The organism is Devosia equisanguinis (assembly GCF_900631955.1).
GTDB classification, from domain to species: Bacteria; Pseudomonadota; Alphaproteobacteria; order Rhizobiales; family Devosiaceae; genus Devosia; species Devosia equisanguinis.
On sequence record NZ_UZWD01000024.1, the window covers coordinates 1 to 45042 of the forward strand.

Here is a 45042-nt window from a genome sequence, read left to right on the forward strand (position 1 = left end):
CCACCCCGCCCATGCTGGTCGAAACGGTGAACATCACCACCAACCCCATGGATTTCCAGCTGATTTTCCGTCCCCCCGGTGGCGGCGGCCTCGCCATAAAGCTCTCCCGCGCCGACCTCCACCGCGTCCTCGAACTCCTCCGCCGCTACACCCAGGAAGCCGATTGGGCCCTCCCCACCCAACCCGGCTGGCTCACCACCCAGGTCACGGTGAATTAGCTAACCCCTTGCCGCCAAATCCTTTTTGGCGGCGGTCAGCCCCCAGTCCAGCGCTGCCTCGGCCGCCTTCTCGTCCGCCGCTTCCACATAGCACCGCAATTCCGGCGCATTGCCCGATGGCCGATAGTGGATCATCGCGCCATCATTAAGCCAGAATTGCAATCCGTCGATTTCGGCGAACCGCTCGATAACACGGGGATAGAAATATTTCTCCGCCCAGCCGCGATCCCGCAAGTCCTTGAGCAGGCTCGCACTTTTCTCCTGCGCCACATCCTCTAACCGCCCTGCCACTGCCGCCCGCAGCGGCAGTGCGTCGACCACCTCGGCCACCGACCGCCCCTCCCGCGCCGCCATCCCGAACGCCCCCAGCAGGGGCAGGACGGCGTCCCGGGTCATCAGGGCGGAAAGGCCATTTCCGACAGAGACTTGGCTCCCAAGCAATGTGCCGCCATTGGCTTCGAAGCCGATGACTGCATTGCCTGCATCGGCCAACGCCTTTTCCATCTCGGCAATCACAAAAGGTGACCCCACCCGCGTCCGGCGAACGGCATGGAAGAAGCCGGTGGCCTCGATGGCATTGTTGGATGTGACTGGCGTAACCACTTGATCTGCGTGGATAAATTGCGCCGCCAGCAGTCCCAGAACATCACCGCGCACGAAGCGCTTCTGTCCATCCATGAGTAGGGGCCGGTCCGCATCGCCGTCTGCCGAGATAATCGCATCGAGCTGATTTTCATCGATCCATCCCGCCAATGGGGCAAATACCGCATCCGAGAACGCCTCGGTATCCACCGCCACAAACCCCTCCACCCGCCCCAACCGCACGACCTCGGCACCATAACTCGAAAAGATCTCGGCGAGGATATCGCGGATAACCGTGGAATGTTCATAGACGCCAATGCGTTGCCCCTTGAGCGCATCGACTGCGAGCACGCCGCGATAGCGCGCGACATAGCGGGTGCGTGCGGCTTCCGCTTCATCCGCGACGGGTTCGCTGTAATTGCCTGCCGGCGCCGCGTCGCGCAGCGCCGCCACGATCCCGGCCTCGTCGGCTTTGCTGATTTCGCCCGATTTCCGGTAGAATTTCAAACCGTTGCGATCCGCCGGAATGTGGCTGCCCGTCACCATGATACTGGGCGCGCCAGCGCTCATCGCGTGCAGGGCCAGAGCAGGCGTGGGGATGGTACCACAGGAAATGGCCGGCACACCCATTTCTGCTGCAGCAGCAGCGCAGTCGGCAATGATCCCTTGCGTGCTGGGACGGTAGTCGCCGGCCAGATATAGCGCTGGCACGGCCTCGCCCAAACCCTGCAGATAGGTGATGAAAGCCGTCGTGTAGCGACGCGCTTCGGCGCCCTGGAGGTCAACGGCAAGGCCGCGCAGGCCGCTGGTGCCGAATTTGAGGCTGTTGGTCATGGCGTCTTCGATCCCTGTGTTGCCAAGGCACTAAAGCAAGGCAACCGTGTTGAAAACAGGGTTTCGACTCCAGACGGCTAGCGATTATTGCCAATGAGGCGAGAGCGGATTGCCGTGCTGAGATTGTCGAAGATGAACACCACCAGCAGGATCAGCAATACCATATACGCCACCTTGTCCCAGTCGGCATTGGTGCCCATGGCCTCGAGCAGTTTTAGCCCGATGCCGCCCGCGCCGACCGCGCCGATGACCGTGGCAGAACGGATGTTGCTTTCCCAGAAGTAGAGGGATTGCGAAACGAAAACGGGCAGCACCTGGGGAACGACACCATAGCGGTTGACCGCGGCTGGGCTTGCGCCCACCGATTTCATGCCTTCACGTTGCTTGTCATCGACGTTCTCCAGCGCTTCCGCATAGACCTTGCCAAGGGCGCCGCTGTCGGTGAAGAAAATCGCGGCAATGCCAGGGATCGGTCCGGGGCCGAAGCCGCGGGTGAAAAACAGCGCCCAGATAAGCATGTCCACCGAGCGCAGGAAGTCGAAGAAGCGCTTCATCAGCCAGTTGGCGGGGCGGCTGGCGGTGATGTTGCGTGCGGCCAGGAAGGCCAGTGGGAAGGCAAAGACGGTGGCGAGCAGCGTGCCGACGAAAGCCATGACCAGCGTCTGCATGAGCTTGGATAGGATATCTGCATGTTGCCAGGTCTGGTTGCCCATGAACTGCTCATAGACGAGTTGCACATTGGGTGTGCCGGTGACCAGCTGTTCGCCTGAGAAAATCAAGCCGAAGGTGGAGATGAGGTCACGCCCCCAGAGCGGGGAGCGCGGGTCGTAAAGAAAATTGGCCCATCCCAGGAAGCGTCGCTGCACATAGACTTGGTTGTTACGGATCTCCGCCTGCCCCTCGAAGCCAAAGTCCACGGTGACCTTTTGCCGGTCCTGCACAATAGCGGCCGGCGCCCCTTCTGGCGCCAATGCGCCGTCGGCGGTGATCGCCACCTGCCAGACCTTGCCCTCGAGAAGGACGTCGACTTCCTGTGGTGTGACTTCGAGGCGGTCGGTCGCTCCAAAGGTAACGGTCATCCCGCCATCGGCGCGTGGCGTCAGCCAGTCGATTTCTGCGTTGGCGGGATATTGACCGCGGCTAGACCATTGCGCCGTAACCTCACCGTTCTCGCCGAAGCGCAGCCGTGGTTGGGCGCGCCAGCTATACCAGTCCTGCAGATAGATAGCGGCGCGATCCCACTTGCCGTTTTGGAGTGCCGGGCCGACATTGAAAAACATCCAGGCGAAGGCCAGGTAGAGCAGTGCCGCAACGATACCGATCAACAGCCCATAGCGTCTGATGGCCGACCTGTTGAACACTTCGGGAAACTTGGTCTCTAGCCGCTTGCGCTCGGCAGTGCTGATGGCGCTCATGCGGCGGCCCTTCCCAATTCGAATCCCTGATTGCCGACAAGTCGCCGGCGCAGCCATCCGGAGAATTGGTCGATGGCAATGATGGTGATCAGCAGAAGAATGATGATGGCATAGGTTTGGGCGGCATAATCGCGCCCGATGGAAAGCCGGAACACTTCGCCAATACCGCCACCGCCCACGGCGCCGATGATGGTGGAGGCGCGCACATTGATTTCGAGCCGCAGCAGCGTGTAGCTGACGAAATTGGGCATCACCTGTGGGACGATGGCGTAGCGCACGCGTTCGAGCCAGGTTGCGCCGACCGATTTGAGGCCTTCATCGGGCTTCATGTCGACATTCTCGACCACCTCGAAGAACAGCTTTCCGAGCGCGCCGATCGTGTGCAGGGCGATGGCAACGATGGCGGCGATCGGTCCGATGGACAGTATGGCGGTGAGCAACCCCGCGATGACGATTTCGGGAAAGGCGCGCATCACTTCCATGATGCGGCGCACACTCCAGCGCACGGCACGCGCGCCAACCAGATTGGTGGCAGCAAAGAAGCAAAGCAGGAAAGCAATCGCGCCGCCGATAATGGTCGCGACGATGGCGATATTGACCGTCACCACCAGCTGATAAATGAAATAGGGAATATAGAGCGTATCGGTCAGATAGACGCGGTTGGCGGTGTAGTCATATTTCTGTGAGCCATCGAGATAGGGCGATGGCAGATCGAACATGGCGCGCACAATTTCGAGCGGATCGCGCGGCAAGAAAGTCTTGATGAAGTCGAACATATAGGGCAGACGCTCGATGAATTTGCCCGAGTTCTGTGCATTCGCGAAAGCCATGGCGGCGGCAAGTGCGGCAATCAGCCCAACGACGATGACTAGGCTGTAGATGCGGCGGTTGAACACCTGTGCGCGATAGTGGCGCAGCACGGTTTCACCAGCGGGTGACAGCCCGGGCAGATTTTGGGAGATGTCGGCCATGGGCAGTGCGTCTCCAACGGATGGATGCCACCGGAAAAGAATGGTGGCGGTGATCGAGCACCGCCACCGCAGAATTGGACTTAGCCGCCGATCACCGACTTACGGGCATCGATGATGGTCTGGTAGAAGCTCGGATCGACTTCGATGTAGTCGGTATTGGCGCCCTGGGTATATGCCTGGAAGCAGGCCAGGTCGGTCTTGGGCAGCTGCTTGAAATAGTCTTCGACCTTGGTCTTGAGCTCGGCCGGCAGCTTGTTGGAGACCATTAGCGGGCCGTTCGGGATCAGCGGCGAGCGCCACACTTCCACGATATCGTCCATATCCAGATTGCCCTTGGCGACCATCTGGTGGAGATTGCCACCGGAATAACCCTCGGCCCATTCGCCAACACCGGAACCGAAAGTGGTGCCGGCATCGAACTGGCCGTCGAGAACCGCGAGAACCAGGTTCTCGTGGCCGCCGCCGAAGCCGGTTTCAGCGAAGTACTGGTCGATCGGCATGCCGAGTTCTGCCGGCAGGGCGACGTTGGGAATGAGGTAGCCAGAGGTGGAGTCGGGATCGGCGAAGCCAAGCTTCTTGCCCTTGAGATCAGCAAGCGTCTTGATGCCGCTATCGGCGCGGGCCACCATGAGCGTGTAATAGCCGCTCGAACCGTCGGAACCGGTATAGGTGAGGATCGGGTCGACGGCCTCGGGGTCCTTCAGATAGATCGAGGCATAGGACGATGCGCCCATGGAGGCGATGTCGATGGTGCCGCCGAGCAGGCCCTGGATAACGCCGTTATAGTCCGGCGAGGGGAAGATCTGCACTTCGGCAACGCCGGTCGCGGCCTTCAGGCCATCGGCGACGCACTGGGTGTTGCGGATCTGGTCGGCTTCGTTTTCTGAGCCATCCAGACCAATGCGCAGGACCGACACGTCTTGGGCAAAGGCGGCGGTGGACAGGGTAAGGGCCACAGTGGCCAGGAGCAGTTTGCGGATCACGGGAAGTCTCCTTTGGTGACGCGTGAGAGATCGGCAACCGGCTTGCCGGCTGCGGAACGGGGTTAAATCAGGGGGCCTGCTGCGCATTGGTTGGCGTGCGGGGCAGGCGAGGGGCGCTGAGCGGCGCCAGCGATGTCGACGTCATCGCTTCCGAGAACGCCTCCTTGAGGCCATCGGCGCCGTAGATGGCGCGCGCCACATCGGTGGTGAGTTCATCGGGGCTGCCGTCGAACACCACGCGACCGGCGCTCATGCCGATGATGCGCTGGCAATAGGCGCGAGCGGTATCGAGCGTGTGCAGATTGGTGATGACGGTTATGCCTTCGGCATTGATGTCGCGCAGGCTGTCCATGACGATCTGGGCGTTGCGCGGATCGAGGCTGGCAATAGGCTCGTCGGCCAGGATTAGCTTGGGCTTCTGCATCAGCGCCCTGGCGATGGCGACACGCTGCTGCTGGCCGCCGGACAGTGTCTGCGCCCACTGCGTGGCAGTCTGGGCGATATCGAGCCGCTCCAAGGCCTTGAGGGCCTCATATTGCTCGTCTGCCGAAAAGATCTGCAGCAGGTTGAGCAGGGGATTGCGGCCATTGAGGCGGCCGAGCATGACATTGGTGATCACGTCGAGGCGCGGCACCAGGTTGAACTGCTGAAAAATCATGGCGCAGTCGCGCTGCCAATTGCGCAGTGCCTGGCCACGCAGGCTGGATACCTCCAGGCCATCGAAATCGATGATGCCCGAAGACACGTCGTTGAGCCGGTTGATCATCCTCAGAAGGGTGGATTTGCCGGCCCCCGAGCGACCGATAATGCCCACCATTTGTCCGTCGGCGATCTCCAGGTTCACATTGTCGACGGCGGTCTTGTCGCCGAAGCGTCTGGTTACCTTTGAGATCCGGAGCATCGGGCAGGTCCCTGCTGTTCAAGCCGGATGCCTGCCTAGGGGCTGGGTATGAAACGGGCGTGTCGGATGGGTGACGATCCGATGACAGCAAAGTCTAGCGTGCCGCGAGGCCACGCAATGTGGTCACCAAGGCCATCCCCGCCATTTCGAGAGATCCGGAATTGTCGATCTTGACCAGATCGTTTTCCTCGGCTTGCCAGGCGTCGAGACGGGCCAGCCGCAGCGCAATGCTGGCGTCATCTTCCCGGCCGCGCGAGCGCAGGCGTTGCTCGACAATGGCCCGCGGCGCTGTAATGGCGATAGGCAAGGTCCGCGGAAAGCGTTCGCGCGCCGCCGCGATCATGCCGCGCGAAAGATTGGCAACGACCACCTTGCCGGCATCCACCGCAGCCGACGCCGACATCGGTATGCCATAATGCAGGCCATGTGCCGGCCAATGCAGGCAGAACGCGTTGTTCTCCACCAGCCGCGTGAACTCTTTTTCGGTCACACCGATAAAGTCTTCGCCGCCCGCCGTTGTCGGGCGCGTCACGGTTCTGCGCACAAAGACCATATCGGCTTCATTGCGCAGTTCAGTGGCCGCATAGGCAAGCACGCTGTCCTTGCCCACCCCGCTTGGTCCGACCACAGGCACAAAGACGCCTGCAGTCGCGCTGCTTGGTATCGATGAATTTCGGTAAGCATAAGTCATTTATGGGCAGGGATAGCGACGCCATGTGACAGGAAAGCGACGTGTTTTCGACCGCGGCGTAACCGATCCGTAAGCCGCTCGAAGTATGTTGGGGCAATTACGGATGGCGGATTGCGAACGTGTACCCAGTAATGGAATTTTTCTTCCGCGGCCATGACTTGCGCTTTGTGGTGCTGGCCGCTGTGATCTGCCTGATCTCCGCCTATGCCTGTGTGACGCTTGCGCGCCATGCTGCGCGTGTCGCCGGACAGCTGCGCATGCTGTGGTGTGCGGTCTCGGCCCTGGTCGTGGGGTTCGGTATCTGGGCCACTCATTTCATCGCCATGCTGGCCTTCCGGCCCGGCTTCGAGCTCAGCTATGACCTGGGTCTCACCGCAGTCTCGCTGCTGATCGCCGTGATCATCTGCGGTGGCGGTCTGGCACTTGCTATCCATGGCGATGGTCGCAGGGATCATCTTCTCGGCGGTGCCGTCGTCGGTGTCGGCATTTCGGCCATGCACTATGTCGGCATCGCTGCGCTGTTGCTCGGCGGCTCCATGCAGTGGAGCAACGGTCTGATCGGCCTTTCCATCCTGGCCGGCATCGCCTTCTCTGCTGCAGCGCTGGCCAGCGCCATGGGCGGTGGGCGTAATCGTGTCATCGGCGGAGCGGCGCTGTTGACGCTGGCGATCTGCTCCATGCACTTCACCGCCATGGGCGCGGCCGATTTTTCGCTCTGCTTCCCGTTCATGAATGTTGAGCACCAGATTGACAGCACGCTGATGTCCATCGCGGTGGCGCTGATATCGCTGATCATCTTGACCGCAGCTTTTGGCGGTTTGCTGCTCGATGAGGCTGACCGACGGCGGACGATGCGGGAGCAGCGGCGCCAGCTGGAAGATGCGGAACGCTTGGCGGAAGTCTCCAATAAGCTCACGCTGGCGCTCGCCCATATGGGGCAGGGCTTGGTGCTTTTCGGCAGCGACGCGCGCGTGCAATTGCATAATGAGCGTGTCATGCAGATGCTGGATCTGCCGTCCCATATCGAGCTTAAGGGCATGCATCTTGACGCCATCTGCCGCATGCTTTTGCGCGATGGCAAGGATCAGGACGATATCGAGAGCAGAGGTTGCCAACTGGCAAAGCAACATCTGGACATGGTCAAGCATGGCGGCGGCGAATCGGTGGAAACCGTCAACGGCTCTCGCTCTATCCGGGTTCGCCACTCGCTCGTGGGCGACGGGTCTTGGGTGACCACAATCGAGGACATCTCCGAGCGCGTCCGCAGCGAGGCCGCAATCGCCCACCTGGCGCAGCACGACGCCTTGACCGGTCTGCCCAACCGCATGCGCTTCGATCAGATATTTGAAGAGCAATTGTCGGAGTCCCATCGGGGCGACAAGAAACTGGCGGTGATCGCGATCGACCTCGATCGTTTCAAGGAGATCAACGATTCCTATGGACATTCCATGGGCGATGCCGTCTTGCGCACACTGGCGGAGCGGCTGACGGCCAATCTTGCGCCCGGCGAGGTCATTGCGCGCCTCGGCGGCGACGAATTTGCTGCCCTCAAGAGCTTCACCAAGATGGAAGGCCTGCGCGAATTCCTGCACCGGCTGGAAAAGGCGATCTTTGCAAAAGTCGTCCATGACGACGTCGCGATGGTGACCTCTGGCAGTATTGGTGTTGCCATTTACCCGCAGGACGGCACCGATCGGTCCAAGCTGCTCAACAATGCCGATCTCGCCATGTATCGTGCCAAGGCGGAGTTCGATCAGCGCATCTGCTACTATGAGCGGGAAATGGACGAGCAGGCGCGCCAGCGCCGTGCCATGGCCCGCGATCTGTGGACGGCGGTGGAGGAAAACGCCTTCACGCTAGCCTATCAGGTGCAAAAGTCGATCTCCAGCGGACACATTACAGGGTACGAAGTGTTGTTGCGCTGGGATCGGCCGGGTTTCGGCCCGGTGTCTCCGGCGGAGTTCATTCCGGTGGCAGAGGAATGCGGCGCCATCTATGCCATCGGGGCTTGGGTGCTGAAGACGGCATGCGAGGACGCGGCAACCTGGCCCGAGCCCTACAAGATCGCCGTCAATGTCTCCGGGCTGCAACTGGCGCAGTTCGAGCTCGTTGACATGGTCAAGATGGTGCTCATGCAATCCGGCCTGGCGCCGGGGCGTTTGGAACTTGAGGTGACCGAGACGGCCATCATTGCCGACAAGAAGCGCGCCTTGGCCATATTGAGCCAGATTCGGTCGCTGGGCGTGCAGATCGCCATTGACGACTTTGGTACCGGCTATTCGTCGCTCGAGACGCTGCGCAGCTTCCCGTTCGACAAGATCAAGCTGGACCGCTCATTCATGAGCGAGGTGGAAACCAACGAGCAATCCAAGGCCATCGTACGCGCTATTCTCGCGCTTGGCCGTAGTCTGCGCGTGCCGGTGCTGGCCGAGGGCGTGGAGACCCGCGCCCAGCTCGATGTGCTGCGCGATGAGGGCTGTAACGAGGCTCAGGGTTTCCTGCTGGGGCGCCCCGGACGTATCGATTGGGCCGATATGCTGGAGCTGCCCCTGCGGGCCTGACAATTGCGTTGGGAAGCGCCTTAGCGCCGGTCTCGGAACCGGCGCTGGTAGTCGGGGTCATAGAGGGCGCTTTCGCGGAAATCGCTGACGTCCAGGCTCTTGCCGACGAAGATGATTGCCGTGCGCTCAACCGGGTTTTCGGCGAAGCGCTCGGCGATGTCGCCCAGCGTACCGCGCAGGATCATCTGCTCTGGCCAACTGGCATGGGCCACGATGGCGACGGGACAGTCGGCGCCATAGAGCGGGGTCAGTTCCGCCACGACCCTGTCGAGTGCATGGATTGCCAGATGAATGGCCAGCGTCGCCCCGGTGGCGCCGAACCCCGCCAGTGTTTCGCCTTCGGGCATTGGCGAGGCGCGCCCGGAGAGGCGGGTCAGAACCAGGCTCTGCGCTAGACCAGGTATGGTCATTTCCTGCCCGAGCGCGGCTGCTGCCGCGGCGAAAGCCGGCACGCCGGGGGTCAGGGTATAGTCGATCCCAAGTCGGTTGAGGCGCCGGATTTGTTCCGCCACTGCGCTCCAGACCGAAAGGTCGCCGGAATGCAGCCGCGCCACGTCTTTGCCTTCGGCGCTGGCCCGGACATATTCGGTCTCGATTTCGTCGAGCGACATTGGCGCGGTGTCGACGAGGCGCGCACCGGGAGGACACCAATCCAGCATGGCACGCGGCACGATGGAGCCGGCGTAAAGGCAAATGTCGCAGCGGGCAAGCAGGTCGCGTCCACGCACGGTGATGAGATCGGCAGCGCCGGGGCCGGCGCCGATGAAATGAATGGTCATGGCTTGGTCCAGCGCAGTTGCGTCACCGGCATTGCCGGCCGCCAGCCCGTCATGCTGCCCACCTCAGCGGCGCGCGCCACGGCGATGCGGGTGAGTTCGCCCCCATGCTCGGCGTGAAAGGCAAGGAGCATCTGTTCCATCTCGAGCGTCACCGCATTGGCGACCAGCCGGCCACCCGGGCGGAGCGCGGCCTGCGCGGCAGCAAAAACACCGTCCTTGGAGCCACCGCCCCCCACGAAAATGGCATGGGGTGGTGGCAGGCCGTCGAGCACCGCTGGCGCAAATCCCTGGACCACTTGCAGTTCAGGTACACCGAACGCCTTGGCATTGCGGGTAATCTGGGCTGCCCGATCCGTCCGCGCTTCGATGGCAATACTGCGCAGGCTCGGATCGGACAGCATCCACTCGACACTGACTGAGCCGGAACCGGCGCCAATATCCCACAACACTTCGTGCCGCCGCGGCGCCAGTGCCGCCAGAGTCAGGGCGCGGATATCCCGCTTGGTGATCTGCCCGTCATGCTCGAACAGGTCGTCGTCAATTCCTGGCGTCAGCGGCAGGATACGCGCGCCGGGCAGTGGAACCACTGTGACTGCGCAGATATTGAGCGGGTCGATATCGTCGAGAGCGAAGAACTCGGCCATTTGCGAGCGCACACGCTCGCGCAGTCCGCCCATCGCTTCAAGCACAGTGATGATCGAGCGTCCAAATCCCGCCCCGGTGAGCAGCGCCGCCAGCCTTGCCGGTCCGCTCTGGTCAGAGGTCAGCGCCAGGATGCGTGCCGCCGGATGCAGAAACGGCAGAATGTGTTCCTCTGCGCGTCCATGGAGCGAGAGGCTGACCACGTCCTGCAGCGGCCAGCCGAGCCGTGCAGCCGCCAGGCTGAAACTGGAAGGATGCGGGAGAACACGCATCTGCGCCGGATCGACCTGTCGTGACAGGGTAGCGCCCACGCCGTAGTGGAATGGATCGCCGGAGGCCAGAACGCAGACGGTGCGACCTTTGGCTGCAAGGATCGCCTCGACGGATCGAGAAAATGGCGAAAGCCACGCGTGTCTTTCCCCCAAGATCGCCTCGGCAGCCAGCTCGAGATGCCGGCTGCCGCCGAAGACCAGCTCGGCGCCTTGGATGGCAGCGCGCGCGGCGGGAGACAGGCCCTCGAGCCCATCCTCGCCAATGCCGACTATTGTGAGCCAGGCATCACTCACACCCCCACTCCACGTGGGGAATAAACCAGCGGATCGCGCCCGGGACGCTCAATAACGCGGGTCTCCGCCGACCCGATGATGACACAGGTCGCCATGTCGGCATGCTGATGCTCGGCTTCGCCAAGAGGCACCACGGCGAAGCGCTCGTCCGGCCGCCCGATGGCCCGGCCAAAGATCACTGGGGTCGTCACGGGTAATATCTCGCGCAGGATTTTGAAGGCGGTGGGCAATTGCCAGGGACGCGCCTTGGATACGGGGTTGTAGAGCGCCGTCACCAGCCCGGCATCGGCCACCGCGCGCAGGCGCCGCTCAATGACATCCCAGGGCTTGAGATTGTCGGAGAGGGAAATCGCGCAGAAATCATGCCCCAGCGGCGCTCCTGCGCGGGCTGCAACCGCCAGCATCGCAGTTACGCCGGGCAGCACGGCAATGTCGAGCCGCCGCCACGTCTCGGGACCGGTTTCCACGGCCTCGCAGATCGCCGCTGCCATGGCGAAGACACCAGGGTCGCCCCCGGAGACGACGCAGACCGAGGCTCCGCCGGCGGCCGCATTGAGCGCGGCTCGGGCGCGGTCAATCTCCTCGCGATTGTCCGAGGCCATGCGCTTCTGATCGGGCCGCAGGTCGAGCCGGTCGAGATAGGGACCGTAGCCGAAGAACATCTCGGCCGCCGCAATGGCCGCGAGCGTTTCGGGCGTAGTCTGGCCGGGATTGCCCGGGCCGGTGCCGACGACGACGAGCTTGCCGGTCATGGGCGTTCGCTCCAGCCGGCGACGAGCAGCAGCGAAAAATAAGGCGCCGTATCATCGGGCTTGTCTGCGAGACGGACAGACTGGCCATTGGCCATGGTGCCGCGCTCGACATAGACAGCGTCAGCGAGCCGGTTGGCGGCGGCAAGTGCACGGCGGACCTTTGGCAGATTGCGGCCCAGCTTCATGATCACCGCACCATCGCTATCCTCAAGTCGGCGCACGAGCTCCGCTTCATCGAGCGTGCCGGGCAAAACCGTCAGCACCTCGTCACCCTGCACCAGCGGCAGGCCGGCGCTGGACCAGCAGCCGGACATGGCGGTGATCCCCGGTATGACCTCGGTGGGATAATGCGGTGCCAGGCGGACATGCAGGTGCATGTAGCTGCCATAGAAGAGCGGATCGCCTTCACTCAGCACGGCGACGCTGCGACCGGCATCGAGATGGACTGCGATGCGGGCGGCCGCCTCGGCGTAAAAGTCGCCGATTTGCTGCCGATAGTCGGTGTGATGGCGATGAATCTCGGTGGTCACCGGATAGTCCAGCGCCTCCTCGATCTGGCCCGGCCGCATATGCTCAGCCACGATGGCGCGCGCATTGCTGGAATTACCCCGCTTGGCAAAGAAGGCAACCACGTCGGCGCCGGCAATGATGCGCGCCGCCTTGAGGGTCAGCAGTTCCGGGTCGCCGGGACCAGTGCCGACGCCATAGAGATGCCCGCTCACAGCCCTGGCCTCGCCAATGCATTGAGACAAGCCGAGGTCATGGCGCTGCCGCCAAGCCGGCCGCGCACGATGGCGAAGGGGACGCCATAGCTGTTTTCGGCCAGCGCATCCTTTGACTCCGCTGCTCCGACGAAGCCGACAGGCATGCCGATAATGGCCGCCGGTTTGGGCGCGCCATCGCGCATCATTTCCAGTAGGTGAAAGAGGGCCGTGGGCGCATTGCCGATGGCAACAACTGCCCCGGCGAGCCTGTCGCGCCACAGTTCGAGCGCCGCCGCCGAGCGCGTGGTGCCCAGCCGGGCCGCCAGTTCCGGTGTTTGTGGGTCGCGCAGCGTGCAGATGACGGCATTGTCGGCGGGCAGGCGGGCCGCGGTGATCCCGCGCGCCACCATTTCCGCGTCGCAGAATACTGGGGCGCCAGCCCTCAGCGCTTCGCGCGCGGCGGTCACGAAACCGGGGCCGAAAACGAAGTGCCGCGCCGCCTCCACCATGCCGGCCGCATGGATCATGCGCACGGCCAGTTCTGCTTCGTCTTCGGAAAAGGCAGACAGGTCAGCCTCGGCACGAATGATCGCGAAAGACCGGCGATAAATGGCGTCGCCGTCCTTTATGTAGTCGTATTCCGTCATTGGTCTTCCCGAGCCAGCAGTGCTTCCAGGGAGAATGCAATGCCGCTTTCGTTCACAATTCGATCAGGCGTATCGCTTGCGCGGCCGCCGATGACAAGACCAATGCCCTGCGGCACGCCGACCATGGTCATGTCGGCGCGCTGCGGATGTGCACAGCCCTTGCTGCATCCAGAGACATGCAAATGCTGGCCCATCGGCATTTTTTCCGCCAGCGCCGCGCCAATGGCCCGTGCATCGATGAGGCCAGAGGCGCATCCGCGATTGCCGATACAGGCGCTGACCCGCAGTCGCGGATCATCAGGCTGGGTGATGAATCCGAGCGCCGCCGCCTCAATCACAAGCGCTTTGTTTGCTGCGTCGAGCAGCAGCCCATGCCGGGGCGCCAGGCTGATGCATGGCGTTTCGTGCAAAATGGCAGCATCGGCCAAGGCGATCACAGTATCGCCCTGCATGGCGGCGAAGGGCAGGGCGATGCCATATCCCGCGCCGTCGCGCAGGACATAGGGGCCAATAAGAGCTTCAGCCTCGTCTCGACGACCCTCCTCCCTGGTCGGAAAGAGATCGGTGGCGCGCGCTGCTGGGCCCAACGCCGCAAGCGCAGAAAGCAGTGCAAGGCTGGCAGCAACGGCGCCGGAAGCAGTCATAGTTTGGGGCGATCCGCCGCCCATGGAGACACTCCAGCAATCGCGGTCCTCGGCCACCAGGCGAATGTCGGCCTTGAGGGCCGCGAGAGATATCTGGCCGCCGCCGTCGACAACCACCGAAACCTTGGGGCCCAGTTGGGCAGCAATGGTGCGCGTCCCCTCGACTAACGCTTGGGCGAACAGGCGGGGATCGGCGCGCTCGGTGGGATCAGCGCCGGCAAGCGGAGAGAGGTCAATGACGAGGCCTGACTCCAGTGCAACCAGCCCTGAAACGGCTTCGGCGAAATGGCGCGCGCTGGCATCGCTTAGTCCGCGCACCTGAAGATTGCCGCGGGCCGAGACCTCCAACAGGCCATTGCCATGGTTAAGCGCCAGCGCTGCAATCTCTCGCAACTGCCGGGGCGTGAGGCGGCGTTGCGCAACCCGGATGCGGGCCAAAAGGCCATCGCCGGTTCGCATCGGTGCCGTCAGCGTCGGGCAGGCGCCGCGTCGGCGCGCGCTCGCCCCCACAATCGCTGTTATCGCCTCGTTCACGTGCACTTGTCCCGATCTTTCCCGGCCAGCTTTAGCAGTCTTTGCTCGGTGCGGCTATGCCGGCTTGCGCAACAGATAGGTGTCCATGATCCACCCATGGCGGGCGCGGGCAGTCTGGCGGGTGGCGACGATATCCTCGGTGACGTCGCCCAGCCGCCCAGCTATCAGAATCTGGTCAGGCGATCCGAGATAGGCGCCCCAGAAAATCTCCAGATCGGGATCGGCCTGCAGGAAGGCCAACTGCCCGTCGAGCATGACCACTGTGTCTTCATGCACCGTGCCAAGCCTGCGGCCGGTGGTGATCACGACCGGTTCGCCAATGCGGTTGAGCGGAATTCCATGCGCCGCTGTCAACGCCTGGATGGCTGTGATCCCAGGCACCACCTCAACGCGATGCGGCGTTTTGAGCCGCTCGAGAATGCGAAGTGTCGAATCGTAGAGCCCTGGGTCGCCCCAGACCAGGAAACCGCCGGTACTGTTTTCCGGAATTTGCGCGACCAGCCCCTCATAAATGTCGGCCAGTGCCGCATGCCAGTCGTCCACGCCCTGGCCGTAATCTGGCTGGTCGGCATTGCGCCGGGGCACAGCATAGCCGGCCTGGCGACTGTCGGGCCGCGTGACGAAGCGCTCGATGATTGTCCGGCGCAGTCCGGCAAGGTCCGCCTTGGCTGCGCCTTTGTCGGGGATAAACAGAATTTCGGCGCGGTTGAGCGCGGCGATGGCGGCAAGCGTCAGGTGTTCGGGGCTGCCGGTGCCGATGCCGATGACGAGAACAGTTTTCACGCGCCTCTTCCGCTTCTGCCGCCGCGGCCACGGTTCCATCGCCGCAGCAATTTGACCCGCCCGGGTCGCCTTTGCCGTCTTGACCTTGCCATCTGGGAAGGCGGCAAAAGCAAATCTCCAGCAAGGGAGTATCCCATGAACGTCGTCATGAAAACCGTCTCTGTCGCCGCTATTCTTGTGGCCTTCACTCTGGGCGCCTCAGCGCAAGACCACTCTGGGCACGGCGCCGCCTCTGGTGCCGACAGTGCGGCGACCATGGCCTACAAGGACGCAAATATGCGTATGCATGCGGCCATGGACATCGACTACACCGGCAATGCCGATGCCGACTTCATCCGGGGCATGATTCCCCACCACGAAGGTGCGGTCGCCATGGCCAAGATCGTGCTCGAACACGGCACCGACCCGGAGGTGCGTAACCTGGCCGAAGCTGTGATTGCGGCGCAGGAAGGCGAAATCGCCTGGATGAAGCAATGGCTGTCGCGCAACGGCTACTGACCGGGCCTTCCGACCTGGTCAGTGCTGGGCTGCCATCAGGCGGCTTCCGGAGTATAGCCGGCTTCGCGTATGGCGTCTTCGGCCTTGGACCTGTCGCCCGTGAAGCTGACCCGATGCGTCGCGAGATCGACGTCGACCTGGGCGCCCGGCAGGGCGTCCTCGATGGCCTTTCGCACCGTGCCTACGCAGTGGTTGCAGGTCATGTCGTTGATCACAAGTGTGGTTTTCTCGGTCATTTCAATGTCCTTTCCTGGCCGGAGCGCCAGCGAGATCGTCGAGAATGGGGCAGTCGGGGCGGTTGTCGCCATGGCAGCAATGCACCAGATGGCTGAGGGTCTTCACCATGCCCTGCAGCTCGGCAATCTTGGTCTCCAGCGCCTCGATATGGGTGGAGGCAATGTCGCGGACCTCGGCGCTGGCCCGCGTCTTGTCGCGCCACAGTGCCAGTAGCGTGCCGGTTTCCTCAACCGAAAAGCCCAGAGTGCGGGCGCGCTTGATGAAACGCAGTACGTGCACTTCGTCATCGCCATAGACGCGATAATTGCTGTCGGTGCGGCGGGGGGCGCTGACGAGGCCGATCTGCTCGTAATAGCGGATCATCTTGGCCGAAACGCCCGACTGCTCGGCGGCTTCACCAATGTTCATCGCCCCACGCCTTTCACGCTGCGCAGACGTTGCGCATTGCCCACCACAAAGACCGACGACATGGCCATCGCGCCAGCGCCGATCATCGGCGACAACAGAATGCCGAAGGCGGGATAGAGTATGCCGGCCGCGATGGGGATGAGCAGGGCATTGTAGCCAAAAGCCCAGAACAGGTTTTCCCAGATGTTGCGCAATGTGGCCCGACTGACGGCCAGCGCGTCAAGAACCCTCCGCAGATCGCCACCCAATAGCACCACGTCGGCGCTTTCGATCGCCGCATCGGTGCCGTTGCCGACGGCGATGCCGACATCGGCCTCGGCCAGGGCCGGTGCATCGTTGATGCCGTCGCCGACATAGGCCACCAATCGATTGTCAGCACGCAAGGCCTTGATGGCGCGCACCTTGTCGGCCGGCAATACCTCGGCCTGCACCTCGTCAATGCCCAACTGGGCTGCGATTGCCCGGGCGGTGCGACTGTTGTCCCCCGAGATCATGGCCGTGCGCAGACCCATTGCATGCAGTGCCGCAATCACGGCCTTGCTCGAGGGCTTGATAGTGTCGGCGACCACGACGGCAGCGGCGAGCTTGTCGTCGATGGCGACAAAAACAGGCGTTTTGCCCTCGTCGGCAAGCCGTTCGATGTCCTTGGCGAAATCGGTGAAGTCGAGGTGCTGCATGTGTCGTTGTGCGCCGACGGCGACCAGCCGCCCATCGACCCGCGCGGTAACGCCGGTGCCGGGATTGGAGGAAAAGTCCGTGACCGTGCCCAAAACCAGCCCGGCTCTTTCCGCGGCAGCGACGATGGCAGTGGCGATCGGATGCTCCGAGCGCGCTTCGACCGCAGCGATGAGTGCCAGGACTTCGTCATGGCTAAAATCGTCATCGAGGATGAGATCGGTCAGCACCGGCTTGCCTTCGGTCAGGGTGCCGGTCTTGTCGAACGCCACGACTTGGGCATCACGCAATTGCTGCAGCGCCTCGGCCTTGCGGAACAGCACGCCCAACTGGGCGGCGCGGCCGGTGCCGACCATGATCGACATCGGCGTCGCCAAGCCCATGGCGCAGGGGCAGGCTATGATCATGACGGCGACGGCATTGACCAGACTGTAGCTGAGACGCGGCTCGGGCCCGACGAAGAACCAGACCAGGAAAGTCAGTACCGCAAGGCCGATGACGATGGGTACGAACCATGCGGTGATCCTGTCGACAACAGCCTGTATGGGCAGTTTGCCGCCCTGGGCGTCCTCCACCATGCGGATGATCTGCGCCAGCATGGTGTCGCCACCCACCTTGGTGGCGCGGAACCGGAAGCTGCCGGAGGTATTGAGCGTGCCGCCGACCACCACTGCGCCAACTGTCTTGGAGACAGGCAGCGGCTCGCCTGAGATCATCGACTCATCGATATGGCTGGCGCCCTCGACAATTTCGCCGTCCACCGCCACTTTCTCGCCCGGCCGCACCAAAATAATGTCGCCGACCCGCACATCCTCGACCGGCAGCTCCACAGTGATCCCCGCGCGCTCGACGCGCGCCGTTTTCGCCTGCTGCTGCACCAATTGGCGGATGGCCTGCCCGGTCCGCCCCTTGGCCAGAGCCTCAAGCCACCGCCCCACCAGGATCAGCGTCACGATGACGGCAGCGGCTTCGAAATACACGTAGCGCGTCTCGGCGGGAACCAGATGCGGGGCGAAGGTGACGACGCTGGAATAGAGCCAGGCCGCCCCGGCGCCCAACGCAACCAAGGAGTTCATCTCCGGCGCGCCGCGCAGCAAAGCAGGAATGCCCAGAGCAAAAAACCGGCGTCCCGGCACGAAAAGCACGATCGTGGACAACACGAAATAGGCGATATAGAGCCATTGCATTGGCACCGCGCCCATCAGCCAATGATGGAACGGCACATAGAGATGGCCTCCCATTTCGAGCACGAAAAGCGGCAGCGTCAGCAGCGCGGCGAGCATAACGTCGCGCTTGAGTATCGCGGCGTCCTCGTCGTGGTGATGGGCATGGTCGCGGCGGGGCGTTGCGACCGGGCGCAGGCTGGCCTTATAGCCCACCTTTTCCACTGCCTTGAGCAGGGCATCTGCATTGCCGCCGGAAACCGTAGCGCGTTCGGTCGCCAAATTGACCGATGCGGAGGTGACGCCATCCACCTTGAGCAGCGCTTTTTCCACCCGCGAAACGCAGGACGCGCAAGTCATGCCTTCGATGTCAAATGTGGCGGCGGCGGCAGGATTGGGGACGTGCTGGTTCATGGCTTTTTACCTCGTCCACCAGCATATAGACCTTCCAACGATGGGAAGGTCAATGGCTGTGTTTTGACTTTTCGCGGGGAGGCATCTGGTGGCATGCCAATGTCTTGACTTGCCTCGAAAACAGCATTTGCCGTGAATTCGACTGCGGCAGGTTGGCGCTGTGACAATCAATCTGCTTATAGTGCGAATGAGTCTGACCTATTTCTTGCGCTATCAGGAGCTTCCCCATGCAGACGGTTCGCAAGGATATTCACAATTCTGAAGTCCCGGTGTTGTGCCAGAGTTGCGAGGCGCGCCACCAGGGCATCTGCGGCGCGTTGAACGCCCAGCAATTGCTGGCGCTGTCCAAGACGACGCGGCGCGTACGCAAGGATGCAGGTGACGAGCTGATGGCCGATGCCATGCCCATCGCCAGCTTTGCCAATGTGCTGCGCGGCGTCATCAAGCTCACCAAGGTGCTTGAAGACGGTCGTCAGCAGGTGGTCGGCCTGCAATTTGCGCCCGATCTTCTCGGGCGTCCCTTCGCTGCGGAAAGTCGTGTGAGTGCGGAGGCGGCCTCGGAGGTCGATCTCTGTGTCATACCCAAGCCGGCGCTCGAATCGATCATGAAAGAAAGCGCGCCGCTCGAGCATCGGGTGATGATGCAGGCGCTGCGTGAACTCGATGAAGCCCGTGACTGGATGGTGACGCTGGGGCGCAAGAGCGCTTCGGAAAAGGTGGCGAGCTTCCTTTACCTCATCGCCACCCATATCGATCCGACTGTCGAGCAGCCCGAGACCAGCTTCGATCTGCCGCTCAGCCGTGCCGACATTGCCGATTTCCTCGGCCTCACCATCGAGACCGTCAGCCGGCAGATCAGCAAGCTCAAAGCCGATAATGTCATCGAGATCCTCAACTACCGTCATGTGACAGTGCCGGATTTGGCCCGCCTGCGCTTGCGCTGCGGCTGACGGGCCGGGCGTTTTACGCCTGTCCTAAGCGACGGTCAGTTCTCCGTTTTGCAGCGTGAGCACGCGGTCGACAGTGCCTTCGGGGATACTGGCGTGGGTAACCATGATCACCGTGCGACCATCGGTGCCGGTCGCCAGCGTCTGCATGAAGGCCTCCTCTGTCTGGCGGTCGAGCGCATCGGTAGGTTCGTCGAGCAACAGGACCGGCGCGTTCGAGACGAGGGCCCTGGCCAGGCAAAGCCGACGCACTTGCCCGACAGACAGGGTGCGCCCGGCTTCGCCGATAACGGTGTCGAGGCCCTTGGGCAGGGCGCGGACATAGGTGTCAAGCTGCGCTCTTTGCAGCGCTGACCATAAATCGTCTTCGCTGGCGTCCCATCGCCCGATCAACAGATTGTTGCGGATCGTATCGATGAACACCGGGCTGTCCTGGCTGAGCAGCGCCATATGGGCGTGAATGTCGGCGAGGCGCAGTTCGGTGAGTGCCACGCCGCCTATGCTGATCTGGCCAGCCTGAGGATCGAACAGACGCAGCAGCAGCTTGAGGATGGTCGACTTGCCGCCCCCGCTGGGTCCCACGATCGCGATCCTTTCACCGGGGAAAACGACGAAGGAGGCGTCTGCGAGCACCGGGGCGCCGCCATCATAGCTGAAGCCTATGCCCTCAAAAGCGATGGTGCCATCTTGGGGCAGGTCGCGCGGCGCCGCGGTTTCCATTACCGATGGCGCAATATCGGTCAGTGCCTGCAGACGCTCCGCAGCGGCCATTGCGCCGCTTGCCTTGCCGACGCTGCGCACGATCACCGCCGTCGCCTCAAAACTGCCGAGCACAGCAAGGAGCAGGCCGACCATGACCGGCCCCTCGATCTGACCGGCGTCCAGGGCGACGAGGCCGGCCCAGAGTGTGGCGACCAGGGCCACTGCGGCCAGCAATTGTACCGCCATGCCACCAAGTGTGGACAGACCTGCGAGGTGCAACCGCCAGTAACCGGCCGCGTCGACCGTCTCGGCGAACCGGTGCTGCGTGGTGCCGAGGGCCCCGAGTAAGTTGAGATCGGCCAGGCCACTGAGCCCGTCGAGCACACCCATCCGCATATCGGCATTGGCCGCCACGCTCTTCTGGCCGGCGCGACGTCCGACAGTGACCAAGGCCGTTGGCACGGCCAGCACCGCCAGCGCCATGGCCAGGCCATAGGGCAGCGCGGCGGCCGGCAACACGAAAGCCATGAGCACGGTCATGCCGGCGCCGATGAACATCGCCCCGAGCAACGGCCCGATCGCCACGAGAAACGCGGTGTCGAGCGCATCGACATCGGCTGTCAGGCGGCTCACAAGATCGCCATGCCGCAGCGAGCGATCCGGCAGCGGCAGGCGCGGGAACAGGGCCGCAAACAACCAGCCGCGCAGATCCGACAGCAGTTTTAGCGTCGCGTTATGCCCAACCAGCCGTTCGCCATAGCGCGCCAGGATGCGGATGAACGAAAAGCCACGAACCATTGCCGATGGCACGAAGAGATTGAAGGCGAGCCCCGCCGTGGTCAGCGCCGATGCGGTGATGAACCAGCCTGAGGTGCCCAGAAGCGCCACGCCGGACAGCAATGTGATGAGCGACAGCAGCAAGGCCAGCAAGAGCGACGGTGTGCGGCGCCGAAACAGCGGTGCAAAGGCGAGCAGGGCTTTCATGCCACATCCTTCTTTCTCTTGGCCAAGGCGGCAGTGAGCAATCGGCCCTCGGCGATGCGCCAGGATTTGTGCATCATCGCGGCGACCGCGGGCGAATGCGTGCCGACAATGAGCGTGCGGCCCCTGGCATAGTCGATGATCTCGCCCATGATCTCGGCCTCGAGTTCGGCATCGAGATGGGCCGTGGGCTCATCCAGCAGGATCAGCCCGGCATCGCGCAGGAAAACACGCGCCAAGGCGACGCGCTGCGCTTGGCCGCCGGAGAGGCCGGTCCCGTCCTCGCCGATCGGCGTGTCAAGCCCCAAGGGCAGGGCGGCGGCAAAGCCACTCACCCTGGCGCGCTCGGCGGCGCGTTCGATCTGTGCGCGGGTGGCGCCGGGACGTCCCAGCGCAATATTGTCGGCGATCGTGGCATGCACCAGACGCGGCTTTTGCGCCAGCAGGAAGGTGCGGCCGCGCAGTGCCGGCTCGGACCATGCCGCGAGCAACCGGCCCTCCAGCCTAACGTCCCCCTCATGCTCGCGCAGGCCGATGATGGCTTCAAGCAGTGTGGACTTCCCCGAGCCGCTGGGGCCGATGAGAGCGACGTGCTCGGCGGGTGCGATCGAGAGTGTGCAGTCGACAATGACCGCGCGCTGGCGATCCGGCGTCCGCAGGATCACCCCGGACAGCGCAACGCCGATGGCGCTTCCCGAAACCGGCGCAATATCGCTGAGCAGTGTTTCGGCCTCAGGCAGGGCCCCCAGCTGCCGCTCGATTTCTGCCAGTGCCGCCTTGGCGGCAGCGCGATCGTGGTAGTGGGCGGCAAGCAGGCGCAGCGGATTATAGACCTCGGGGGCCATCAGCAACAGGAAGATACCCAGCTGCAGCGTCAACGGACTGGTACGCAAATGCAGATAGTCGATGAAGGTCAGACCGACATAAAGCGCAATCCCGGCCACACCCAGTGCGGCAAAGAATTCCAGCACCGCAGACGACAGGAACGCGATGCGCAACACGCCCAGCGTACGCTGCCGCAGCGCGTCGCTCACCTCCACGATACTCTGGGTCTCTGCGTCAGCCCGGCCGGCAAGTTTCAGCGTCAACAGCCCCTTCAGCCGATCGGCGAACCGTCCAGACAGCCGGCTCAACGCCTGGGTCTGGCGATCTGTGGCGATTTGCGCCCCCCAGCCGACCAGCGCCATGAAGACCGGGATCAGCGGTGCGCTCACGAGGAACAGAGCCCCTGCCACCCAGTCCAGCGGCAAAATGATCGCGCCGAACACAAGCGGCAGCAGGGCGGCCTGCAGCGCGGCTGGAAGATAGCGAGCGAAGTAGGCGTCCAGTGCTTCCACCTGGTCGACGATCGCGGCTGAGGCGATGCCGGAAGGAGCGGTATCGGCAGCACGTGGGGACCGCGATAACAGCTTGCCGAACAGCGCTTTGCGCAGTTGTCGTTTGATCTGTTCGGCGCCGATGACACCGGCCTGTTCGCCGAGGGCGCCGATCGCAGCGCGCAATGCCAACAGCCCCAGAACCAGTCCGACCGATGGTAGCAATACCGCCGGCGGCTCCCCTGCTTCTATGGCACGGCCCAGAATGTCGGCCAGCAACCAGGCCTGCCAGACGAGCAAGCCGCCGCTGGCCAGCGGCGCGAGGATTGCGATCCAGATGGCGCCGCCACCTTGGCGCTGCAAGCGGCCCAAAGCGCGACCGGCGGCCTTTTCGTCGGGATTCAAGAGCGTGTCCTTTGGTTGGGCGTAGGATGCAATCTAGCGGCCGATCCCGGAAGCCGTCTTGATCTGAATCAAGGCCGTGATGTGTGGCGCGGGCTAAACAACCAACATTGGTGGCCCGAGTCTGGCCGCTGCAACACCGAGGCCCATATGCCATGATCGATATGCTCGTTGTCGATTTATCGCGGTGGCAGTTTGCTGCTACTGCGATGTACCACTTTATCTTCGTCCCGCTGACGCTGGGGCTGTCCTTCATGATGGCCATCATGGAAAGCGTCTATGTGATGACCGGCCGCCAGATCTGGCGGAAGGCCACCCTGTTCTGGGGCACGCTTTTCGGCATCAACTTCGCCATGGGTGTGGCCACCGGTATCGTGATGGAATTCCAGTTCGGCATGAACTGGAGCTATTACAGCCACTATGTCGGCGACATTTTCGGCGCGCCCCTGGCCATCGAAGGCCTGATGGCGTTTTTCCTGGAAGCCACCTTCATCGGGCTCTTCTTCTTCGGCTGGGATCGCCTTAGCAAGGTCGGCCATCTGATCGTGACCTGGCTCATGGCCCTCGGTGCCAATCTCTCGGCGCTTTGGATCCTGGTGGCCAATGGCTGGATGCAAAATCCGGTCGGCGCCAAGTTCAACCCCGACACGATGCGCATGGAAATCACCGATTTCATCGCGGTGATCTTCAATCCGGTCGCCCAGGCCAAGTTCGTGCACACGGTCAGCGCCGGCTATCTCACAGGCGCCGTCTTCGTGTTGGCCATTTCGGCGCTCTTCCTGGCCCAGGGCAAGCATGTCGAGCTCGCCAAGCGCTCGGCCGTGGTGGCGGCCAGCTTTGGCCTCGCCTCGGCGCTTTCGGTCGTGGTTCTGGGTGACGAGAGTGGCTATGTCGCGACCGAGCACCAGATGATGAAGATCGCCGCGCTCGAGGCCATGTACGAAACCGAACCGGCTCCTGCTCCCTGGACCCTGATCGGTCTACCCGGCCAGGACGGCAAGCTCGGTTTCCACATCTCGGTTCCGTGGGTTGGCGGGCTCATCACCACCCGTTCGCTCGACAAGCCGCTTCCGGGTATCGAAGAGCTGGTGGGCCGGGCCGAAGATCGCATCCGCTCGGGTATCGTCGCCTATACGGCGCTGCAGCAGATCCGCGCCGACGGCACAAACCAAGAGGCTCGCGCCACTTTCGAAGAATACTGGCCTGACCTGGGTTATGGCCTGCTGCTCAAGAAGTATCGCACCGATGTCGAGAACGCGACCGACGAAGAGATCGTCATGGCCGCCAATGACACCGTGCCGGGCGTCTGGCCGCTGTTCTGGACCTTCCGCCTGATGATGGGGCTGGGCTTCTTCTACATCGCCTTCTTCGCGGTCTGGTTCTATCGCGCCTCGCGCGGTTGGATTGACACCAACAAGAAGCTTCTGTGGTTCAGCTTCATCACCCTGCCGCTGCCTTGGCTGGCCATTGAAAGCGGCTGGTTCATTGCCGAATTCGGCCGTCAGCCCTGGGTGGTTGAAGGAGTTCTGCCCACCTTCTACGCGGCGTCGGGTCTTACCGTGCTCGATCTCGTATTGTCGCTGAGCTTCTTCGTTCTGCTCTACACCGTCTTGCTCGTCATCATGGTCATTCTGATGATCAAGGTGATCAAGGCCGGCCCCAAGGACAAGCTTTTCGATGGCGAAACCGCGGGTGACGACCAGGACGACTTCGTGATTGCCGCACTTCCCGCCACCCCAGCAACCAAGGAGCTCGGATCGTGAGCACCATTCCCCTCGATTATGAAACGCTGCGGCTGATCTGGTGGCTGCTGCTCGGCGTGCTGCTCATCGGCTTCGCCATCATGGGCGGCCGCGACATGGGCGTGGGGGCATTGCTGCCCTTCGCCGCCAAGACCGACGAGGAACGCCGGGTTCTGCTCAACCTCATCGGGCCCACCTGGGAAGGTAACCAGGTGTGGCTGATCCTGGGCGGCGGCGCCATTTTCGCCGCCTTCCCGCCGCTCTATGCGGTGAGCTTCTCGGGCTTCTACCTGGCCATGATGGTCATCCTTCTGGCGCTGATCCTGCGGCCTGTCGGCTTCAAGTTCCGCGGCAAGATCGAAGATCCGCGCTGGCGCAACACCTGGGACTGGGGCCTGTTCATCGGCGGCTTCGTGCCTGCTCTGATCATGGGCGTCGCCGTTGGCAATGTGCTGCTCGGGGCCCCCTTCCACATCGACGACACCATGCGCATCTTCTACACCGGAAACTTCTTCCAGCTGCTGATGCCCTTTGCGCTGCTCGCCGGTCTTGTCAGCGTCGGTATGATCGTCACCCATGGTGCGACGCTCATCGTGGGCCGCACCGAGGGCGTCATCGCCGAACGTGCCCGCACGATCGGCATCTGGTCGGGCCTCGTCACTGCGGCACTCTTCGCTCTGGGTGGCGTCTGGCTTGCCTTCATGAACGGCTATGTCGTCACCAGTGTCATCGACCCAAATGCCCCGATCAACCCGCTGAGCAAGACCGTTGAACTGGTGCAGGGTGGATGGCTCCGCAACTACGGCACCTATCCCTGGATGATCGCCGCGCCGGTGCTTGGCCTGGCTGGCATGCTGGTCGCCGTTCTGGCCCTCAACCTGCGGATGAAGTGGCTGGCCTATCTGGCCACTAGCGGCGGTATCTTCGGAATCGTCTCGACAGCGGGCCTGTCGATCTTCCCCTTCTTCCTGCCCTCGTCGACCGTGCCCAATTCGGGCCTGACCCTGTGGGATGCCTCGTCGAGCCATATGACGCTGTTCATCATGCTGGTGGTGACGGTGATCTTCCTGCCCATCATCATCGGCTATACCGCCTGGGTGTTCCGCGTGATGCGCGGCACGGTCACCCCGCAGACGCTCGGCAAAAACCCCAACGCCTACTAGGAGAAAAGACATGTGGTATTTCTCGTGGATCCTGGGCCTGGGCCTGGCCTGCACGTTCGGCATCCTCAACGCCATGTGGTTCGAGATGCGCGAAGACCGGCGCATCGCGCGCGAACGTGGTCGTGAGGCTGTCGAAGCCGCCAAATAGGTCCTGCGATGACAAAGAATGGGCCGGGTGCTGTCCGCAGCGCCCGGCCCATTCTCATTTGACATGCCGTTTTTCCATGCAAACATCGGATTTGGGCGGCGTAGCCGCTCAGCCATCCCGCGTCGCATGCATGGCTCTTTACCGGTTGGTCAAAATTTTAAATATCGACCGACAATGCGGTTCTGCCGAAAAATATCGAGCACTAACATATCGTTAGAGCGATGGGTGTCGTGCCCAACGTGCCACTCTCTCGCCATCTGTGTGAACGGCTTGTGAACCATATGCCTGTTTTGGATGCACTCAGTGCATAACGGATGTGCAGCAAGGCTATCTACTAATCACGACGGGTTGGGTCTACATAGGGGTCATCAAACGAAGGGGAACCGAAATGAACATTGCAAAGAAGCTTGCCGACTACGCCCGTTACCAGCGCACCCTGCGCGAGCTGAACAATCTCGACGCTCGTCAGCTGAACGATCTGGGCATCACCAAGGGCGACATCAAGAACATCGCTCGCGGCACCTACGTCGCCTAAGCGACGCGACTATCTGAAATGTCCGACGAAGGCGTCCAACAGGGCGCCTTTTGTCGTTTCTGGACCCTGGCTGCCCGGCGCCAGGCCCGGGCCGTCAGTTGGTGATTGAATAGGTCATCACCATGCCCGGCGTCAGCACCATCCGCTCATAGGCCTCGCCGCCGGCATATTTGCCGCCGCCGACATCCCAGCATCCCGCTGAAAGCGTGAACTGGCGTTGGCCCCCAGGCGGAATGGCCTCATTCTGGCCGAGCCTGTTGAAGCCGTAAGTGAAGTTGTCGCAAGCCGAGATCACCACGGCGTCGAGATAGCCGCTGGTGGCATTGTTGATAACAAGCGTCGCGGTCGGCTCGCCTGGTCGCACCAGGTCACCGCCGGTGACGCTGCACCCCGCCAGCATTGCGCCAGCCATAGCTACCGCGCCGAGTTTGCAGATATTCATTTGAGCATCTCTCCCAGAAGATGCCCCACGCTAGACTTGCCGGATTCAGCGTAAAATCCCTGAACAGGGGGTCAGCGCACAATGTCGGCGGTGACACAGCCGAGCGCTTTGATCAAGTCTGACGGGCGGATGCGGATCTGCAGGCCCCGCTGGCCGCCATTGAGGAATATTTCGTCATAGAGCTCGGCGAGTTCGTCCAGCGCCGTCGGTACCAGCTTCCGTTGGCCCAGCGGACTGATGCCCCCCACCTTATATCCGGTGAGCCGCTCCGCATCGGCCGGCTTCATCATATGCGCCGATTTGCCGCCAAGCGCCGCCGCGAGCTTTTTCATGTTCACTTCTTCGTCCGAAGGCACGATGGCGCAGACCGGCTTACCGTCGAGCTCAGCCATCAGCGTCTTGAACACTTCAGACGGCGATACGCCCATCGCCTCCGCAGCCTGCAATCCGACGCGCTCGGCATTGGGGTCATAGTCATAGTGGGCCAGCGTGAACTGAACACCGGCTTTGGCAAGGGCGAGCGTGGCGGGCGTGGTCTTGGACATGATGCTGTTTTACGACAAGCCCGGGAAAGCTCAAGAGTACCCCCACCCCACCTCCCCCTGAATAGGGGGAGGGGTCTGCCGGTGTCTGCTGCCCGAGCTGGGCCAGGCCCGATGCGCTCCTTTTCCTGTTTGAGGAGGAGGTCGGGTGGGGGGCTGCTAAATTTCAGCTCAGACGATGCCGCTTGAACCGGCTTCGATTTCAGGGCGGATTTCGGCGACTTTGGCGCGATAGCCGGCGGCGCGATAGGTTGCGAGCGGATCAATCGCACCGCCTTGTTCCAGGCGTGCCATGGACAGGATCGGTTCGACATCGGTGCGGAAGGCGCGACGCAGTTCCTGGGTGGCCGCTAGGGCATCGTTTGCCTCCTGCGCGGCCTTGAGCGCCTGGCGGTCCACCAGCAGAGCCTGGGCATAGGCGCGCTGCACATCGGCGGCGGAGAGCATCAGCGACTCGATGGGGTCGGTGACATTGTGCGACTGGTCGAGCATGTGGGCGGGCGCGAAATCAGCATCGCGGCTTTCGGCATCCACCAGTTCGTTGAAGACGAGGAACAGGCGGAACGGGTCGATGGAGCCGGCGTCGAGATCGTCGTCGCCATATTTGCTGTCGTTGAAGTGGAAGCCGCCGAGCTTGCCGAACTGGGCCAGACGGGCAACGATCATCTCGATATTGACGTTGGGCGCATGGTGGCCGAGATCGACAAGGCAGAAGGCTTTGTCACCCAGCTCCTTGGAGATGAGGTAATTGGTGCCCCAGTCCTGTACGACCGTCGAATAGAAGGCCGGCTCATACATCTTGTGTTCGGTGAATATCCGCCAGTCCTCGGGCAGGGCGGCATAGATGGACTTCATCGAGTCGAGATAATGCTCGAACTGACTGGTGAAGTTGACCTGGCCGGGGAAGTTGGAGCCATCACCGATCCAGACAGTCAGCGCCTTGGAGCCGATGGTCTTGCCTATTTCGATACATTCGAGATTGTGCTCGATGGCCTGGTTGCGGGTGGCGGCGTCAGCTGCCGAAAGCGAGCCGAACTTGTAGCTCTGCAACTGGCCCTTGGCGTCGGCAAAGGTGTTGGAATTCATGGCGTCGAAGCCAAGATTGAACCGGCTCGCCGCCTGCTTCAGCCGGTTCGGATCGGCCTTGTCCCACGGAATATGCAGCGACACGGTTCGCGTCGCCTGCGTCAACTGGGCGATAACGGCGCAGTCTTCGATCTTGTCAAAGATATCGCGCGGCTCGCCTTTGCCGGGAAAGCGGGCAAAGCGCGTGCCGCCGGTGCCGACGCCCCAGGAGGGTACGGCGACGGAGAAGGCGGCGACCTTGGATTTGATGGCGTCAATGGCGATGCCGCGCCTGTCGAGGCGTTCGCCCAGCGTATCATAGTCGACATTGAGATCGGCCGCACGAGACGCATTCTCGGCTTCGATGATGGATGGATCGATGATGTGTTCGGTCATTTTTGTTCCTCCTGGGACGTCCCCTTCACCCGTCTCGGCCTCCGGCCGATCCACCCTCTCCCCTAGTGGGAGAGGAATAAGAGGCGGACACCGGACTATTCTTCTCCCTCTTGGGGAGAAGGTGGCGCGAAGCGCCGGATGAGGGGCTCTTCCGTTCTGTTATTTACCTTGGGAACGACTGCTGGTTGCCGGCGTCGACATTGAGGATATTGCCGGTGGATTTGGCCGATGCCTCGCTGGCGAAGAAATAGATCGCTTCGGCGATGTCTTCGGGGAAAACGCTCCGCTTCAGCATTGAACGCTGGCGGTACATTTCCTCAAGGCCATCCTTGTCGGTCTTGTAGGTCGAGGCGCGCTGTTCGAGCCATTCGCCGGCCCAGATCTTGGAGCCGCGCAGCACGGCGTCGGGATTGACGACGTTGACGCGGATCTGCGCTTCGGCGCCTTCAAGCGCGAGGCAGCGGGCGAGATGGATCTCGGCGGCCTTAGCGGTGCAATAGGCGGCGGCATTGGGAGATGCGGCGAGGCCGTTCTTACTGGCCACGAAGACGACATTGCCGCCGATCTTCTGCTGGCGGAACAGGCGGAAGGCCTCGCGGCTGACGAGGAAATAGCCCGTGGAAAGAATGTCCATATTCTTGTTCCACAGCTCCAGCGAGGTCTCCTCGATGGGTGCGGAGGAGGCGAGGCCGGCATTGGACACGAGAATATCGAGGCCGCCGAATTCGACTATGGCATGGGCGAAGCCGGAAAGGACCTGGTCTTCCCTGGTGACATTGATATTGACCGGACGAACGAAGTCGGCGCCGAAGACGCCGGAGAGTTCGGCGGTGGCACTGTCGAGCGCGGTCTGGTCGATATCGGCGAGGACGACGCAGGCGCCTTCGCGGAGGAGACGGGCAGCGGTCGCCTTGCCAATGCCGCCGGCGCCGCCGGTAACCAGGGCAATCTTGCCAGCGAGCGATTTCGGCTTGGGCATGCGCTGTAACTTGGCTTCTTCAAGCAGCCAGTACTCGATGTCGAAGGCTTCCTGCTCGGGCAGGCCCTGATATTCCGAAACGGTCGAGGCGCCGCGCATCACATTGATGGCGTTGACATAGAATTCGCCGGAAATACGGGCTGTCGCCTTGTCCTTGGCAAAGGTGATCATGCCGACACCGGGGATCAGGTAGACCACGGCGTTGGGATCGCGGATGGCCGGCGAATTTTCGTGCTTGCAGCGCTCGTAATAGGCGGCGTAGTCGGCGCGATAGTCGGCGATTTGGCTATCTAGACCGGCGATGACGGCATCGACATCCGGATTGGCGGGATCGAAGTCCACGACCAGCGGACGAATCTTGGTGCGCAGGAAGTGGTCGGGGCAGGAGGTGCCGAGAGCCGCCAGGGGCCGCAGGTTCTTGGAATTGACGAATTCGAGCACGGCAGCCGAGTCATCGAAGTGGCCAAGCTTGTGGCTGTCTTCGGAAATGAAGCCGCGAATCTTCGGCATTAGCTTGGCGGCTATCGCGCGACGGGCGTCGGCATCGAGAGACTGGGTCGCGGCACCACCAAAGATGGTCTTGCCCTCAGTCTGCTGCTCGAACCATTCGATCGCCTGATTGATGATGCGGATCGTAGTTTCGTAGCATGCCTTGGGCGTATTGCCCCAGGTAAAGAGACCGTGGGATTCGAGGATCACGCCTTCGGCATTCGGATTCTCGAGACAGAACTTTTCCAGCCACAGGCCAAGCTCGAAACCCGGCTTCTTCCAGGGAAGCCAGCCGATGGTGTCGCCGAAAATCTGCTGTGTCAGTTCTTTGGAATTCTTCGAAGCGGCAATAGCGATGATCGCGTCCGGGTGCATGTGATCGACATAGGGACGATTCACATAGGCATGCAGGGGCGTGTCGATGGAGGATGCGCGGGGATTGAGATTGAAGGTGGCGTGGGGGAGGTAGCCCACCATCTCGTCTTCGAATTCGACGCCGCGATAAAGCCCCTTCAGTGCGCGCAGCTTGTCCATGTAGAGGGTCGCAAACCCATCGAGCTTGATCGAGGCATTGTCGCCGCCCGAGCCCTTGACCCACAAAACCTCGACCGTCTCGCCGGTCAGCGGGTCCTTTTGCATGATCTTGGACGAGGTATTACCACCGCCATAATTGGTGACACGCTTGTCCGAACCGAGCAGGTTGGAGCGGTAGACCAGACGCTCGGGCTCGCTCATCGACGCGGCCTTGGCGTCGTCCCACTTGTTTTCAAGGCGCTTGGGCGCGGTGGACATCGGGTTCCTCCCAATAGAAAAGGCAGACGGTAGCGGTCGCGACATGGCCATATCCTTCGTCGCGCTGTCAATCAGAAACGATCATATTTCGTCATTTATGCGTGAAATTGACGATAACAGGCATTTTGATGATTGACACTGCTTGGCAATGATGGAAGCAAATGGTTTAGGGAGAAGCATCTTGCACGAAACCGAGCGTCATCGCGTCATACTGTCTGCCGTTCAGGGCCGCCCCGTCGTGACGGTGCCCGAGCTGTGCGACATGACGGGATCTTCGGAGGCAACCATACGCCGCGACATTGCGGCGCTGCATGTTCAGGGCAAGTTGCGGCGGGTGCGGGGCGGCGCGGAGGCGATCAATCCACCTGCGCAGGGCGGGCTTATGGGGCGACCCGCTTCGGTCAACGAAACGCTCAATATCGCGCAGAAGCGCGCAATCGCGCGTGTCGCTGCCGAGATGTGCAATGACGGCGAACCCATCATCATCAATGGTGGCACGACGACCTATCAGATGGTGCACCATCTGGCCGGCAAGCGCTTGAGCGTTTTTACCAATAGCTTCGCCATTGCCGAATTTCTCATCCATAATTCGCGAAACTCGGTCGTCATCCCCGGTGGCACGATCTACCGCGAGCAAAACGTCATCCTCTCGCCCTTCGGCGGTGTGGTGGCGAGCCACTTTTATGCCAAGCGCATGTTCATCGGCTGCCAGGGCATTGGTGCCCACGGCCTGATGGAGGCCGATCCCATGCTGGTGCAGTCCGAACTGGGGCTGATCGGGCAGGCGGACGAGCTGATCGTCCTGGCAGATTCATCGAAATTTTCGGGACGCTCGAGCCTCATCCTTTGCGGGCTCGACCGAATTGCCGCCGTCATTACCGATAGCGGCATCCGCGACGAGGACCGTCAGATGCTGGAAACGGCAGGTGTGCGGCTCATCGTGGCGGAGGCGACTGCCCAGGCCCACACGCAAGCCACGGTGGCCTGACGACCAAGCCTAAATCAACCACTGTTCAGGGAGGAACTCATGAAACTTTGGAAACTGCTCGCCGCAACGGCGACTGCTGCTGTGCTCATGGCAACGCCGGCGCTCGCCCAAACCCGCATTGCGCTGGTCGTGAAGTCGCTCGGCAACGGCTTCTTCGACGCCGCGGCCAAGGGCGCCCAGGAAGCGGCTACCGAATTGGGTGACGTTGAAGTCATCTATACCGGCCCGACCGCCGCTACCGCCGAAGCGCAAATCGAAGTCGTTAACGCGCTGATCGCCCAGCAGGTCGATGCTATCGCGATCTCCGCTAACGATCCCGACGCGCTTGTCCCCGCCCTGCAGCGTGCCATGGAGCGCGGCATCAAGGTGATTTCGTGGGATTCCGGCGTCGCCCAGGAAGGCCGCCAGCTTCACCTCAACCCGTCCGATGTGAACCTGATCGGCGAGACCATCATCAAGCTGGCCGCCGACTATCTGCCGGACGGTGGCGATGTCGCTATTCTCTCTGCCGCCTCGACCGCAACCAACCAGAACGCCTGGATCGCAGCCGCCAAGGCTGCAATCCCGGAGAAATTCCCGAACATCAACCTCGTTGCCACTGTTTATGGCGACGATGACTCGGTGAAGTCCACCGAAGAGGCTCGTGGCCTCATCGCTGCCTATCCGGATCTCAAGGCCATTATTGCCCCGACCACCGTTGGTGTCGTGGCTGCTGCGCAGGTGGTGACCGACCAGAACCTGATCGGCAAGATCAACGTCACCGGTCTGGCTCTGCCGTCCGAGTTCAAGCAGTTCATCGACAATGGCGCGAGCCAGGCCGTGGCGCTGTGGAACCCGATCGATCTGGGCTATTCGGCCGTGTACCTGGCCAAGGCGCTGGTCGACGGTGAAGAAGCCAAGCCTGGTGCGACCTTCTCAATCGGCCATGTCGGCGAAGTGACGCTGGACGACACCAACTCGGCTGCCATGGCCGCGCCGTTCCAGTTCGACAAGTCCAATATCGAAGAGTTCTCGAAGATCTACTGAGGCGCTTCAGGAGCGGGGGTAAGCTCCCGCTCCGTCCACGACGTCACCACCCGGCTTGACCGTGTGGTCCATTTTTTGAGTGGCAACATCGCATGGATTGCCCGGTCAAGCCGGGCAATGACGGTGTGGGTGGGCCGCTTTCAAAGAGCCCACATTCATGACCGATCCCATCCTGACCCTTTCCGGCATATCCAAGAGCTTCCCCGGTGTGCGGGCGCTAAACGAGGTGTCGCTGGAACTCTATGCCGGAGAGGTGACAGCGCTGATCGGGGAGAATGGGGCTGGGAAATCGACGCTGGTCAAAACCATGACCGGCATCTACCAGCCGGATGCGGGCGAAATCCGGGTCGGAGGGCAGGTCGTATCATTGCCGACGGCGCATTCGGCTTCCGACGCGGGCATCACTGCCATCCACCAGGAAACTGTATTGTTCGACGAGCTCAGCGTCGCAGAGAACATCTATCTTGGCCACGCGCCGCGTACCCGACTTGGGTTGATCGACTGGAAGATCATGTATCGCGAGGCGCAATTGACGCTCGATTCCATGGCATCCGGCATCGATGCGCATATGTCGCTCAAGGAGTTGGGCATCGCCAAGAAACACCTGGTCGCCGTGGCGCGTGCCCTGTCTGTCGATGCGCAGGTGGTCATCATGGATGAACCCACCGCAGCGCTGTCGCAAAAGGAAATCGAAGAGCTCTACGTGCTGGTCGACCTGCTGAAGCAAGACGGCAAGGCCATACTCTTCATCTCGCATAAATTCGACGAAATCTATCGGATCGCCGACCGCTATAGCGTGTTCCGCGACGGCGAAATGGTGGGCAAGGGGTTCATCAAAGACACGCCTCAGAACGAGATCGTCAAGCTCATGGTCGGGCGTGCAGTCGATCAGATTTTCCCGGCAAGACAGGCCAGTATCGGGGAGGCTGTGCTCGAGGTCAGCGGCCTCAGCCACCCCACTGAATTCGACGATGTGTCGTTCTCCGTTCGCAAGGGCGAAATCCTCGGCTTCTATGGGCTGGTTGGTGCCGGGCGCTCCGAGGTGATGCAGGCTGTGTTCGGCATGACCCGTCCCTCCGGTGGCAGCATGGTGCTCGACGGCAAGGCCATCGCGCCGCGCTCGCCGGCCGATGCCGTGGAGGCCGGCATCGTCTATGTGCCCGAGGAGCGCGGCAAGCAGGGCGTCATCACCGGCGAGCCGATCTTCAAGAATGTCTCGCTTCCCAGCCTGAACAAGACTAGCCGCTCCGGCTTTCTGCGCATGGCTGAGGAATTCAAGCTGGCGCGTACCTATACCGAGCGGCTCGACCTGCGCGCATCATCGCTCAGCCAAAATGTCTCCACGCTATCGGGAGGCAACCAGCAGAAGGTCGTGATCGCCAAATGGCTGGCGACCTTGCCGAAAGTGATCATCCTCGACGAGCCGACCAAGGGCATCGATATCGGCTCCAAGGCCGCTGTGCACGAATTCATGGGCGAACTGGTGGCGCAGGGCCTCTCGGTCATCATGGTCTCTTCGGAATTGCCCGAGGTGCTGGGCATGAGTGACCGCATCGTCGTCATGCGGGAAGGCGTGGTGGTGGATATTCTGGACAACCAGAACCTGCAGCCCGAAACGCTGGTGCGGCTGGCGGCCGGCATTGTCGATGAGGTTGCAGCATGACACGGCTGTTCAAGACCAGAGAACTCTGGCTGGCTTTGGCGATCCTCGCCGTCATCGTCCTGGTCACATTCCGCTTTCCGCGCTTTGCCCAGCCGGGCAACCTCCTGACCATCGTCAATGACACCTCTATTCTGATGATGCTGGCGCTGGGGCAGATGGTGGTGATCCTGACGCGCTCCATCGATCTCTCCATGGCGTCGAACCTGGCCCTGACGGGCATGATCGTGGCCATGGCCAATGCAGCGTTCCCTTTCATTCCTATCCCGCTACTGATCGCCGGATGCGTGGTCGTCGGCGCAGCCCTCGGTGCATTTAACGGCATGCTGGTCTGGAAGCTCGATATTCCTCCGATCGTCGTAACCCTTGGCACGCTGACCATTTTCCGCGGGCTAGTCTTTGTCATTTCCGGCGGCGCCTGGGTGAATGCAGCGCAGATGAGCCCCGATTTCATCGCTCTGCAGCGTGGCGCGTTGCTGGGTCTGCCGATCCTGAGCTGGTTCGCGGTGATCGTGGCCATCCTGTTCTTCGTGCTGATGACGCGCACGCCGCTCGGCCGGAGCTTTTACGCCATCGGCGTCAATCCGACGGCTTCGGTCTATACCGGCATCAATGTCGGTCGGACCAAGTTCCTGGCCTTCGTCATTTCCGGCGCCGTCTCGGGCCTTTGCGGCTATCTCTGGATTTCGCGCTACGTGATCGCTTCGGTGGAAGTTGCCAGCGGCTATGAGCTCACTATCATCGCCGCCTGCGTCATTGGCGGCGTCTCCATCGCCGGCGGCATCGGCACGGTGGCAGGCGCGCTGCTCGGCGCGCTGTTCCTCGGTGTGGTCAACAATGCGCTGCCGGTGATCGGCGTTTCTCCATTCTGGCAAATGGCCATTTCGGGCGCCGCCATTCTGATCGCTGTTGTGCTCAATGCGCGCGGCGAAACCCGCAAGGGGCGCATCATCCTCAAGAAAGCCGAGGCGGCCGCATGACCGACACATCCTTTGGCCGGCGCCTGCCGGATCGGCTCGACAATCCGCTGAAATCGGCGGTGATGAGCTGGGAAAGCCTGCTGGTGCTGGTGGCGCTGGGCATTTTCATCACCAACAGCTTTGCCTCACCCTATTTCCTCAATGCCTGGAGCCTGTCCGACCTCACCTTCAACTTCACCGAAAAGGCGTTGATCGCCTTGGCAATGGCATTGGTGATCATCACCGGCGAGATCGACCTTTCGGTCGCCTCCATCATCGCGCTGGCATCGACGCTGATGGGGCTGGCGCTGCAATATGGGGCGGACACGCCAACGCTGGTGGCTGTTGGCGTCGGTGTCGGTATTTTGTGCGGCGCCTTCAATGGCTTTCTCGTCACCGGTCTCAAACTGCCCTCCATCGTCGTCACCATCGGCACGATGAGCCTCTTCCGCGGCATTGCCTACATCATCCTTGGCGACCAGAGTTTCAAAGGCTACCCCAAGGACTTCTCATGGTTCGGGCAGGGCTACGTCTGGTGGGTGATCTCCTTCGAGCTGGTGCTGTTCCTCGTCGCAGCCGTGATTTTCTACGTGCTGCTGCACCACACCAATTTCGGCCGCCGGGTTTTCGCTATCGGCAATAATGCGACAGCCGCGCAGTTTTCTGGCGTGCGAGTCGAGCGCATAAAATTCGTGCTGTTCTGCCTTACTGGCCTGATGAGCGGCATAGCGGCCGTGCTGCTGACGGCGCGGCTCGGCTCGACCCGCCCCTCCATCGCCCAGGGCTTCGAGCTCGATGTCATCACCATGGTCGTGCTGGGCGGTGTGTCGATCCTTGGCGGCGCCGGCTCCATCATCGGCGTGGTGCTGGCAGCTTTGATCATCGGGCTCGTCACCTTTGGGCTGGGCCTGCTCAACGTGCCTGGTATCGTCATGTCGATCTTCACCGGCACACTGCTAGTCGTGGTGATCGCGCTGCCTATCCTGTGGCGGATGTGGACGGAGAAACGCGCATGATCGTCGACGACGGCTATGAAAAGCACGCCTTCAAGATGCGGCTCAATCCCGGCATGGCGACCGAGTACAAAAAGCGCCACGACGAGATTTTCCCCGAACTGGTCGACCTGCTGCATGAGGCCGGGGTGAAGGATTATTCCATCCATCTCGACGAAGAGACCAACACGCTTTTCGGCGTGCTGTGGCGGCGGGTGGACCACACGATGGCCGATCTGCCGAAAACCGCGATCATGCAAAGATGGTGGGCTCATATGGCCGACATCATGGCGACCAATGAGAAGAACGAACCGATCTCAGTCGATCTGCTGCCGGTATTCTGGATGAAATAGGGTTCAGTGTGGCTCGTGGGCGCGGCGCACCGCGCGGGCCATAAGCCAGACGGCAAGGACCACGAAGGGCGCGGCGAGCGAGAGCGCCATGGTCTTGTCCCAGTGCAGCTGCGTCAGCGGCCCGGCCAGAAGATAGCTGATGATCCCCAGCAGATAATAACTGATTGCAATGGTGGAGAGACCCTCCACCGTGCGCTGCAGCAGGAACTGGCTGCGGGCAGTGCGGGCGATATTGTCGAGCAAAGCGGCGTTCTGCACCTGCATATCGACCCCGATCCGCACATTGAGCAGGCCAATGGCGCGCTCGATCTTGCCCGATAACACGCTGAGCCGTTGTTCGATAGCGGCGCAGGTGGCAAGGCCCGGATCGACGCGGTTGCCGATATAGTGTGTCAGTGTCGAGCCGCGGCTGGTGCCTTGTTCGCGAAGGCCCATCAGGCGGGTGCGCAACACCTCGCCATAGGCGCGACCTGCCGCAAAGCGATATCCGAGCCGCTCTGACAATTGTCCAGAGCGCACCGAAAGGCCATGCAGCGCGTCGAGCACGGTCTGGGCGCTGGCCGGGCTGGTTGCCTCTGAAAGCCCATCGATAACGCGCGAAAGCTCGGTCTCCATGCCGCGCAGGTCCGCCGAGGCGGAACGGGCCAGCGGCAGGCCGAGCAGGGCCATGCTGCGATAGGTTTCGACCTCCAGCAGCCGCCGCAACAGGATCGAACGACGGAGAGTGGTGAGGCCGCCGGCGGCGAACTCCATACGGGTGAAGCGGGCGGCGTCGGGCACGAAATCGGTGATGACTTGCGCTTTGCCGCCCTCGATATCCGACAGACACAGGCTGGCGAGGTTGAAGCCGGGCAGGAGACGTTCGGGGATGGAAGTGTCGGTGATCACGTCGATGCGCATGGCGCCGATCAGCGTGCCATCGCCAATGGCTTCAAGCCCGATATCGTCGGGCCAGTTTTCGCCATCCTCGATCGCCGAGCGCCAGGTTATGGTGATGAATTCTGTATGGAATTCCCAGGTCACGTCGCGTTTTGGCGTCGCAAAACTATATTGGCGGCTGGCCGATTGCGGCAGCTCCATCCCGGCCGCTCGGCGGAAGGTAGCAAAGCGATCAAAGGCGTTTTGCATGGCACCGGGCTCGCCGGGCATGACCAATACCAGGCGGCGCACGCGGCACGCGTCGGGCACGATCTGCACCGGGCGGGCATGGACCTCTTCCATGACAGCGCGGCGGTGCGGGTGGTCTTGCGGGATCAGGCTGGTCATCTCGGACTCCTCAGCATGTCAGGAGGCCCGTTTGCGGCGCGGCGGGCAATAGGACGTTCCGCCACGCCACTTTGGTCGTAGACCGATCAGGCCATCGCGTTGCGCCAGCTATATTGCGGCGAAAAGCCCAGCATGCGCTTGGCCTTGTCGATGGAGAGCAGGGTGGAGTTGGTGGCGATATTGCCACGTTGCTCGACCTCGGGAAAGACCTCTGCCAGGAGCGAAATGTTCGAGCGGCTCATGACCGTGTCGGCATTGGCGATGATGAAGGCTTCAAAGCCCTTGAAATCGGCAAGAATGGCGCGTCGCACGGCCTGGGCGCCGTCGCGGGCGTCAATGTAGCCCCAGAGATTCCACTTGCGCTTGTTGGGGTCGCTGTCGAAACCGGGGAAGGTGGCGTAGTCCTCCGGGTACATGACGTTGGAAAAGCGCAGGCCGACGATGCGCAGGTCCGGATCCCAGCGGCAGAACTGGGCTGCCATGGTCTCGTCGAGCAGCTTGCCGAGTGAATACGCGCTTTCCGGTCGCGGAAAATATTCTTCGTCTACAGGTACATAGGGCGGTGGCGTGTCGAAGGGCAGGCCGAGCACGGTTTCGCTCGAAGCGAAGACGACATTCTTGATGCCGGCCAGGCGGCAGGCTTCGAAGATGTTGTAGCTGGCCGCGACATTGTTGCTGATCGTGCGCGCATTGGCGGCCAGACCAGGCGCCGGAATAGCCGCCAGATGCACCACGGCGTCGAAGGGGCCGCGCTTTTCGTCGATGCCGCCGAGAATGGCGGCGGCGACTTCGCCAAAATTGCTGAGATCGACGCGGACGCTGGGGCAGATGGACTCGGGCAGGGCCTGCTGGTCGAGGTTGAGCACGTCAAAACCATGCTCGACCAGGTCGCGCAAGACGGCGCGTCCCAGCTTGCCGCTGCCGCCCGTCACGAGAATTTTCGTCATGCCAACCTCCTCAGATTTCAAGCAAATTTCGCGTTCCTCAGGCGTGGAGAGTATCGCAAAACCCTAGCAATGCCAACCGCTTGCATGGGTAAACGGCAGATGAATGGCGCTCTCAGGGGCGGTTCAAACCAAGTGTGGGAAAACATCGATCAAGGTCGATGGAGGGACATCGACGGGGCGCTTCGCCCGGATCGAAACAGGAGACTTCAAATGCTCAAGCTCACCACGCTCATGCTCGTCGCCGGTCTTGCCACGGCAGCCACCACCACAATGTCCAGCGCCGCCGTCTGGGTCGCTGGCCAGCAGAACCAGCAGACCAAGCCGGTCGCCTCGTCCAATTCGGGCAATTGCGCCGACGAAATGGGCCATATGCGCCGCGTAAAGGCCTCAGATATCGAAGCAATTCGCGGCAATGACGTGTGGCTGATCCCCATCTGCGAGGAGCTGCATCTGACCGGCCGCGGCGACTATGGCGCGCTGTTCGTCAATGGCAATGTCGATCGCCTGCGCACCCCGATCGCCCGTAATGCCACGCTGATGGCCGCGCTCAAGGCCAAGGGCTACGACCAGAACGACGTCGTGTCGCTGCGCTTCGGCGGCAATAACGGCATCGTCCTCTATGTCTACCAGCGCCACATGAATTGAGCGCTTCACCCGGACCCTGACCGCGATATGAACGGATTCTGAACGCGCCTCTCAGGGTGAGTTCAAATCGGGGCGGTTAGGGTCTCTCCAACGATGACAATCGTCCAGGGGGACAGTCAAATGAACAAGGCTCAGGAAAAGGTTCTGGTCGCTGCACTCTGCGGCCTCGTGGTCACGGCCGCGGCCGCTTTCGCCGTGCAGCCGGCGCTGGCCGCCGGATATTCGGTCGAGACGCTGGCGCGGGTGAGCAATGTGGCTCAGTGGGATCAGCTCAATGTGCGCAAATGGCCGGCCAGCTACTCGCAGAAGGTCGGTGCGCTCAATCCCGGCACCCGTGTCTGGGTCGAACGCTGCATCGAGGTCGAGAACAGCACCGACTGGTGCCTCGTCGATCGTGGCTCGGTTCAGGGCTGGGTCAATTCCCGTTTCCTGACCCCGATCAAGGGCTGACGCCGCCGCGCATCACCCCACCTCCAACCCATGCATGTTGACTTTTCCGGTCCAGCGCTGTTCGTGGCAGCGTCTGGGCCGGAGTTTTTGATATGGATGCCAATCCCGTTCTCGTCGAAGTCGTGCGTGGCAACTGGGTGGAGAACCGCCATCGCGGCGCCTTCGTGGTGACCGATGCCGATGGCACCATCATCGCCTCGGCCGGCGATATCGACCATCCGATCTTTCCGCGCTCGGCCATCAAGTCGATGCAGGCGCTGGCCATCTTCGACCGCCACGCGATCGAGAAATTCCATCACACGTCTGAAGAGCTGGCGCTGGCCTGTGCCTCCCATCATGGCGAAGACAGCCATGTCAGCAATGTCGCGCATTTCCTCGAGCGCATGGGACTTTCGGCCAATGATCTCGAATGCGGCGCGCATATGCCCACCAATGGCAAGGCGCGCGACGCGCTGCGCGCGGCGGGGCAGGACCCAAGCCCGCTGCACAATAATTGCTCCGGCAAGCATTCGGGCATGCTGAGCGTGGCGCTGGCCATGGGCGTAGCAACCGAGGGTTATGTGACCCGCGAGCATGAGGTGCAGCGCGCCGTGCGGGCGGCGGTGGAGGCGGTGATTGGTGAGGCGCTGACCGAAGATCGCTGCGGCACCGATGGCTGTTCCATTCCCACCTGGGCCGCCCCGATCCGCAGTTTCGCGCAGGGTTTTGCCCGCATGGCCACCGGCAAGGGGCTGGATGCCGGCCATGCCGCGGGCGCAAAGGCGCTGTTCGATGCGGCCACGAGCCACCCCCATCTCGTCGCCGGCACCGGTCACCTCGACACGCTGGTCATGGCGGCCTTCAAGGGCAGTGTGATGCAGAAGGGGGGCGCCGAAGGCGTGCAATGCGGCGCCATTCGCGGCAAGGGCTGGGGGTACGCGCTCAAATGCGACGACGGCAATATGGCCGCCAGCCAGGCCATGGTCGCAGCCCTGCTGCTGAAATTCGCCGACCCGGATGCGGCACAGCGCGAGGTGCTTGAACAGTTCGCGCGGCTGCCGACCAAGAATGTGCGTGGGGCTGTCGTGGGTGAGATGCGGGCGGTGATGATTTAGCGGCGGTTCACGTTCTGGTTGATGCGGCTCCAGCGCCCCCCCCTTGAGGGCAGTGTTTACTTTGGGCTCATCGGGAGGCACGGTAACCGCGGTTCCTGCTCTCCCTCCCCCTTGAGGGGAGGGCCGGGGTGGGGGTGCTGCGGGCGCCGCAAACCCCCATTTCCAAACGGATTTTCTGATGGTTCAGCACCCCCACCCTCATTCCCTCCCCTCAAGGGGGAGGGAGGCCGGCCGGTGTTTTTGGCTAGACTTTGTGTACGAAGCGATGCAGCCCCTACCCCAGGTGGGACGGTGGAGTAAGGGTGGGGCCGGCTGAGGCGGTTAGCCACCGAGCGTCACCCTCGGCCTTGAGCCGAGGGGTCTTGTTTGCGGGGATATCGCGAAGTGCAGAGCCCTCGGGTCTTCGCCCGAGGGTGACGGCCGGAGGTTGGGTAACGGCCTGCGGGTATCGCCATCGCAGGCGCACAAAAAAACGGCGGGATTGCTCCCGCCGTTGGATGGGTGAAGCGGCGCCTGGATCAGGCGGTGGCTTCCTCGAACAGCTTTCCGACGTGTTCCCAGTTCACGAGATTGTCGAACCAGGCTTCGAGATATTTCGGGCGGGCGTTGCGGTAGTCGATGTAGTAGGAGTGTTCCCACACGTCGACGCCGAGCAGCGGCTTGCCGCCATGGACCAGCGGGGACTCGCCATTGGCGGTCTTGGTCACTTCCAGCTTGCCGGTCTTGTGGTTGAGCGACAGCCAGGCCCAGCCCGAACCGAACTGGGTGGTGCCGGCCTGGATGAAATCGCCGCGGAACTTGTCGAAGCCGCCCAGGTCTTCATCGATCTTGGCTGCGAGCTTGCCCGGCAGGGACTTGCCGCCGCCATTGGGCTTCATCCAGTTCCAGAAATGGACGTGGTTATAGTGCTGGCCGGCATTGTTGAAGAGGCCGGCATTCTTGCCAAAGCTCTCCTTGACGATGTCTTCGAGCTCGAGAATTTCCAGACCCGACCCTTCCAGCAGCTTTTCGCCATTGGTGACGTAAGCCTGGTGGTGCTTGTCGTGGTGGAATTCGAGCGTTTCCGCCGACATATAGGGGCCCAGCGCATCGTAAGCGTAGGGCAGCGGGGGAAGGGTGAACTTGGTGGTCATGTTAGCCTCCGTTCGAGAATGGTATGACGCTGGAAGAACCGGCTATAGGGCTGTGGTTATAGGCGCATGCGCGTGTCGCAACAATGTCGGTGGGTGAACTAACCGTCCAATCCGACTGACTTTATTGCAAAGGCGTAGCACTGGGCGGTTTCCTTGAGACGGTCGAAGCGACCGGACGCGCCGCCATGGCCGGCACCCATATTGGTCTTGAGGTATAATGGTGCATCCCCGGTCTTGGTTGCCCGAAGTTTTGCCACCCATTTGGCAGGTTCCCAATAGGTGACGCGCGGATCGGTCAGCCCGGCCAGGGCGAAAATCGGCGGATAGGCCTGGGCAGACACCGCCTCGTAAGGGGCATAGGCGGCGATACGCTCATAGTCGGCGGGGGAAGTGATGGGATTGCCCCATTCTGGCCATTCCGGCGGAGTCAGCGGCAGGGTGTCGTCGAGCATGGTGTTGAGCACGTCGACAAAGGGCACCTGTGCGATGACGCCGCCCCAGAGGTCCGGCCTGAGATTGGCGATGGCGCCCATCAGCATGCCACCGGCCGAGCCGCCCTGGGCGACGATTTTGCCCTTTGACGTATAGCCCTGCTCGATCAGCATTTCGGCGGCGGCGATGAAATCGGTAAAGGTGTTGGTCTTATGCTCGCGGCGACCGTGCTTGTACCAGCGATAGCCCTTTTCCATGCCGCCGCGGATATGGGCGGTGGCGTAGACAAAGCCGCGATCGACCAGCGACAGCACCGAAACCGAGAAGGCCGCCGGCATCGACATGCCATAGGCGCCATAGCCGTAGAGCAAGGCGGGGTTGGAGCCGTCCAACTGCGTGCCCTTGCGACAGAGCAAGGTGACCGGCACCTGCTCGCCATCGGGCGCGGTGGCGAAGAGCCGGCGGGTTTCGTAATCGGCGGGGTTGTGGCCCGAGGGCACTTCCTGGGTTTTCAGCAGGGTGCGCTGGCCGGTTTCGAGATCGAAATCGAAGACCTGGCTGGGCGTGGTGGGCGAGGAATAGGACAGGCGGAACACCGAGGTGTCGAATTCATAGCCGGTGGACATGCCCAGCGAATAGGCCTCCTCGGCGAAGCGCACGACCTCTTCCTTGCCGGTGCGCAGGTCGCGGGCGACGATGCGCGGCAAGCCGTCCTCGCGCTCCAGCCGCAGCAGATGGTTTTTGAGCAAGGCGACGTCGAGCACCAGCACGCCTTCGCGATGCGGCACGATGTCGACCCAGTTTTCGGCAGCCGGCGCGTCGGCGGGGACGGTCACGATCTTGTAGTCCTCGGCGCCGTCCGCATTGGTGCGGATATAGAGGACGCCGTCGCGCTCATCGACCTCGTATTCGCGATCGGTGACGCGGGGGGCGACGAGGCGCGGCTCACCGCCCTGTTCCGCGTCGATGAGATAGATTTCCGAGGTCTGGTGATCGTGGGCGTCGATGACGATGAACTTGTCCGACAGCGTCTTGCCGACGCCGACGAAGAAACCGGGATCGCTCTCCTCATAGATGATCGGGTCGGCGGCCTGGTCGGTGCCCAGATCGTGGCGGCGCACGCGATAGGGGCGGTGGTTGTCGTCATATTCGGTGTAGTAGATGGAATTGGAGTCATTGCTCCAGACATAGGAGCCGGCGGTCTCCCGGATCACCTCGCCGGTATCGGTGAGGCTGGCGAGATCGCGCAGCACGATGTCGTAATATTCCGAGCCGGCGCGGTCGGCGGCCCAGGCGAGCAGAGCGTGGCCGGGATCGTGGCTGGCGCCGGCAAAGCCGAAATAGCCATCGCCCGCTTCGATATTGCAATCGAGCAGCACGGTCTCGGCGCCGCCATCGCGGGCGGTGCGCACGATCTGGGGATATTGCTTGCCCTCGAGCATGCGCGAATTATAGGCGAAGGGACCGTCCGGAGAGGGTACGCCGCTGTCGTCTTCCTTGATGCGGCCGCGAATCTCCTTGTAGATCGCGTCCTGCAGATCGGCGGTCGGCTGGCCGAATTCGGCCTCGTAATAATCGTTCTCCGCCTCGAGATAGGCGCGGATCTCGGCATCCAGCGTCTCGGGCTTCTGCATCACCTCCTGCCAATTGTCGGCGCGCAGCCAGGCATAGTCATCGACGCGGGTGGCGCCGTGATGGCTATGGGAATGGGCAAGGCGCTTGGCGATGGGGGCTTTGGCCATGGTGAGGCAATCTCCACGAAGGGCAGGGCGCGGCCGGGCCGCGCGATAGGACTGGCAAGGACATAGGCCTTGGCCGGAGCGATGGAAAGGGGCGGTGCCCGGATTTGGAGGG

Annotated in this window: 43 protein-coding genes; 17 read left to right on the top strand and 26 right to left on the bottom strand. The window is 62.3% G+C overall.

The window, feature by feature from the left end; all coding sequences use genetic code 11:
* A partial coding sequence (locus DEVEQU_RS19885; protein WP_164550332.1) for a hypothetical protein occupies positions 1-218 on the top strand: 218 nt, incomplete at its 5' end.
* Here DEVEQU_RS19885 and DEVEQU_RS09250 read toward each other — a convergent pair.
* The 6 genes from DEVEQU_RS09250 to phnN form a co-directional block, all read right to left on the bottom strand.
* Positions 219-1634 carry a phosphohexomutase domain-containing protein gene (locus DEVEQU_RS09250; protein WP_126150285.1) on the bottom strand — a complete coding sequence of 472 codons (1416 nt, stop codon included), beginning with the start codon at positions 1632-1634 and terminating at the stop codon, positions 219-221.
* 77 nt (positions 1635-1711) lie between these two features.
* On the bottom strand, positions 1712-3049 hold the full coding sequence (gene phnE, locus DEVEQU_RS09255) for a phosphonate ABC transporter, permease protein PhnE (protein WP_126150286.1): 1338 nt from the start codon (positions 3047-3049) through the stop codon (positions 1712-1714).
* A complete protein-coding gene (gene phnE, locus DEVEQU_RS09260) occupies positions 3046-4020 on the bottom strand; it encodes a phosphonate ABC transporter, permease protein PhnE (protein ID WP_126150287.1) in 975 nt (324 codons plus the stop codon). Before phnE (DEVEQU_RS09260) ends, phnE (DEVEQU_RS09255) begins: the two co-directional genes overlap by 4 nt.
* 80 nt (positions 4021-4100) lie before the next feature.
* Positions 4101-5003 (bottom strand): phosphonate ABC transporter substrate-binding protein, encoded by a 903-nt coding sequence (phnD, locus tag DEVEQU_RS09265; RefSeq protein ID WP_126150288.1) that lies wholly within the window; start codon positions 5001-5003, stop codon positions 4101-4103.
* A gap of 67 nt (positions 5004-5070) precedes the next feature.
* Complete coding sequence (gene phnC, locus DEVEQU_RS09270) at positions 5071-5904, bottom strand: phosphonate ABC transporter ATP-binding protein (protein ID WP_126150289.1); 834 nt, start codon at positions 5902-5904, stop codon at positions 5071-5073.
* Positions 5905-5998: 94 nt separating this feature from the next.
* The gene (gene phnN / locus DEVEQU_RS09275) at positions 5999-6595 is read right to left on the bottom strand and encodes a phosphonate metabolism protein/1,5-bisphosphokinase (PRPP-forming) PhnN (RefSeq protein ID WP_126150290.1); all 597 of its coding nucleotides are present in this window, start codon (positions 6593-6595) and stop codon (positions 5999-6001) included.
* A gap of 131 nt (positions 6596-6726) precedes the next feature.
* Here phnN and DEVEQU_RS09280 point away from each other — a divergent pair, with 131 nt between their 5' ends.
* A complete protein-coding gene (locus tag DEVEQU_RS09280) occupies positions 6727-9156 on the top strand; it encodes a bifunctional diguanylate cyclase/phosphodiesterase (RefSeq protein ID WP_126150291.1) in 2430 nt (809 codons plus the stop codon).
* Positions 9157-9176: 20 nt separating this feature from the next.
* Here the strand turns inward: DEVEQU_RS09280 and cobM are convergent, their stop codons facing one another.
* The 7 genes from cobM to cobF are packed head-to-tail and all read right to left on the bottom strand — an operon-like array spanning position 9177 to position 15207.
* The gene (gene cobM, locus DEVEQU_RS09285) at positions 9177-9935 is read right to left on the bottom strand and encodes a precorrin-4 C(11)-methyltransferase (RefSeq protein WP_126150292.1); all 759 of its coding nucleotides are present in this window, start codon (positions 9933-9935) and stop codon (positions 9177-9179) included.
* Positions 9932-11143, bottom strand: a complete 1212-nt coding sequence (gene cbiE / locus DEVEQU_RS09290) for a precorrin-6y C5,15-methyltransferase (decarboxylating) subunit CbiE (protein WP_126150293.1) — start codon at positions 11141-11143, stop codon at positions 9932-9934. Before cbiE ends, cobM begins: the two co-directional genes overlap by 4 nt.
* A complete protein-coding gene (locus tag DEVEQU_RS09295) occupies positions 11140-11895 on the bottom strand; it encodes a precorrin-3B C(17)-methyltransferase (protein WP_126150294.1) in 756 nt (251 codons plus the stop codon). Before DEVEQU_RS09295 ends, cbiE begins: the two co-directional genes overlap by 4 nt.
* Entirely contained in the window at positions 11892-12617 is a 726-nt protein-coding gene (locus DEVEQU_RS09300) for a precorrin-2 C(20)-methyltransferase (protein WP_223214161.1), read from the bottom strand. The genes DEVEQU_RS09295 and DEVEQU_RS09300 overlap by 4 nt, the downstream gene beginning before the upstream one ends.
* Positions 12614-13246: a precorrin-8X methylmutase gene (locus DEVEQU_RS09305; RefSeq protein WP_126150295.1), complete on the bottom strand. Its 633-nt coding sequence runs from the start codon at positions 13244-13246 to the stop codon at positions 12614-12616. Before DEVEQU_RS09305 ends, DEVEQU_RS09300 begins: the two co-directional genes overlap by 4 nt.
* Positions 13243-14424, bottom strand: coding sequence for a precorrin-3B synthase (locus DEVEQU_RS09310; RefSeq protein ID WP_126150296.1), 1182 nt, complete (start codon positions 14422-14424; stop codon positions 13243-13245). The genes DEVEQU_RS09305 and DEVEQU_RS09310 overlap by 4 nt, the downstream gene beginning before the upstream one ends.
* A gap of 54 nt (positions 14425-14478) precedes the next feature.
* Complete coding sequence (gene cobF, locus DEVEQU_RS09315) at positions 14479-15207, bottom strand: precorrin-6A synthase (deacetylating) (RefSeq protein ID WP_126150297.1); 729 nt, start codon at positions 15205-15207, stop codon at positions 14479-14481.
* 135 nt (positions 15208-15342) lie between these two features.
* Here cobF and copM point away from each other — a divergent pair, with 135 nt between their 5' ends.
* Positions 15343-15705: a CopM family metallochaperone gene (gene copM / locus DEVEQU_RS09320; RefSeq protein WP_206437819.1), complete on the top strand. Its 363-nt coding sequence runs from the start codon at positions 15343-15345 to the stop codon at positions 15703-15705.
* Positions 15706-15740: 35 nt separating this feature from the next.
* Here the strand turns inward: copM and DEVEQU_RS09325 are convergent, their stop codons facing one another.
* The 3 genes from DEVEQU_RS09325 to DEVEQU_RS09335 are packed head-to-tail and all read right to left on the bottom strand — an operon-like array spanning position 15741 to position 18602.
* Positions 15741-15941: a heavy-metal-associated domain-containing protein gene (locus tag DEVEQU_RS09325; RefSeq protein ID WP_126150298.1), complete on the bottom strand. Its 201-nt coding sequence runs from the start codon at positions 15939-15941 to the stop codon at positions 15741-15743.
* A 1-nt stretch (position 15942) separates the two neighbouring features.
* Positions 15943-16350 carry a Cu(I)-responsive transcriptional regulator gene (cueR, locus tag DEVEQU_RS09330; RefSeq protein WP_126150299.1) on the bottom strand — a complete coding sequence of 136 codons (408 nt, stop codon included), beginning with the start codon at positions 16348-16350 and terminating at the stop codon, positions 15943-15945.
* Positions 16347-18602 (bottom strand): heavy metal translocating P-type ATPase, encoded by a 2256-nt coding sequence (locus DEVEQU_RS09335; protein ID WP_126150300.1) that lies wholly within the window; start codon positions 18600-18602, stop codon positions 16347-16349. Before DEVEQU_RS09335 ends, cueR begins: the two co-directional genes overlap by 4 nt.
* 227 nt (positions 18603-18829) lie before the next feature.
* On the opposite strand from DEVEQU_RS09335, the gene DEVEQU_RS09340 reads away from it, so the two are divergent.
* Positions 18830-19552 (top strand): Crp/Fnr family transcriptional regulator, encoded by a 723-nt coding sequence (locus DEVEQU_RS09340; protein WP_126150301.1) that lies wholly within the window; start codon positions 18830-18832, stop codon positions 19550-19552.
* Positions 19553-19576: 24 nt separating this feature from the next.
* Here the strand turns inward: DEVEQU_RS09340 and cydC are convergent, their stop codons facing one another.
* Positions 19577-21235, bottom strand: a complete 1659-nt coding sequence (gene cydC, locus DEVEQU_RS09345) for a thiol reductant ABC exporter subunit CydC (protein WP_126150302.1) — start codon at positions 21233-21235, stop codon at positions 19577-19579.
* Positions 21232-22953, bottom strand: coding sequence for a thiol reductant ABC exporter subunit CydD (gene cydD / locus DEVEQU_RS09350; RefSeq protein ID WP_206437820.1), 1722 nt, complete (start codon positions 22951-22953; stop codon positions 21232-21234). Before cydD ends, cydC begins: the two co-directional genes overlap by 4 nt.
* A gap of 155 nt (positions 22954-23108) precedes the next feature.
* Between cydD and DEVEQU_RS09355 the strand changes: the two genes are divergently transcribed.
* From DEVEQU_RS09355 to DEVEQU_RS09370, 4 genes are all read left to right on the top strand, one after another.
* Positions 23109-24713 (top strand): cytochrome ubiquinol oxidase subunit I, encoded by a 1605-nt coding sequence (locus tag DEVEQU_RS09355; RefSeq protein WP_206437821.1) that lies wholly within the window; start codon positions 23109-23111, stop codon positions 24711-24713.
* Complete coding sequence (gene cydB / locus DEVEQU_RS09360) at positions 24710-25855, top strand: cytochrome d ubiquinol oxidase subunit II (protein ID WP_126150304.1); 1146 nt, start codon at positions 24710-24712, stop codon at positions 25853-25855. The genes DEVEQU_RS09355 and cydB overlap by 4 nt, the downstream gene beginning before the upstream one ends.
* Positions 25856-25865: 10 nt before the next feature.
* Positions 25866-26003, top strand: coding sequence for a cytochrome bd-I oxidase subunit CydX (gene cydX, locus DEVEQU_RS09365; protein WP_126150305.1), 138 nt, complete (start codon positions 25866-25868; stop codon positions 26001-26003).
* 388 nt (positions 26004-26391) lie between these two features.
* Positions 26392-26538: a DUF1127 domain-containing protein gene (locus tag DEVEQU_RS09370; RefSeq protein WP_126150306.1), complete on the top strand. Its 147-nt coding sequence runs from the start codon at positions 26392-26394 to the stop codon at positions 26536-26538.
* Positions 26539-26632: 94 nt separating this feature from the next.
* Here DEVEQU_RS09370 and DEVEQU_RS09375 read toward each other — a convergent pair whose 3' ends face one another.
* From DEVEQU_RS09375 to DEVEQU_RS09390, 4 genes are all read right to left on the bottom strand, one after another.
* Positions 26633-26980, bottom strand: coding sequence for a hypothetical protein (locus DEVEQU_RS09375; protein WP_126150307.1), 348 nt, complete (start codon positions 26978-26980; stop codon positions 26633-26635).
* 71 nt (positions 26981-27051) lie between these two features.
* Positions 27052-27525, bottom strand: a complete 474-nt coding sequence (gene ybaK, locus DEVEQU_RS09380) for a Cys-tRNA(Pro) deacylase (protein WP_126150308.1) — start codon at positions 27523-27525, stop codon at positions 27052-27054.
* A 168-nt stretch (positions 27526-27693) separates the two neighbouring features.
* The gene (rhaI, locus tag DEVEQU_RS09385) at positions 27694-28983 is read right to left on the bottom strand and encodes an L-rhamnose catabolism isomerase (protein ID WP_126150309.1); all 1290 of its coding nucleotides are present in this window, start codon (positions 28981-28983) and stop codon (positions 27694-27696) included.
* Positions 28984-29146: 163 nt separating this feature from the next.
* A complete protein-coding gene (locus DEVEQU_RS09390; protein WP_126150310.1) occupies positions 29147-31243 on the bottom strand; it encodes a bifunctional rhamnulose-1-phosphate aldolase/short-chain dehydrogenase in 2097 nt (698 codons plus the stop codon).
* A 181-nt stretch (positions 31244-31424) separates the two neighbouring features.
* Between DEVEQU_RS09390 and DEVEQU_RS09395 the strand changes: the two genes are divergently transcribed.
* From DEVEQU_RS09395 to rhaM, 6 genes are all read left to right on the top strand, one after another.
* The gene (locus tag DEVEQU_RS09395) at positions 31425-32231 is read left to right on the top strand and encodes a DeoR/GlpR family DNA-binding transcription regulator (RefSeq protein ID WP_126150311.1); all 807 of its coding nucleotides are present in this window, start codon (positions 31425-31427) and stop codon (positions 32229-32231) included.
* Positions 32232-32270: 39 nt separating this feature from the next.
* Positions 32271-33257, top strand: a complete 987-nt coding sequence (rhaS, locus tag DEVEQU_RS09400; protein WP_126150312.1) for a rhamnose ABC transporter substrate-binding protein — start codon at positions 32271-32273, stop codon at positions 33255-33257.
* A gap of 157 nt (positions 33258-33414) precedes the next feature.
* Positions 33415-34920 carry a sugar ABC transporter ATP-binding protein gene (locus DEVEQU_RS09405; RefSeq protein ID WP_126150313.1) on the top strand — a complete coding sequence of 502 codons (1506 nt, stop codon included), beginning with the start codon at positions 33415-33417 and terminating at the stop codon, positions 34918-34920.
* The gene (locus DEVEQU_RS09410; RefSeq protein ID WP_126150314.1) at positions 34917-35897 is read left to right on the top strand and encodes an ABC transporter permease; all 981 of its coding nucleotides are present in this window, start codon (positions 34917-34919) and stop codon (positions 35895-35897) included. The genes DEVEQU_RS09405 and DEVEQU_RS09410 overlap by 4 nt, the downstream gene beginning before the upstream one ends.
* Positions 35894-36892 carry an ABC transporter permease gene (locus DEVEQU_RS09415; RefSeq protein WP_126150315.1) on the top strand — a complete coding sequence of 333 codons (999 nt, stop codon included), beginning with the start codon at positions 35894-35896 and terminating at the stop codon, positions 36890-36892. Before DEVEQU_RS09410 ends, DEVEQU_RS09415 begins: the two co-directional genes overlap by 4 nt.
* Positions 36889-37221, top strand: a complete 333-nt coding sequence (gene rhaM, locus DEVEQU_RS09420; protein WP_126150316.1) for an L-rhamnose mutarotase — start codon at positions 36889-36891, stop codon at positions 37219-37221. The genes DEVEQU_RS09415 and rhaM overlap by 4 nt, the downstream gene beginning before the upstream one ends.
* A 3-nt stretch (positions 37222-37224) precedes the next feature.
* Here the strand turns inward: rhaM and DEVEQU_RS09425 are convergent, their stop codons facing one another.
* Entirely contained in the window at positions 37225-38487 is a 1263-nt protein-coding gene (locus tag DEVEQU_RS09425; RefSeq protein ID WP_126150317.1) for a DUF3422 domain-containing protein, read from the bottom strand.
* Positions 38488-38573: 86 nt separating this feature from the next.
* Positions 38574-39434 (bottom strand): NAD-dependent epimerase/dehydratase family protein, encoded by an 861-nt coding sequence (locus DEVEQU_RS09430; RefSeq protein ID WP_126150318.1) that lies wholly within the window; start codon positions 39432-39434, stop codon positions 38574-38576.
* A gap of 210 nt (positions 39435-39644) precedes the next feature.
* On the opposite strand from DEVEQU_RS09430, the gene DEVEQU_RS09435 reads away from it, so the two are divergent.
* The 3 genes from DEVEQU_RS09435 to DEVEQU_RS09445 all read left to right on the top strand — a co-directional run bounded on the left by DEVEQU_RS09435 (position 39645) and on the right by DEVEQU_RS09445 (position 41623).
* Positions 39645-40079, top strand: coding sequence for a hypothetical protein (locus DEVEQU_RS09435; protein ID WP_126150319.1), 435 nt, complete (start codon positions 39645-39647; stop codon positions 40077-40079).
* A gap of 120 nt (positions 40080-40199) precedes the next feature.
* Entirely contained in the window at positions 40200-40529 is a 330-nt protein-coding gene (locus tag DEVEQU_RS09440) for an SH3 domain-containing protein (RefSeq protein ID WP_164550333.1), read from the top strand.
* 92 nt (positions 40530-40621) lie between these two features.
* On the top strand, positions 40622-41623 hold the full coding sequence (locus DEVEQU_RS09445) for an asparaginase (RefSeq protein WP_126150321.1): 1002 nt from the start codon (positions 40622-40624) through the stop codon (positions 41621-41623).
* Between the two features lie 518 nt (positions 41624-42141).
* On the opposite strand, the gene DEVEQU_RS09450 is transcribed toward DEVEQU_RS09445, so the two are convergent.
* Both DEVEQU_RS09450 and DEVEQU_RS09455 read right to left on the bottom strand, forming a co-directional pair.
* The gene (locus DEVEQU_RS09450; protein ID WP_126150322.1) at positions 42142-42756 is read right to left on the bottom strand and encodes a superoxide dismutase; all 615 of its coding nucleotides are present in this window, start codon (positions 42754-42756) and stop codon (positions 42142-42144) included.
* Positions 42757-42854: 98 nt separating this feature from the next.
* Positions 42855-44930, bottom strand: coding sequence for a S9 family peptidase (locus DEVEQU_RS09455; RefSeq protein ID WP_126150323.1), 2076 nt, complete (start codon positions 44928-44930; stop codon positions 42855-42857).
* Positions 44931-45042 lie beyond the last annotated feature (112 nt).

Excerpts from the sequence above, each read along its gene's own strand:
- cydX (WP_126150305.1), top strand. The coding sequence starts at position 25,866 with ATGTGGTATTTCTCGTGGATCCTGGGCCTGGGCCTGGCCTGCACGTTC.
- DEVEQU_RS09305 (WP_126150295.1), bottom strand. The coding sequence starts at position 13,246 with ATGACGGAATACGACTACATAAAGGACGGCGACGCCATTTATCGCCGG.
- DEVEQU_RS09335 (WP_126150300.1), bottom strand. The coding sequence starts at position 18,602 with ATGAACCAGCACGTCCCCAATCCTGCCGCCGCCGCCACATTTGACATC.
- rhaM (WP_126150316.1), top strand. The coding sequence starts at position 36,889 with ATGATCGTCGACGACGGCTATGAAAAGCACGCCTTCAAGATGCGGCTC.
- DEVEQU_RS09415 (WP_126150315.1), top strand. The coding sequence starts at position 35,894 with ATGACCGACACATCCTTTGGCCGGCGCCTGCCGGATCGGCTCGACAAT.
- DEVEQU_RS09295 (WP_126150294.1), bottom strand. The coding sequence starts at position 11,895 with ATGACCGGCAAGCTCGTCGTCGTCGGCACCGGCCCGGGCAATCCCGGC.
- phnC (WP_126150289.1), bottom strand. The coding sequence starts at position 5,904 with ATGCTCCGGATCTCAAAGGTAACCAGACGCTTCGGCGACAAGACCGCC.
- DEVEQU_RS09340 (WP_126150301.1), top strand. The coding sequence starts at position 18,830 with ATGCAGACGGTTCGCAAGGATATTCACAATTCTGAAGTCCCGGTGTTG.
- DEVEQU_RS09375 (WP_126150307.1), bottom strand. The coding sequence starts at position 26,980 with ATGAATATCTGCAAACTCGGCGCGGTAGCTATGGCTGGCGCAATGCTG.
- DEVEQU_RS09370 (WP_126150306.1), top strand. The coding sequence starts at position 26,392 with ATGAACATTGCAAAGAAGCTTGCCGACTACGCCCGTTACCAGCGCACC.
- ybaK (WP_126150308.1), bottom strand. The coding sequence starts at position 27,525 with ATGTCCAAGACCACGCCCGCCACGCTCGCCCTTGCCAAAGCCGGTGTT.
- phnE (WP_126150286.1), bottom strand. The coding sequence starts at position 3,049 with ATGAGCGCCATCAGCACTGCCGAGCGCAAGCGGCTAGAGACCAAGTTT.
- DEVEQU_RS09250 (WP_126150285.1), bottom strand. The coding sequence starts at position 1,634 with ATGACCAACAGCCTCAAATTCGGCACCAGCGGCCTGCGCGGCCTTGCC.
- DEVEQU_RS09435 (WP_126150319.1), top strand. The coding sequence starts at position 39,645 with ATGCTCAAGCTCACCACGCTCATGCTCGTCGCCGGTCTTGCCACGGCA.
- rhaI (WP_126150309.1), bottom strand. The coding sequence starts at position 28,983 with ATGACCGAACACATCATCGATCCATCCATCATCGAAGCCGAGAATGCG.
- DEVEQU_RS09430 (WP_126150318.1), bottom strand. The coding sequence starts at position 39,434 with ATGACGAAAATTCTCGTGACGGGCGGCAGCGGCAAGCTGGGACGCGCC.
- rhaS (WP_126150312.1), top strand. The coding sequence starts at position 32,271 with ATGAAACTTTGGAAACTGCTCGCCGCAACGGCGACTGCTGCTGTGCTC.
- cueR (WP_126150299.1), bottom strand. The coding sequence starts at position 16,350 with ATGAACATTGGTGAAGCCGCCGAGCAGTCGGGCGTTTCGGCCAAGATG.
- DEVEQU_RS09405 (WP_126150313.1), top strand. The coding sequence starts at position 33,415 with ATGACCGATCCCATCCTGACCCTTTCCGGCATATCCAAGAGCTTCCCC.
- copM (WP_206437819.1), top strand. The coding sequence starts at position 15,343 with ATGAACGTCGTCATGAAAACCGTCTCTGTCGCCGCTATTCTTGTGGCC.
- cobM (WP_126150292.1), bottom strand. The coding sequence starts at position 9,935 with ATGACCATTCATTTCATCGGCGCCGGCCCCGGCGCTGCCGATCTCATC.
- DEVEQU_RS09450 (WP_126150322.1), bottom strand. The coding sequence starts at position 42,756 with ATGACCACCAAGTTCACCCTTCCCCCGCTGCCCTACGCTTACGATGCG.
- phnN (WP_126150290.1), bottom strand. The coding sequence starts at position 6,595 with ATGACTTATGCTTACCGAAATTCATCGATACCAAGCAGCGCGACTGCA.
- DEVEQU_RS09280 (WP_126150291.1), top strand. The coding sequence starts at position 6,727 with ATGGAATTTTTCTTCCGCGGCCATGACTTGCGCTTTGTGGTGCTGGCC.
- DEVEQU_RS09390 (WP_126150310.1), bottom strand. The coding sequence starts at position 31,243 with ATGTCCACCGCGCCCAAGCGCCTTGAAAACAAGTGGGACGACGCCAAG.
- DEVEQU_RS09425 (WP_126150317.1), bottom strand. The coding sequence starts at position 38,487 with ATGACCAGCCTGATCCCGCAAGACCACCCGCACCGCCGCGCTGTCATG.
- DEVEQU_RS09440 (WP_164550333.1), top strand. The coding sequence starts at position 40,200 with ATGAACAAGGCTCAGGAAAAGGTTCTGGTCGCTGCACTCTGCGGCCTC.
- DEVEQU_RS09325 (WP_126150298.1), bottom strand. The coding sequence starts at position 15,941 with ATGACCGAGAAAACCACACTTGTGATCAACGACATGACCTGCAACCAC.
- DEVEQU_RS09410 (WP_126150314.1), top strand. The coding sequence starts at position 34,917 with ATGACACGGCTGTTCAAGACCAGAGAACTCTGGCTGGCTTTGGCGATC.
- DEVEQU_RS09445 (WP_126150321.1), top strand. The coding sequence starts at position 40,622 with ATGGATGCCAATCCCGTTCTCGTCGAAGTCGTGCGTGGCAACTGGGTG.
- DEVEQU_RS09455 (WP_126150323.1), bottom strand. The coding sequence starts at position 44,930 with ATGGCCAAAGCCCCCATCGCCAAGCGCCTTGCCCATTCCCATAGCCAT.
- phnE (WP_126150287.1), bottom strand. The coding sequence starts at position 4,020 with ATGGCCGACATCTCCCAAAATCTGCCCGGGCTGTCACCCGCTGGTGAA.
- cydC (WP_126150302.1), bottom strand. The coding sequence starts at position 21,235 with ATGAAAGCCCTGCTCGCCTTTGCACCGCTGTTTCGGCGCCGCACACCG.